The 57,671-nt window shown below is 45.1% G+C and carries 50 protein-coding genes and 1 tRNA gene (2 of these 51 only partly in view); 39 read left to right on the top strand and 12 right to left on the bottom strand.

All coding sequences use genetic code 11. The features are described 5' to 3' along the window. From pseF to ACYVGO_RS15580, 11 genes are all read left to right on the top strand, one after another. Positions 1 to 465 carry the 3' portion of a pseudaminic acid cytidylyltransferase gene (pseF, locus tag ACYVGO_RS15630; RefSeq protein ID WP_460970082.1) on the top strand. Its footprint begins 222 nt before the window's first position, so 465 of the gene's 687 nt are visible here — the last part of the coding sequence; its start codon lies beyond the left edge, outside the window; its stop codon occupies positions 463 to 465. A 78-nt stretch (positions 466 to 543) separates the two neighbouring features. After that, positions 544 to 1,575, top strand: coding sequence for a UDP-2,4-diacetamido-2,4,6-trideoxy-beta-L-altropyranose hydrolase (pseG, locus tag ACYVGO_RS15625; protein WP_460970081.1), 1,032 nt, complete (start codon positions 544 to 546; stop codon positions 1,573 to 1,575). A gap of 26 nt (positions 1,576 to 1,601) precedes the next feature. After that, positions 1,602 to 2,093 (top strand): GNAT family N-acetyltransferase, encoded by a 492-nt coding sequence (locus ACYVGO_RS15620; RefSeq protein ID WP_210422407.1) that lies wholly within the window; start codon positions 1,602 to 1,604, stop codon positions 2,091 to 2,093. A 47-nt stretch (positions 2,094 to 2,140) separates the two neighbouring features. After that, positions 2,141 to 3,202 (top strand): pseudaminic acid synthase, encoded by a 1,062-nt coding sequence (gene pseI / locus ACYVGO_RS15615; protein ID WP_460970080.1) that lies wholly within the window; start codon positions 2,141 to 2,143, stop codon positions 3,200 to 3,202. A 99-nt stretch (positions 3,203 to 3,301) separates the two neighbouring features. After that, positions 3,302 to 4,801, top strand: a complete 1,500-nt coding sequence (locus ACYVGO_RS15610; RefSeq protein ID WP_460970079.1) for a lipopolysaccharide biosynthesis protein — start codon at positions 3,302 to 3,304, stop codon at positions 4,799 to 4,801. Between the two features lie 106 nt (positions 4,802 to 4,907). Beyond that, the gene (locus ACYVGO_RS15605) at positions 4,908 to 5,714 is read left to right on the top strand and encodes an FkbM family methyltransferase (protein ID WP_460970078.1); all 807 of its coding nucleotides are present in this window, start codon (positions 4,908 to 4,910) and stop codon (positions 5,712 to 5,714) included. A 103-nt stretch (positions 5,715 to 5,817) separates the two neighbouring features. Beyond that, positions 5,818 to 6,789 (top strand): hypothetical protein, encoded by a 972-nt coding sequence (locus tag ACYVGO_RS15600; protein WP_460970077.1) that lies wholly within the window; start codon positions 5,818 to 5,820, stop codon positions 6,787 to 6,789. Beyond that, positions 6,786 to 8,078 carry a glycosyltransferase family 4 protein gene (locus tag ACYVGO_RS15595; RefSeq protein WP_460970076.1) on the top strand — a complete coding sequence of 431 codons (1,293 nt, stop codon included), beginning with the start codon at positions 6,786 to 6,788 and terminating at the stop codon, positions 8,076 to 8,078. Before ACYVGO_RS15600 ends, ACYVGO_RS15595 begins: the two co-directional genes overlap by 4 nt. Before the next feature lie 58 nt (positions 8,079 to 8,136). Next, positions 8,137 to 8,895, top strand: a complete 759-nt coding sequence (locus ACYVGO_RS15590; RefSeq protein WP_142774864.1) for a glycosyltransferase family 2 protein — start codon at positions 8,137 to 8,139, stop codon at positions 8,893 to 8,895. 240 nt (positions 8,896 to 9,135) lie between these two features. Further along, the gene (pfkA, locus tag ACYVGO_RS15585) at positions 9,136 to 10,110 is read left to right on the top strand and encodes a 6-phosphofructokinase (RefSeq protein ID WP_142774865.1); all 975 of its coding nucleotides are present in this window, start codon (positions 9,136 to 9,138) and stop codon (positions 10,108 to 10,110) included. A gap of 187 nt (positions 10,111 to 10,297) precedes the next feature. Next, a complete protein-coding gene (locus ACYVGO_RS15580) occupies positions 10,298 to 11,794 on the top strand; it encodes a thioredoxin-like domain-containing protein (RefSeq protein WP_460970075.1) in 1,497 nt (498 codons plus the stop codon). Positions 11,795 to 11,896: 102 nt separating this feature from the next. On the opposite strand, the gene ACYVGO_RS15575 is transcribed toward ACYVGO_RS15580, so the two are convergent. Both ACYVGO_RS15575 and ACYVGO_RS15570 read right to left on the bottom strand, forming a co-directional pair. Beyond that, complete coding sequence (locus ACYVGO_RS15575; RefSeq protein WP_142774867.1) at positions 11,897 to 12,808, bottom strand: DUF58 domain-containing protein; 912 nt, start codon at positions 12,806 to 12,808, stop codon at positions 11,897 to 11,899. Between the two features lie 217 nt (positions 12,809 to 13,025). Next, positions 13,026 to 13,460 carry a septal ring lytic transglycosylase RlpA family protein gene (locus tag ACYVGO_RS15570; protein WP_142774868.1) on the bottom strand — a complete coding sequence of 145 codons (435 nt, stop codon included), beginning with the start codon at positions 13,458 to 13,460 and terminating at the stop codon, positions 13,026 to 13,028. A gap of 273 nt (positions 13,461 to 13,733) precedes the next feature. Here ACYVGO_RS15570 and ACYVGO_RS15565 point away from each other — a divergent pair, with 273 nt between their 5' ends. Continuing rightward, complete coding sequence (locus tag ACYVGO_RS15565; protein WP_142774869.1) at positions 13,734 to 14,060, top strand: DUF3276 family protein; 327 nt, start codon at positions 13,734 to 13,736, stop codon at positions 14,058 to 14,060. Positions 14,061 to 14,317: 257 nt separating this feature from the next. Then, complete coding sequence (gene ychF / locus ACYVGO_RS15560; protein WP_460970074.1) at positions 14,318 to 15,418, top strand: redox-regulated ATPase YchF; 1,101 nt, start codon at positions 14,318 to 14,320, stop codon at positions 15,416 to 15,418. A gap of 103 nt (positions 15,419 to 15,521) precedes the next feature. Here the strand turns inward: ychF and ACYVGO_RS15555 are convergent, their stop codons facing one another. After that, complete coding sequence (locus ACYVGO_RS15555) at positions 15,522 to 16,835, bottom strand: type IX secretion system plug protein (protein WP_460970088.1); 1,314 nt, start codon at positions 16,833 to 16,835, stop codon at positions 15,522 to 15,524. Between the two features lie 157 nt (positions 16,836 to 16,992). Here ACYVGO_RS15555 and ACYVGO_RS15550 point away from each other — a divergent pair, with 157 nt between their 5' ends. Then, positions 16,993 to 17,937 (top strand): bestrophin family protein, encoded by a 945-nt coding sequence (locus ACYVGO_RS15550; RefSeq protein ID WP_142774871.1) that lies wholly within the window; start codon positions 16,993 to 16,995, stop codon positions 17,935 to 17,937. 37 nt (positions 17,938 to 17,974) lie between these two features. Here the strand turns inward: ACYVGO_RS15550 and ACYVGO_RS15545 are convergent, their stop codons facing one another. Both ACYVGO_RS15545 and ACYVGO_RS15540 read right to left on the bottom strand, forming a co-directional pair. Continuing rightward, positions 17,975 to 19,033 (bottom strand): PA0069 family radical SAM protein, encoded by a 1,059-nt coding sequence (locus ACYVGO_RS15545; protein WP_460970073.1) that lies wholly within the window; start codon positions 19,031 to 19,033, stop codon positions 17,975 to 17,977. A 153-nt stretch (positions 19,034 to 19,186) separates the two neighbouring features. Further along, positions 19,187 to 21,169 (bottom strand): ABC-F family ATP-binding cassette domain-containing protein, encoded by a 1,983-nt coding sequence (locus tag ACYVGO_RS15540; protein ID WP_460970072.1) that lies wholly within the window; start codon positions 21,167 to 21,169, stop codon positions 19,187 to 19,189. Between the two features lie 111 nt (positions 21,170 to 21,280). Between ACYVGO_RS15540 and ACYVGO_RS15535 the strand changes: the two genes are divergently transcribed. The 7 genes from ACYVGO_RS15535 to ACYVGO_RS15505 all read left to right on the top strand — a co-directional run bounded on the left by ACYVGO_RS15535 (position 21,281) and on the right by ACYVGO_RS15505 (position 27,619). Then, positions 21,281 to 21,353: transfer RNA gene (locus ACYVGO_RS15535), tRNA-Thr, on the top strand. Positions 21,354 to 21,536: 183 nt separating this feature from the next. Continuing rightward, entirely contained in the window at positions 21,537 to 22,844 is a 1,308-nt protein-coding gene (locus tag ACYVGO_RS15530; protein ID WP_460970071.1) for a site-specific integrase, read from the top strand. 124 nt (positions 22,845 to 22,968) lie between these two features. Beyond that, the gene (locus ACYVGO_RS15525) at positions 22,969 to 23,805 is read left to right on the top strand and encodes a hypothetical protein (RefSeq protein WP_460970070.1); all 837 of its coding nucleotides are present in this window, start codon (positions 22,969 to 22,971) and stop codon (positions 23,803 to 23,805) included. Between the two features lie 68 nt (positions 23,806 to 23,873). Then, positions 23,874 to 24,209 carry a DNA-binding protein gene (locus ACYVGO_RS15520; protein WP_460970069.1) on the top strand — a complete coding sequence of 112 codons (336 nt, stop codon included), beginning with the start codon at positions 23,874 to 23,876 and terminating at the stop codon, positions 24,207 to 24,209. Next, positions 24,206 to 24,457 carry a hypothetical protein gene (locus ACYVGO_RS15515; RefSeq protein ID WP_460970068.1) on the top strand — a complete coding sequence of 84 codons (252 nt, stop codon included), beginning with the start codon at positions 24,206 to 24,208 and terminating at the stop codon, positions 24,455 to 24,457. The genes ACYVGO_RS15520 and ACYVGO_RS15515 overlap by 4 nt, the downstream gene beginning before the upstream one ends. A 36-nt stretch (positions 24,458 to 24,493) precedes the next feature. After that, on the top strand, positions 24,494 to 26,209 hold the full coding sequence (locus tag ACYVGO_RS15510; protein WP_460970067.1) for an AAA family ATPase: 1,716 nt from the start codon (positions 24,494 to 24,496) through the stop codon (positions 26,207 to 26,209). A 222-nt stretch (positions 26,210 to 26,431) separates the two neighbouring features. Next, a complete protein-coding gene (locus ACYVGO_RS15505; RefSeq protein WP_460970066.1) occupies positions 26,432 to 27,619 on the top strand; it encodes a DUF6371 domain-containing protein in 1,188 nt (395 codons plus the stop codon). A 762-nt stretch (positions 27,620 to 28,381) separates the two neighbouring features. Here the strand turns inward: ACYVGO_RS15505 and ACYVGO_RS15500 are convergent. The 3 genes from ACYVGO_RS15500 to ACYVGO_RS15490 form a co-directional block, all read right to left on the bottom strand. Further along, positions 28,382 to 28,714, bottom strand: coding sequence for a hypothetical protein (locus tag ACYVGO_RS15500; protein WP_460970065.1), 333 nt, complete (start codon positions 28,712 to 28,714; stop codon positions 28,382 to 28,384). Between the two features lie 296 nt (positions 28,715 to 29,010). After that, complete coding sequence (locus tag ACYVGO_RS15495) at positions 29,011 to 30,606, bottom strand: hypothetical protein (protein ID WP_460970064.1); 1,596 nt, start codon at positions 30,604 to 30,606, stop codon at positions 29,011 to 29,013. A gap of 179 nt (positions 30,607 to 30,785) precedes the next feature. Then, entirely contained in the window at positions 30,786 to 31,145 is a 360-nt protein-coding gene (locus ACYVGO_RS15490) for a hypothetical protein (RefSeq protein ID WP_460970063.1), read from the bottom strand. A 254-nt stretch (positions 31,146 to 31,399) separates the two neighbouring features. Here ACYVGO_RS15490 and ACYVGO_RS15485 point away from each other — a divergent pair, with 254 nt between their 5' ends. The 4 genes from ACYVGO_RS15485 (at position 31,400) to ACYVGO_RS15470 (ending at position 33,289) form a co-directional block, all read left to right on the top strand. Next, positions 31,400 to 31,612, top strand: coding sequence for a helix-turn-helix domain-containing protein (locus ACYVGO_RS15485; protein ID WP_460970062.1), 213 nt, complete (start codon positions 31,400 to 31,402; stop codon positions 31,610 to 31,612). A gap of 131 nt (positions 31,613 to 31,743) precedes the next feature. Then, positions 31,744 to 32,112 (top strand): hypothetical protein, encoded by a 369-nt coding sequence (locus ACYVGO_RS15480; protein WP_460970061.1) that lies wholly within the window; start codon positions 31,744 to 31,746, stop codon positions 32,110 to 32,112. Positions 32,113 to 32,735: 623 nt separating this feature from the next. After that, positions 32,736 to 32,912: a hypothetical protein gene (locus ACYVGO_RS15475; protein WP_460970060.1), complete on the top strand. Its 177-nt coding sequence runs from the start codon at positions 32,736 to 32,738 to the stop codon at positions 32,910 to 32,912. A gap of 44 nt (positions 32,913 to 32,956) precedes the next feature. Further along, a complete protein-coding gene (locus ACYVGO_RS15470; RefSeq protein WP_460970059.1) occupies positions 32,957 to 33,289 on the top strand; it encodes a hypothetical protein in 333 nt (110 codons plus the stop codon). A gap of 193 nt (positions 33,290 to 33,482) precedes the next feature. Here the strand turns inward: ACYVGO_RS15470 and ACYVGO_RS15465 are convergent, their stop codons facing one another. After that, positions 33,483 to 36,512, bottom strand: coding sequence for a right-handed parallel beta-helix repeat-containing protein (locus tag ACYVGO_RS15465; RefSeq protein WP_460970058.1), 3,030 nt, complete (start codon positions 36,510 to 36,512; stop codon positions 33,483 to 33,485). 840 nt (positions 36,513 to 37,352) lie between these two features. Between ACYVGO_RS15465 and ACYVGO_RS15460 the strand changes: the two genes are divergently transcribed. Further along, the gene (locus tag ACYVGO_RS15460) at positions 37,353 to 37,652 is read left to right on the top strand and encodes a hypothetical protein (protein WP_460970057.1); all 300 of its coding nucleotides are present in this window, start codon (positions 37,353 to 37,355) and stop codon (positions 37,650 to 37,652) included. Between the two features lie 42 nt (positions 37,653 to 37,694). Here the strand turns inward: ACYVGO_RS15460 and ACYVGO_RS15455 are convergent, their stop codons facing one another. The 3 genes from ACYVGO_RS15455 to ACYVGO_RS15445 form a co-directional block, all read right to left on the bottom strand. Then, positions 37,695 to 41,108 (bottom strand): right-handed parallel beta-helix repeat-containing protein, encoded by a 3,414-nt coding sequence (locus ACYVGO_RS15455; protein WP_460970056.1) that lies wholly within the window; start codon positions 41,106 to 41,108, stop codon positions 37,695 to 37,697. Further along, entirely contained in the window at positions 41,036 to 41,500 is a 465-nt protein-coding gene (locus ACYVGO_RS15450; RefSeq protein ID WP_460970055.1) for a response regulator, read from the bottom strand. Before ACYVGO_RS15450 ends, ACYVGO_RS15455 begins: the two co-directional genes overlap by 73 nt. Before the next feature lie 207 nt (positions 41,501 to 41,707). Next, positions 41,708 to 42,868 (bottom strand): hypothetical protein, encoded by a 1,161-nt coding sequence (locus ACYVGO_RS15445; RefSeq protein WP_460970054.1) that lies wholly within the window; start codon positions 42,866 to 42,868, stop codon positions 41,708 to 41,710. 234 nt (positions 42,869 to 43,102) lie between these two features. On the opposite strand from ACYVGO_RS15445, the gene ACYVGO_RS15440 reads away from it, so the two are divergent. The 13 genes from ACYVGO_RS15440 to ACYVGO_RS15380 all read left to right on the top strand — a co-directional run. Continuing rightward, on the top strand, positions 43,103 to 43,429 hold the full coding sequence (locus ACYVGO_RS15440) for a LytR/AlgR family response regulator transcription factor (protein ID WP_460970053.1): 327 nt from the start codon (positions 43,103 to 43,105) through the stop codon (positions 43,427 to 43,429). Positions 43,430 to 43,896: 467 nt separating this feature from the next. Further along, positions 43,897 to 44,793, top strand: coding sequence for a glycosyltransferase (locus tag ACYVGO_RS15435; RefSeq protein WP_460970052.1), 897 nt, complete (start codon positions 43,897 to 43,899; stop codon positions 44,791 to 44,793). A gap of 82 nt (positions 44,794 to 44,875) precedes the next feature. Beyond that, positions 44,876 to 46,330, top strand: coding sequence for a right-handed parallel beta-helix repeat-containing protein (locus tag ACYVGO_RS15430; protein WP_460970051.1), 1,455 nt, complete (start codon positions 44,876 to 44,878; stop codon positions 46,328 to 46,330). 520 nt (positions 46,331 to 46,850) lie between these two features. Next, complete coding sequence (locus tag ACYVGO_RS15425) at positions 46,851 to 47,654, top strand: polysaccharide biosynthesis/export family protein (RefSeq protein ID WP_460970050.1); 804 nt, start codon at positions 46,851 to 46,853, stop codon at positions 47,652 to 47,654. A 39-nt stretch (positions 47,655 to 47,693) separates the two neighbouring features. Beyond that, entirely contained in the window at positions 47,694 to 49,994 is a 2,301-nt protein-coding gene (locus ACYVGO_RS15420) for a GumC family protein (RefSeq protein WP_460970049.1), read from the top strand. A 78-nt stretch (positions 49,995 to 50,072) separates the two neighbouring features. Then, positions 50,073 to 50,750 carry a sugar transferase gene (locus ACYVGO_RS15415; RefSeq protein WP_460970048.1) on the top strand — a complete coding sequence of 226 codons (678 nt, stop codon included), beginning with the start codon at positions 50,073 to 50,075 and terminating at the stop codon, positions 50,748 to 50,750. A 27-nt stretch (positions 50,751 to 50,777) separates the two neighbouring features. Beyond that, positions 50,778 to 51,530, top strand: coding sequence for a WecB/TagA/CpsF family glycosyltransferase (locus ACYVGO_RS15410; RefSeq protein ID WP_460970047.1), 753 nt, complete (start codon positions 50,778 to 50,780; stop codon positions 51,528 to 51,530). A 9-nt stretch (positions 51,531 to 51,539) separates the two neighbouring features. Further along, positions 51,540 to 52,523 carry an NAD-dependent epimerase/dehydratase family protein gene (locus tag ACYVGO_RS15405; protein ID WP_460970046.1) on the top strand — a complete coding sequence of 328 codons (984 nt, stop codon included), beginning with the start codon at positions 51,540 to 51,542 and terminating at the stop codon, positions 52,521 to 52,523. Beyond that, a complete protein-coding gene (locus tag ACYVGO_RS15400; protein WP_460970045.1) occupies positions 52,523 to 52,867 on the top strand; it encodes a cupin domain-containing protein in 345 nt (114 codons plus the stop codon). The genes ACYVGO_RS15405 and ACYVGO_RS15400 overlap by 1 nt, the downstream gene beginning before the upstream one ends. 22 nt (positions 52,868 to 52,889) lie before the next feature. Then, positions 52,890 to 54,347, top strand: a complete 1,458-nt coding sequence (locus tag ACYVGO_RS15395) for a flippase (RefSeq protein WP_460970044.1) — start codon at positions 52,890 to 52,892, stop codon at positions 54,345 to 54,347. Between the two features lie 2 nt (positions 54,348 to 54,349). Next, positions 54,350 to 55,258: a glycosyltransferase family 2 protein gene (locus tag ACYVGO_RS15390; protein WP_460970043.1), complete on the top strand. Its 909-nt coding sequence runs from the start codon at positions 54,350 to 54,352 to the stop codon at positions 55,256 to 55,258. An 8-nt stretch (positions 55,259 to 55,266) separates the two neighbouring features. Beyond that, entirely contained in the window at positions 55,267 to 56,439 is a 1,173-nt protein-coding gene (locus ACYVGO_RS15385; RefSeq protein WP_460970042.1) for a glycosyltransferase family 4 protein, read from the top strand. Then, positions 56,436 to 57,671, top strand: partial view of an O-antigen ligase family protein gene (locus ACYVGO_RS15380; protein ID WP_460970041.1) — the 5' portion only. The gene runs 21 nt beyond the window's last position; 1,236 of the gene's 1,257 nt are visible here — the first part of the coding sequence; its start codon is at positions 56,436 to 56,438; its stop codon lies off the right edge, out of view. Before ACYVGO_RS15385 ends, ACYVGO_RS15380 begins: the two co-directional genes overlap by 4 nt.

Raw genomic sequence — 57,671 nt, 5'->3', positions numbered from 1 at the left:
GCGGATGATCATGCAACAACTGCCGCTGTACTGGACGAAGTTCTGGCTCAGTATAAGCAACAGGGCAAGATATTCGATTACGCTTGCTGCCTCTACCCTACCGCGCCCTTCGTCACGCCCGAACTGCTGAAGCGAGCATTCTCAACCCTGACTGACAAACAGTTCGATACGGTGTATCCGGTTCAGCCATTCAGCTTTCCTATTCAGCGTGCTGTGCTCCTACGAGGGTCGAAAGTGCAGTGGTTTCAGCCTGAACACGCGCTGACCCGGTCGCAGGATCTGGAGCCGACTTACCATGATGCAGGCCAGTTTTACTTCTTTAACGTAGCCCCATTTCAGCAAAGCAAGCGGCTTGTTACGGACAACTCAGGCGGTATCGTCATTTCCGAAATGGCCGCCCATGATATTGATACCGAGGCAGATTGGCAGGTGGCGGAGTTTAAGTATAAAATGAATAATGGATAATGTAAAATGGACAATGCAAGATTCACAGAACCCAGAACAATCATTATCTATTATCCATTTTACATTGTTCATTAAGCTATGAGCCAAATCCTTTTCCGCGCCGATGGTAACGCTCAGATTGGTTTAGGCCACGTGATGCGTTGCCTTGCCCTGGCCGACATGCTGAAAAATGATTTTTTGATGCGATTTGCGCTTGTCGAGCCAACGCCAGAAGTTAGTGCTTCGATTGAAAAGGCTGGGTTGTCAATCGTTTCGCTACCAGAATCGTCGCAACAAACTTCTTTTCTGGCTCAGATCCATCCTGACGAAATCGTTGTGCTGGATGGGTATGCTTTCGACGAAGCGTTTCAGCAATCGGTGCAGGAGCGGGCAAAAAAACTGGTCTTTATCGATGATTTGATCGATGGCCATCAAGTGGCCGATGTAATTATCAATCATGCCGGTGGTGTTTCTGATATTGATTATGATGCCGAACCAGATACCCACTTTTGCCTGGGCCCCCACTATGCGCTGCTACGACCGGAGTTTTTGAATCCAGCAGGTTTCGGCGAAACACCTTTGGACGGCCCCATCTTTGTTAGCCTGGGCGGTGCCGACCCACACAATACATCGCTGACAGTGCTGGAAGCCATTCGACAGGTTGATACTACTCTGGCGGTTCACATTGTTTTAGGGCCTTTTCACCCAAACCGAGCCGCTATTGAATCCTATAAAAGCCAAATACCCAATCTGACCATTCTACAGAATCTGACAGCCGCAGAAATGGTTAACGAATTGCAGCAATGCCGTTTGGCCATTACCGCTTGTAGCACCATCAGTTACGAGGTTTGCGCTGTCAATCGACCCTTGATCGGCATTGTCACCGCCAATAATCAGTCTCGACTAGCGCGGTTTCTGTCCGAAGAAAAACTGGCGCTATCGGTCAACTTCCCAACCCTACTCACTCGTTTGACGCCCGTACTCGGGTTAGACCAGTTGGTAAAATTAGCGATTCAGGCGTTTCAATTTTCGCCTGAAAACGCGGCTGATTTACTTATAAACCAGCGTCGGTTTTTCGATGGTCAATCGCCCGAACGGTTTCGTGCGCTGTTTCGAAAATTAAGTACGTAATTCGGTCAGATGTTCGCGCTATAACTATGCTTACCTACCGAACGGCCCAACCTGCCGATGCCCGTCTTTATTTCGACTGGGCCAATGACCCCGATACCCGGCAGCAGTCGTTTAACTCCGCCCCGATTTCGCTGGAAACGCACACGGCCTGGTTTACGAGAAAATTAGCCGACCCCAACGCCCTGTTGCTTATTTTTTCAAACGATGCAGGACAGCCGGTTGGACAAGTACGTTTTGAACGGACACCGGTAGCGGATATGCCCGACGAAATTATTATTGGTGTCTCCGTCGATGCCCGACAGCGGGGAAAAGGTTTAGCTAGTCAACTGATTCAGCAGGCATGCGCTATTTGCCGGAAACGATGGGATGCCGTCACGATTCACGCTTATATCAAACCGGAGAATCAGGCGTCGAAACGGGCTTTCGAAAGGGCCGGTTTCAAATTGTCGGGCGAAAGCGGTAAATTTGGAGTTGCTGGCCAGCAGAGGCCATGCTTGCTTTACCTTAAAACTTTATAGCCGAACTGCCGTCGCGGTGTTGAAGAGGCCATAGGGTTGATTAGACTATGACAAAAGACCAACCGATTCAGGTTGCCCACCATACTATTAGCCCGGCCCACCGTCCGTTTGTTATCGCCGAAATGTCGGGCAATCACAATCAATCGCTCGACCGGGCCCTGGAAATTGTCGACGCTGTAGCGGATGCCGGTGCTCACGCCCTTAAGCTCCAAACCTACACCCCCGACACGATTACCTTCAACGGAGGATCAGAAGAGTTTTACATTCGGGACGCCAAGTCGCTCTGGGCCGATAAAAATCTCTATAAGCTTTACGCGGAGGCCTATACCCCGTGGGAGTGGCACCAACCAATTTTTGAACACGCCCAAAAGCGGGGAATGATTGCCTTTAGCTCGCCTTTCGATACCACGGCGGTTGATTTTCTGGAATCACTGAATGTGCCGCTCTACAAAATTGCGTCCTTCGAAAATACGGATCATATTCTACTCAAAAAAGTAGCGCAAACGGGTAAGCCGGTCATTATGAGTACGGGGGTAGCATCGGTTGCCGACCTTGACGAATCAGTGAAAGTATTACGTGCCAATGGCTGCAAAGATCTTATTCTGCTCAAATGCACCAGCACTTATCCCGCCACGCCCGAAACAACCAACCTGCTCACTATACCGCACATGCGTGAGTTGTTCAATCTACCTGTGGGTCTCTCTGATCATACAATGGGCATTGGCGCAGCCGTAGCAGCCGTAGCCCTTGGAGCAGTAGTACTTGAAAAGCACGTTACCCTGCGCCGGGCCGATGGTGGGGTTGATTCAGCCTTTTCGTTAGAACCCGACGAACTCAAAAATCTCGTTATTGAAACCGAACGGGCACAGCTGGCCATGGGGCAGGTCAGCTACACACTAACCCCGAAAGAAGAAAAAAGCCTGCAATTCAAACGCTCATTATACGTCGTGCGCGACATGAAAGCGGGTGAGCCCTTCACACCTGATACCGTCCGCAGTATCCGCCCCGCTAATGGCCTGCATACCCGTTATTACGACGACATCATCGGCAAAACCGCCAGCCAGGACATTAAGGCGGGAACGGCGCTGGCGTGGAATTTTATTCAATGAATAATGTAAAATGCACAATGTATAATGATAAGTAACTGACTCTATTACTTGCACATTCTACATTATTCATTCTACACTATTCATTTTTCATTCACCTACATGGGTATCATAAAACGGCAAACCATACAGAGTTCTATTTACGCCTATGCAGGTGTGGCCGTTGGCTTTCTGACGCAGGGGCTCTGGTTTCCGAATTTATTTGAGGGCACCCAGGTCGTAGGCCTGCTAACCCTGCTAATTTCGCTGGCACAGGTACTATCGCAGGCAGCAAACTTAGGTTTAAACGGCGCCGGGGGTAAATATTTCCCCTTTTTCCGAAACACCGACCGGCAGCACAACGGATACCTGCTTATTGCCTGCCTGACTACCCTTATTGGCTTCAGTCTTTGTGTGCTTATGTTGTGGCTGGCACGCCCCTGGATTGTTAAGTGGTATTCAGCGGATTCAGCTCTGTTTGTCGAATATTATTATCTGCTCATACCATTAACATTCTTTACGGTCTATTTTACCGTTTTCGACAATTACGCCCGCTTACTTTATGATCCCGTTACAGGAACGCTGCTACAACAATTTGTTCAGCGGGTGCTGGTTCTGCTGGCAGGTGGGTTGTACTGGCTGGGGTGGGTTACTTTACCCCAATTTCTGGGCGTTTGGCTACTAGCTTTTTTTATTCCATTGGTCGTCATGATTATCAGTGTTGCTCAGGATGAGGCTTTATTCTTCAGCCGTAAGTTTGTATCCGTCAATGCCAACTTACGTCGAAATATGATGCGTTATGCAGGGCTAACATTCACGTCTGCCCTCTCAACACAGATTGTCTGGACCATTGATAAGTTTATGATTAACAGTAGACAAGGCTTGGGCGATACTGGAATTTATGGAACGGCGTCTTACTTTGCTACCGTCATTGCGATACCAGCAACCACCTTATACAAGGTTTCGGGAACGCTTATTGCTGAGTCGTGGAAAACAAATGACCTGGATAATATTGCCAGTATTTACCGAAAAAGTTGCCTGAATCAGCTTATTGCAGGCTGCCTGGTCTTTGTGGGTGTAGCAGCCAATTTACCCAGTGTCTTTCGATTTCTACCTCCCGATTACGAAGCGGGTTATTACGTCATTCTGTGGCTGGGGCTGGGCAAACTGATCGATATGGCCACTGGAGTAAATGGCATCATTATGAACACTTCACGCTATTACACCTACGACTCATTGTTTTTTGTCGCACTTGTTTTTATTACCATTGGCGCTAACCTATACTTAATACCCCGTTTTGGCATCAATGGTGCCGCTATGGGAGCCGCACTGGCAACAATGCTCTTTAACCTGGCCCGGACACTGTTTGTCGGCTTTGCGTTTCGAATGCAACCGTTTACCTGGCGAAATCTTGCTGTTATTCTGTTAGGCCTTGCCGTATGGTGGATCGCCGTTCAGATTCCTTACCCTGATGCAGATGCACCAAAGTGGCGCTTTATCCTGGATATTGGCTGGCGTTCAACAATGATTAGTGCCCTGTTTGGTGGAGCAGTCATTGGCCTAAAGCTCTCTACCGATATTAACCAGATGGTAGAGGGATTAAGAAAACGGTTTTTAAACTAGTTTGACGTTTGATGTCCAAAGTTTGACGTTCCTAATAGCAAGACCATCAATAGCTATCAACCTCAGACTTCGAACATCAAATTTCGAACATCAAACCAGTTCACCCATGTGGGTTTTTCGATTTTTATTTACTGAAACGGCCCGGCTCCTGCGCTCGGTGGAGGGTCGTCGGTTATTGGGATTAGCGGTCCGTTACGGCGACAGACCACGGAATCAGTCCATTGATATCACGTTTGGACCCTATCGATTTAGAGTGCCTGACGCACTGTCGTTTATCTGGCAGTACCGCGAAATTTTTGTCGATGAGTTTTATAAATTCACGACAACGAGCCCCAACCCAGTTATTTTCGACTGCGGCACTAACATTGGTACGAGCGTTGTGTACTTCCGGCAGAACTACCCAACTGCCCGCATCGTAGCATTTGAGGCAGACAAACATATTAGTGAAATTTTACAACAGAACCTTCGCCAAAATCAGATTTCGGGCGTTGAAGTAATTACGAAAGCGGTTTGGACGAATGAGGAAGGAATCTGGTTTGGCAGCGACCAGGCCGACTCTGCCTCTATTTTCTCACAAACCGACCGAAAACTGGTGCCCTCTGTTCGCCTACGTGATGCCCTCCTGCGCGAAACCCGCATCGACATGCTCAAGATGGACATCGAAGGAGCCGAAACCGCTGTTCTAACTGATTGCCATGACGCGCTAGAAAACGTCCAAAACCTGTTCGTTGAATTCCATGCGTACCTCCATCATCCACAAACACTGGCAGAGGTAATCAAGGTGCTGGAGAACGCTGGCTTCCGGTATTACATCAACACCAGCCAGTATCGACACTCACCTCTGGTTAACCAGCGTTACAAAGGTAACGACAGCATGGACCTGCAATTGAATATCTTTGCATATAGAAAATAGGTGCAGGGTTTACGGTTTTTGGTTTACGGTGGGCTGACGCGTCCATACATAATGCGTCAGCCCACCGTAAACCAAAAACCGAATACCAAATACCGCAAACCAAATGATCGACAAAATTCTTTCCCGCCCTGAGTTCCAGACTGAACCGCCCGTTTTGGTAGATATTGGTGCGTCGGGACAATTGCATGGCCGTTGGAAGTCGTTTGCCAAATACGCTGTTTGTATCGCCTTCGACGCCGACGATCGTGACTTTGGCTACGTCGAAAGTGAGTCCAGCCATTTTCGGAAGCTCTACACGTTCAATAATATTGTTACCGGTCCAGACTCGCCTAAGGACGATACGGAAACGGCAAATTTTTATTTAACAGTTTCGCCCCACTGCTCCAGCCTGCTGCGGCCCAGACCCGACTTGATTCAGGAGTATGCGTTTGCACCCAAGTTTGAACCAACTAAAGTCGTTCAACTGAAAACGCGCAGCCTTCGGTCAACGCTCGATAGTCTGGGAGTTAAACAAGTAGACTGGTTTAAAACTGATTCGCAGGGTACTGATCTCCGACTATTCCGTAACCTCGGCGACGATCGTGCGAAGCGCGTGTTAACAGCTGAATTTGAGCCCGGCATTGCGTCGATCTACGATGGAGAGGACAAGCTTTACCAAGTCCTGCAATTCATGGAAGAAACCGGCAGTCACTGGCTAGCCGAGCTACTGCCAAAAGGCTCACCCCGTATCACGCCCGCTTTGCTGGACAGTTTCACCAATCAGCCGTTAGTGAAAAAGTTTGTTTTGTTTTCCCTCAAAAATAGCGCGGTCTGGGGCGAAATGACGTACCTGAATCGCTTTGCGGATGAAGCCACGCTTACGCAACGAAATCTGCTTCTGGGCTGGGTTTTCGCTACAACGCTGAAACAACACGGATTTGCGCTTATTCTGACCCAGAAAGCAAAAAGCCTATTCTCAGACCCGATTTTTGCTGAGCTGGAAGCCTATTCCCGTAGGCGTATTTGGGGGCGTGTTTTCGGACTTGGCTTCTGGCCCGAGGTTGTCAAAAAATTCGATAAACTACTGGGGCGGTGAGAGTTACGCACCTTAGCAACTACCACTTATTTGGCGGGGCAGCTGTAGCGGCCAATCGGCTTCATCGGGCCTTAGAAAAACAGGCCTGGTCAAACCATAACGTCGAAAGTACAATGCTTGTTGGCGTACCCAACCGATTGGAAACGCATCGGCCAGAACCGGGTGTTGTGTACCTGGCCAATAACTTTCTGGCCGAGCAAACTGCCTTTGGGCGATTTGTGGCTGAGCGGTTGTATTTTTTACCTTACGAACGTGATAACTCCGTTCGATTTCAGTTTTCACCGGCCCGGTTCGGGGCTACGCTCGACTTCCATCCGGCTATTCAACAAGCTGATATCCTACATCTGCACTGGATTAATTTTGGTTTTTTATCCATTAATGGATTGCAATCATTAATCGACCTAGGCAAGCCCATTGTCTGGACACTACACGATCAGTGGGCCTTTACCGGTGGGTGCCATTACTCGCGTGGCTGCAACCATTTCCTGACGCATTGCCATCAGTGCCCGTACCTAAAGAAACCGGGTGAACACGATTTGTCGGCCCGAGTTTTCGCGCAGAAAAAGAAGCTTTTCGACAAGGCCCGTGTGCATTTTACCCCACCGAGTCATTGGTTAGCCAGTGAAGCGCAACGAAGTGCATTACTTCGCGGTTTTCCGTTCACGGTCATTCCTTATGCCATTGACCAGGCGGTTTTTTGTCCGGTTGATCGTGCAGAAGCAAACACACGTCTTGACCTTCCCGATACCAGCAAGCCAAGGCTTTTATTTGGTAGCGCGAACGTAACGGACACTCGCAAAGGATTTAAGTATTTCGCTGAAGCCCTGACGCTTTTACATCAACAACATCCTGACTTAGCGCCCGAGATTTTAGTGTTCGGCAAAGGCCGCTCGTATCTGCTTAACGAATTAACTTATCCTGTTCGTCATCTCGGTTTATTAACTACCGAAGATGATATTGTGGCGGCCTACAACGCAGCCGATGTGATGATTGTACCGTCTCTGGAAGATAACCTGCCCAACACCGTAATTGAAGCCATGGCCTGTGGAACGCCTGTCGTGGGCTTCCGAACGGGCGGCATTCCTGAAATGATCGACCATCAGCAAAATGGTTACCTGGCCGATATTGGGTCTGCCCAGCAACTCGCCGACGGGATAGCCTTCCTATTGACCCACCTGCGCCCGGAAACGTTACGCCAAAACGCCCGCCAATCCGCGGAAGCCCGTTTCTCCGAAGACGTAGTAGCTAGACAACATATTGAGTTATACTATAAATTATTGAATGAGTGAATTGTTGAATGATTGACAACCTCCAAGTCATTCTACATTCTACATTCTACATTCGTAAATGCCAACCGTCTCCATCATCACCATCACGTATAATGCCGAGCGGTTCCTGGAACGCACGATTCAGAGCATTGTGGCTCAGCAGACAACAGACTATGAGTATATCATAATTGACGGAGCCTCAACAGATGGAACACTGGCGATACTAAAACGATACGAAAGCCACATCACTACCTGGATTTCGGAACAGGATTGTGGGCTTTACGATGCCATGAACAAAGGCTTGCACCAGGCCAAAGGCCAGTATGTCTGGTTTATGAATGCGGGCGACGAAATTCACGATCCGCAAACATTACCGAATCTGCTGGCGCGGATTAAAGCAACAGCGGCCGATGTGTATTACAGTGATGCCTTATTTGTTAAAGATGATGGCGGTCGGCGCTCCGGATCGCCGGTGGGGCTACGGAGTGTCGTTACCCCGCACAGCTTACCGTACAAGCTAGTGTGGCGTGATATGGCCTTTGGCATGAAAGTTTGCCATCAGGCCTTTGTAGCCAAACGAGCTATTGCGCCCGATTATCCGATAAACAATCTCAGTGCCGATTTGGACTGGGAAATTCGTTGCCTGAAAGCAGCTCAAAAGATTGAATTTGTACCATTCGTTTTGTGTAAGTACTTATTGGGCGGACTGTCTGTACAGCAACATCGGCAATCACTGATCGATCGATTCAAGATCTTAGTCACCCATTTTGGTTTGCTCACCACACTACGCAATCATGTTCAGATTATACTACGAGCCCGGCGGTTTAAAAAACAATGAATATGGTGCGTTTTATCTATGCATGAAATGAATCTTGGGCAACCATGTATAACGTCCGATTTTAAAAATATCAGGGCGTTACCAGTACCATTTACCCCATTTTGTGAAATTTAGATGAAAACAATGGGATAATTACCAGACAGATGCCTTTAGATTGGGAAATGCGGATAAATTTGCGGGGTTTATTTCGCAACCTACCTGACCTTTTTGTGCAATTCCGTAAAAAAATTGATTTAACCTATGAAACGAATAGCTGTTTTTACCTCAGGTGGTGATGCACCAGGTATGAACGCCTGTATCCGGGCTGTTGTCCGGGGGGCGGTCTATCATGGTCTCGAAGTATTCGGCATCCGCCGGGGGTACAGCGGAATGATAAATGGCGATATTTTTCAGATGTCTTCGCACTCGGTCAGTAACATCGTGCAACGTGGAGGCACCATCCTAAAATCGGCCCGCAGTAAAGAGTTCATGACGCCCGAAGGCCGGGCTAAAGCCTTTGAACAACTTAAGAAATTCGACATTGAAGGCCTGGTTGCCATTGGTGGAAACGGTACGTTTACAGGGGCCACGCTTTTTTATGATGAATACGGGATTCCAACCGTTGGCGCGCCAGGCACAATTGACAACGACCTCTACGGAACTGATTATACCATTGGATTCGATACAGCGGTAAATACGGCCTTAGAAGCCATCGACAAAATCCGGGATACTGCCGACTCGCACGACCGGATTTTCTTTATCGAGGTGATGGGCCGCGACTCTGGCTACATTGCTATTCAGTCGGGTATTGCAGGCGGTGCCGAGATGGTCATGGTCCCCGAAGTCCTAACCCCTATCTCCGAGGTTGTCGAAATACTAAAATCAGGTTGGAGTCGTCAGAAATCCTCGTCCATCGTTGTTATTGCCGAAGGCGAAGAAGCTGGTATTGCCACGGAGATTGCCGAAAAGATTCGGCAACAGGTTGACTCCAACATGGATATGCGCGTTACAACACTCGGACATATTCAGCGCGGGGGTATTCCAACCGCCTACGACCGTATTCTGGCCAGCCGACTAGGACTTGGTGCGCTTGAAGGGCTCATGAACGGCGAAAAGAATGTTATGGCCGGAATTGTCAATAATGAACTGGTGTATACGCCCTTCCGCGATACCATTCGACTACCTAAGCCAATCAACGAAGATTTGCTGAGGATGGTAAAGATTCTGAGCGTGTAAGTAATGAATAATGTATAATGAAGAATGGATAATGAAGGGGCTGCTTCCTTCATTATCCATTCTTCATTATACATTATTCATTTTGTGTAGACTATACTGAATATGGCAAGCGTTTTGTAGTCAGTGTACTTGTTATCAACTACCATAAGTTTGACCCTATTTCCTTCGAAGATACGTACCACCCTGTATGAAAAATCTACTTCTCACGGCTCTGTTCAGCTTCTTTTTACTACCGGCTGTATGGGCACAATCAACCACCGGAACGCCAGCTGACGGTTTCCGTATCACTGGTCATATAAAAGGGCTAAAAGATACAACCTGTATACTAGCTCATTATTTTGGCGCTACTCAATACATTCCGAAGGATACGGCCCGTGTAGATGGAGCCGGGAATATGGTTTTCGAAGGCAAAAAAAGCCTGCCGCAAGGTCTATTCCTCGTTGTAGTTCCTAAAAAGGGATACCTGCAACTGCTGGTTACCGATGATCAGCAATTTTCGTTTGAAACCGATACCACTAACATGATCAAAAACATGAAGGTGACCGGTTCTAAAGAAAACGAGTTATTCTATGCCTATCAGCAACAGCTTAGCAAACTCTCGGAGGAAGCCCAGGTGTTAAACATGCAGAAAAAGATTCGGACTGACGCCGTTTCAACTACGATGCTGAATAAGCAAATGGGCGATTTGCAAAAACAGGCCAATGACTACCGGACTCAGTTTCTGAAAGAGAATCCAACTATGTTCGCAGCCAAGTTACTGAAAGCAACTGCCGAACCCGAGGTACCGCCCGCCCCTAAAGCATCCAATGGGCGACCTGACTCCGTTTGGGTGTTCAACTATTTCAAAAATCACTTCTGGGATGACTTTGACTTCGCAGACGAACGCTTTGTCCGCACCCCGTTTCTACAGGGGAAAATAGAGCGGTACATTAAAGAACTTACTGTTCAGGTGCCTGATTCGCTTATTAAAGAAGCTGACTTTTTGGTAAACAAAGCGATTGCAGGCAAGAATAGTGAAGTGAAGTATTATACCATCTATTACATCACCAGCCAGTACGAACAACCAAAAGTGATGGGTACCGATGGGTTGTTTGTGCACATGTTCGAGAAGTATTATAAAACGGGCATAATGACCGTATCCGACTCCTCAACGCTGAAAAGCATTGGCGAACGGGTAGCCACACTAAAACCTAATTTGGTTGGTAAAATCCTGGTTGCACCCATCATTAGTGATACCCTACGTCGAGCAATTAATTTTCCAGCCATTAAGGCGGATTATACGGTTGTATTTTTCTACTCACCAACCTGCGGACACTGTCGTGAGAGCGCCCCTAAGTTGAAGAAGTTTGTCGATGATTATAAAGGCAAGGGCGTGGAGGTTGTGGCCATTGCCATAGATCAGAGCCCCGAAGAGTGGAAGAAATTCATTAAGGAGTTTAAGCTCGGCAATGCCATAAACGGCTACGATTTAAGCTACCGTACCGATTATCGCCATCAGTACGACGTCTGGACTACCCCGACAGTATACATGCTCGACAAAAACAAGAAGATCCTTGCCCGAAAGCTACCCGTTGAGCAAATCGAAGATTTTATGCTTTTTCACAAACGGCAGCAAGCCGCCCAGGCTACTAAAAAGCCAGCCGCTGTAGCTCCAGCCAATGCGAAAGCGAGTGTGAAGAAATAAAGGAGAAAAGGGAGGAAGGAGGAGAGGAAGAAAAGCAGGTTAGAAATACGTTTGAGTATCTTTTGCCCCTTTCTCCCTCTCCTCCTTCCTCCCTTTTCTCCTTTACTTCATTTTTGTTCGCTTCACCAGATACGATGTCAGAATCTGATCGAAGCCCTGGGCGATGTCGGCTTCGATGAAGTCGATCTTGTATTGCCCACAGCGCATTTTCAATTCCTGAAAATAAGTCTTCACCGCTTGCTGGTACGTTTCTCGCACCTGCCCTGGCTGTAGTTTAACCTTCTCGCCCGTTTCGAGGTCAATGAATTCATAAGGGCGTTCGTCAAAGGCGAATTCTTCTTCTGTTTTCTTATCCGTAACGTGAAACAGGAGCACCTCATGCAAATTATGACGAAGGTGTTGCAATGCAGAAAATAACGCATCCGCCTTTTCGCTATTATCGAACATATCGCTAAAAATCACCACCAGCGATCGTTTGTTAATTTTTTCGGCTACCTGATGAATCACATCAGCGGCTGAGGTCTTACGCAGGGGCTTAGGCTGTAACATCAGCAGATCCAGTTGCGTAAAGAGTTTATGAACGTGCGACGGGGTCGATTTAGTAGGTGTTTGCAGGTCAATCTGATCGGCAAAAGTGGTCAGGCTCACGGCATCTTTCTGCCGTTGTAACATATACGCCAAGCAGGCAGCTGCCATCACACTGAACGTCATTTTTCCATAGTTAGCCTCTGGATAATACATCGATGACGACGTATCGATAAGCAAGTGGCAACGTAGATTCGTTTCCTCTTCATACCGTTTAACAAAGAGTTTCTCGGTCTTCCCAAACACTTTCCAGTCGATGTGCCGCGTGGTTTCGCCCGTGTTGTAAAGGCGGTGCTCCGCGAACTCGACGGAAAATCCGTGAAATGGCGATTTATGTAGTCCGGTAATGAACCCTTCGACCAGTTGGCGGGCCAGAAATTCAACGTTGCCGTACGAGCGTACCTGGCCCAGATTAAGCGGTTGTTTCATTGGATGTAGTTTGAAGTCTGTAGTTTGAGGTTTGAAGTTGGCTGCTGTAGGCATAGCTGACTGCACCGGAGGGCCGCAGTAGCCGACTTCAAACCTCACACTACAGACTTCAAACTACATCCAATTTAACGCAAAAACCGAACCGTTCGACATCTCCGGCAGGAATTGCACAGGGAAATGGCGAACGGTTCGGTAAAATGCAGCCTAAAGAGGTAGGTTACAGTACAGGTTCCAGCATAGGCTGGTACGCAATGGGGGCATCAAATGCCGAAGGGGTCAGCGAAACGGGAAGACCCTTCCCAACAACGCGGAGCGATACATTGGCAATTCCTTTCGAAACCATGCCAAGTGCATGAGCAGCCGCATGCGTAAGATCAATAACGCGGCCTTTGGAAAAAGGCCCCCGATCATTGATTCGTACAATTACTGAACGTTGGTTATCCAGATTTGTCACTTCAACCAACGTGTTAAGCGGCAGGTGACGGTGGGCACCTTCAAGGGCTTCGGAACTAACTCGTTCACCGTAGGCGGTCTTACGACCATTGAACTTCTTGGAATAAAAAGACGCTTTGCCTTTCTGTATGAGGCTCGGAAGAGCCTCCGCCGGGTTTATGTTGCTAAAAAACAACATAATGGACATGATTAAACTCATACAGCTTTTGGTTACGTGAAAAAAATAGACGAATAGCATGAAGGTTACCTTACCACATACCACCCGTCCCCAAAAAGTGCAATTCCTGTAAAACAAAGATAGCACAGATAGACTTAACTACCAAGCGTTTAGCTAAAAAACTGTGGAATCCTCTCCACAACTGCATTTGATTTTGTGGTTATTCTACCCCAAAATATATTTATACGCATTCTTTTTGTTCTTTCCCTAATGACCGTACTTTAGCGTTTGTGAACCTATTAAACCTCACTGATTGTGGACGAAAGAGACCGGGAGAAAATCTATTCAAGACGAGTTCGGGCGGGTAAGCGAACGTATTTTTTTGATGTTAAATCAACCCGTACGAACGATTATTACCTAACCATTACCGAGAGTCGCCGGCATCCGCAGGGCGAGGGCTTTGTGTATGAAAAACACAAGATGTTTCTCTACAAAGAAGATTTCGATAAGTTCGTAGAAGCGTTGCAGGAAACGGTAGAGCATGTAAAAACCGAACTCATGCCCGAAGTAGATTTTACGCAATTTGTTCAGCGAGAACGCGACGAGCAGGACGATTTCGCTAGTGAACTTAAATGGGAATAAATGGAGTGTTGATTTACGACCGCGCGGGCGGCCCCGTTACAGGTTACGATTTTACTGAATGATTTAGACTCTACTTCCTTACTTGCTACAAATAACAGTTAGCCCTCGGCACCAATGCCGAAGGCTTTTTTTGCGGTCCGCCGTAGCGGTTGTATTTTTGCAGAAATAAGTCTGCCAGTTGGTAAGTCGGTACGTTAGTCACTTCCTAACGTACCGACTTACCGACTTATCGACTTATTAACTTACTGACTTATTTCATGGGACTTCAATGTGGAATCGTGGGTTTGCCAAATGTGGGCAAATCGACACTATTTAATGCAATTTCGAGCGGGAAAGCCGAAGCGGCCAACTATCCGTTCTGTACAATAGAACCTAATGTAGGGGTAGTAACCGTACCCGACGAACGCCTGGACCTGCTCGAAGGGCTGGTAAAACCCCAGCGCGTGGTGCCAACCATTATCGAATTCGTTGACATTGCCGGTTTAGTAAAAGGCGCTAGTCAGGGTGCTGGGTTGGGCAATAAATTTCTGGCGAACATTAAGGAAGTCGATGCCATTGTTCACGTGGTTCGGTGTTTCGACGATGATAATATCGTTCACGTTGAAGGCAAAGTCAACCCAGTGTTCGACAAGGAGATCATCGATATCGAATTACAACTAAAAGATTTAGAGTCAGTTGATAAGAAAATTCAGCGTATCGACAAAGCTGCCCGTGTAGGCGATGCCAAAGCCAAGGCTGAACTGGAAATCCTGAAACTCTATAAAACAGCGCTTGAGGCAGGTAAAAGCGCCCGTACCGTACAGGTGTCGCCCGAAGAACGAGAAGCTGCCATTGGCGATATTTCACTCATGACCGTGAAGCCCGTTATTTATGTGGCGAATGTAGACGAAGGCTCACTACCGAATGGGAATGTGTATTCAGATGCGCTTCGAGAAGCGGTAAAAGACGAAGGCGCTGAAGTAATTATTATCAGTGCGGGTATCGAATCGCAGATTGCCGAAATGGAAGATCCCGAAGAACGAGAGCTATTCCTGGGCGAGTACGGCCTCACAGAATCGGGTTTAAGCAAACTGATCAAAGCCTCTTATAAACTATTGGGTTTGATTACCTACTTCACCGCGGGCGTGAAAGAAGTTCGTGCCTGGACAATTCACCGGGGTTGGAAAGCCCCACAGGCTGCGGGCGTTATTCACTCGGATTTCGAGCGGAAATTCATCCGGGCACAGGTCATGAAACTACCTGATTTCTCGCAGTTCAAAACCGAAGCGGGCGTTCGTGAAGCGGGTAAACTGGCCGTAGAAGGCAAAGAATACGTTGTTCAGGACGGTGATATTATGGAGTTTCTGCACAGCGCCTAGTTGGTGATTGGTGTAGTAAGTGAAGTGGGTGGAGTAGTTGAGTGCGTACCTATGTACCCATTCCACCTACTCCACCCACTTCACTTACTACACCAATCACCAATCATTTCCGTTTATTCAACCCTATTTTCCGGTACGCAATTAACTGATCGGCGCGGGAAGCGGGTGGGCGATGGTACACAAAGACTTCATAGTCATTTTCGGTGGACGAATAGCTGCCTTCCATAAAATGCTCATCTACTTTGGGTGGTGAGCCCGTGGTTTTCCCAATATAATCGTAGTTATATACGCCTTGTTTAAGCAGGATAGAGGCCCGATAGGCCCCCAGCAAGGCATCGAACGTCATGCGGTTACGGTCATTCAACTGCCAGAAATTGAATGCGCCATTCACGTATACATCCCAACCCTGTATTTCAGGTGTTTTAAGCGTAAAAACAGTCTCGATATAATCAGCGCCCGTAGCCCCATTGCCGGTTTCGCGATGGTCGATGACAAATTGACCATTGAAATCATCGCTCTGGATGTAAGGCCCCTGATTACGCGACCGATCGACCTGTACATAGACCACATTTCGGTCGGCAAGTCGGTCAATCCGATCAATATAGTTAGCGCGGGATAATACCGTTCGCGTATCAAAAAATCGGAATTCATTCCCCCCCGGCATGGTGTTACTCAGGTCAATCAGCCGGTATTCAAGCGTCTGATCGAAAGCCTGTACATTGGTGGGGCGCAGTCCCCGTAGTACGCGATCATCGCGGTAATTCTGGCGAATAACTACCTTAAAATCATCCTGTGGCGAAATCACCTGATACCCCCGGTAATTAATACTCAGGTCAATTTGCTGATCGGAGAATTGGCGGGACGGGTCTGTAGAAAACCGCGCTTCGGCAGCTACTGTTACCCGATTCTGGTACGTACTAAATCGCCGGGTAAAAATGATATTGTTTCGATTACGCTCGTCGTATACCACCAGCAGGTAATTACCGGGCAGTTTGACGCGGGGGAGCGTAAACCAATAATGGTAATAGGGAATTTTGGTATTGATCGAGTTCTGGTATTCCGTAATGGGGCTGTCGTTGTACTCGTAGGTAAACTCAATATCGTTCAAAATAGAGCGCTGCCAATCGGCATTGCAGTGAACAAGCCGGGCACGAAACGAACGGTAGTTGGCCGTCAGGTCGTCGAATTCGAGTTGAAGGGGCACCTGTTCATCCAGCGAAATAACGGGCGGATTCAGCGTTAGGGATGGTGATGCGGCATTCCGATCAAGTTGGTTGGCACTAACCTGCGGAAACAGCAGCACCGTTTCAACTTTAGGATCATAAATATGGTCAATCGTTTCAAGTTGCTGGCCCCTGAGCGGAGCCGTTAGTATCCCCAAAAACAAAACGGCAGATAATCTGGCAAGAACACGCATCCAATCTAATTTTAGCACAATGAAGTTAAAATGGAGTTAATAAGAAAACGCTATGGAATCCACTTGATTATACAAAGTTGTCAATGTCATCGGATTTAACCGTTGTTATCATCAGCAAAATCACGTATGATTATAGTCTACTCAGCAATACAGGCATATGGTCAATTATAATCCCAAAGACTGGTTTCGGTTTATCATTACGTTTAACCGAGCCGATACAGTACGCAAGCTACTGCCAATCTTAGTAGCCGTTGGCGTTTATTCATTCATTATTGTCCACTTGCTCGAACTATTTGATTTGAGCGAAAACCCGCACCTGAAGAACTTCTCGCTCATGCACACGCTGCTGAGTTTCGTTATTTCGATGTTGTTAGTCTTTCGCACAAACACCGCCTACGACCGCTGGTGGGAAGGACGAAAATTGTGGGGCTCATTGGTGAATAACTCCCGAAATCTGGCACTGAAACTAGACCAATTGCTGGAACCTGACCAAGTTGAAGCGCGCGAGTTTTTCCGGGCTATGGTTCCCAACTTCGCCTTCGCGCTCAAAAACCATCTACGGCAACAGCCATTCGAACGCGAGTTTACGGATGCATCTTCCTTTAGCATTCAATCGCTACGCTTGAATGAACACGTTCCTCAGCAGATTGCGCTGATTATCTTCGGCAAGATCAACGAATTACAGCGCCGGAATATCCTGATTCCCGAACACCTGATACTGCTGAATACAGAAGTTCAGTCGTTGATGGATATTTGTGGAGCCTGCGAGCGGATCAAAAACACGCCTATCCCCTTTTCGTACAGCTCGTTTATCAAGAAATTCATTTTCATCTATTGCCTGACACTACCCATCGGATACGTGTCAAACCTTCATTATCTGGTCATTCCGCTGGTCATATTCGTTTTTTATGTATTGGCCAGTCTTGAGATCATCGCCGAAGAAATTGAAAATCCATTTGGTACCGACGACAATGACCTGCCCCTCGATACCATCTGCAAGGGCATTCATAAAACTGTAACGCAGTCGTTTGATCATAAACTTACGCTGGAACAGGCCGAGCAAATCAGCGAAAAACAAAAAGGATTTTCGTACGAGAAATAACGCGTGTAGTGCCGACCGTCCCGGTCGGCACTACACACTACTCAAACAACCCCAATTGCCCCGCCGGACGGAACAAAGCCGTTGTAAGCTGAGGAGGCTGGCGATCACTAAGGAATTTCTGACAACCGATCCGGTGTAGTTGGGCGATATGCTGGGCATAGTTTCCCTGCCCCGACATGCGCGTTTTGAAGCGGGAATCGTTTAGTTGTCCCCCATGACAATCGGCAATCTGATTCAGAACGCGCTCGGCACGGTCGGGAAATGCTTGGTTGAGCCAATCGGTAAACAGAGGCCCAAGTGCTCCATTGAGTCTGACAATCGTGTAGGCAGACCAGCAAGCGCCTGCATCAGCTGCCTGTTCAATTAGTTTGGGAATTTCATGATCATTCAAGCTGGGAATAATCGGTGCTGTCATAACCCCTACCGGAACTCCAGCCTGGTGTAGTATGCGCATCATTTTAAATCGTTGAGCTGCCGTAACTGTTCGTGGTTCCATCAACAGCCGCAGCTTTTCGGTCAGGGTAGTAATGGAAATGGCTACATTTACTAAGTTGAGAGCAGCCATGGATTTCAGAATATCTAAATCGCGGAGAATCAGGGCGTTTTTTGTAATGATCGAAACGGGGTTTCGGTAGTGTAGGCAGAGCGCCAGCATGCGTCGAGTAAGCTGGTACGCACGCTCGGCTGGCTGGTAGCAGTCGGTGTTGCCTGAAAAATGAATGACTACGGGTTTGTACGAACGCGACTGAAATTGTTTTTCAAGCAAATCAGGTGCGTTTTTCTTGACCATGATTTTGCTCTCAAAATCTAATCCGGCAGAAAAGCCCCAGTATTCATGGGTTGGGCGAGCATAGCAGTAGATACAACCGTGCTCGCAGCCTTGGTAGGGGTTGATCGACGCCGAAAAGCCTATATCGGGGCTATTCGGGCGACTAATAATCTGCTTAGGTTTTTCTTCGAAAAATTGCGTTTTTAACGCCGGATCGGGGAAATCATCATCGCCAAAATCAGTCCCTTCTTCCAATTCATAGCGATGAGCCGCAAATGAATTAGCGGTATTGAACTGCGCTCCCCTGCCTTTTTTGTAGTCGCCCATAATCGTACAAATAAAACATAATTATAGTTTACTTGTACGATATTACTAGTTTATAGTTTACGGTATTCGGTTTACGGTAGGCTGACGCACCAGTATCTTCTTGCGTCAGCCTACCGTAAACCGAATACCGTAAACTATAAACGATAAATCAACTTACGCTAACTTCTTCTCCCATTCTTCAGCTTCGAGCATAGCCATTTCCCACTCATCCTGCAATTGATTGATTTGGGCGGTTACGTGTCGGTACTCGTCGTTCTTGGCCTGCATTAATTTGTCATCGCCATAGGTGGCTGGATTGGCAAGCTCGGTTTCAAGCCATTTTTTCCGTTCTTCCAGTTGGGCAATTTTGGTTTCCGATTCCTGCGCCTGGCGATTCAGGTTCTTAAGCGTCTTTTGCCATTCTTTCCGTTCATCGTCCGATGCCCGGCCATTGGTGGCCTTCCCATTTGTCGATTGCCCATTTGCAGTTGGCAATGGGCTCGTTACAGGCTGCATCTTGGAGTTGTCGACAGGTTGCTTCGAGGGACTTATACCCTGTGCCTTACGCTCTTCCTGCCACCACTCATATTCATCGTAGGTTCCAGGATATTCTTTAATCTGCTCGTCTTCGATGTACCAGATTTTGTTGGCAATCTGCGATACGAAATACCGGTCGTGGGAAACAACCACATACGTGCCTTCGTATTGCTGCAAGGCCTGAATCAGGATATTTACCGACTGCATGTCCAGGTGGTTGGTCGGTTCGTCAAGCAGCAGGAAGTTTGCTTGTGAGAGCAATACCTTCGCCAGTGCCACACGCGATTTTTCTCCCCCCGACAATACTTTGATTTTCTTGAACACGTCATCGCCCGAAAACAAAAAGCAGCCGAGCACGCCACGCAATTCCCCATCCGACTTGGTCGGGTTTGCCTGTTTGAGTTCTTCAAGCATTGAATCCTCCACCCGAAGCGACTCTAACTGGTGCTGGGCGTAAAAGCTGAACGAGACATTATAACCTAAAACACGTTCGCCATCAATGGGTTCTGAACCCGAGATGATGCGCAATAGCGTCGATTTACCGCGTCCGTTGGCACCAATCAACGCCACTTTATCACCCCGTTCGAGACGGGCTGTTGAGTGAGTCAGGATTCGTTTTTCGCCGTAGGCCTTCGAGATATCGTCTAAGTGTAGAATATGCCGACCGGGCTGCTGCGAGAAGTTAAACTTAAAATTAACCCGGGCATTGCTATCGATCACATCATCGACAAGCTCCATGCGTTCGAGTTGTTTAACCCGGCTCTGGGCTTGTTTAGCCTTCGAGGCTTTCGCCTTAAATCGTTCGATAAAACGCTCGGTTTGCCGAATTTTAGCCTGCTGGTTTTCAAAAGCCCCCTTCTGAATCTCATTTCGAAGGGCCTTTTCCTCCATATAGTAGGAGTAATCGCCAGCGTAATAATTTAGTTTCGCACCCGACACTTCAACAATTGTATCGACCACATTATCAATAAATTCCCGGTCGTGAGAAACGACAATTACGGATCCTTCGTAGTTCTGCACATACTTTTCAACCCACTGAATCGACGGTAAGTCCAGGTGGTTGGTCGGCTCATCAAGCATAAGCAACGACGGTTTTTCCAGCAGCAGTTTTGCCAGCATCACGCGCATTCGCCATCCCCCGGAGAATAACTTCAAAGGCCTATGCAGATCATCTGTCGAAAAGCCAAGCCCTTCCAGAATCTCTTCGGCTCTGGACTGGATGGTATAGCCATCCAGCGCATCGAATTCCTCCTGCGCCTTGCCTAATTTATCTACCAGATCGTCGGTATAATCAGTCTCCATTTTATGGAGCAACTCCTCAATCTTAATTTGCAATTCATTTTGCCGGGCAAACGCCTGCATTGCCACGGAGAGAATTGATTCGTCGGTCTGGTATGAAAGCAGATCCTGGTTCAGGAAACCGATCGATACATCTCCTGCTTTGGAGATTGTCCCCCCATCGGGCTGGTATTCGCCATTAATAATTCGAAGTAGTGTCGATTTGCCGGTACCATTGAGGCCGATCAGACCGATTTTCTGGTTGGGCTTGATATGAAGCGAGGCATTATCGTAAAGCGCCCGGCTTCCGAGGTAATATGAGAGGTTTGTGATGGAAATCATGGATGCAAATTTACCAAAAAAAGAACGGATACTTGCGTTCTTAAATTCCAAACGGTTATATTTGCACCGCACTGGCAGCCCGGTCGCAAAAGCCACTAAAGGCACTTACAAGCCTCCTTAGCTCAGTTGGTAGAGCACTTCATTCGTAATGAAGGGGTCGTAGGTTCAAGTCCTATAGGAGGCTCAACTTTTAAATCAAGGCTAATCAGTTTTAGAGCGCAAATCCTCTATATCAACTGGTTAGCCTTTTTTACTTTATCATACTTTACTATAAACAATACGACTTAGTAAAGTATAACCGTCCCCTAATCCGGCCCCTGTATTAATTTTGTTTGTAACTTGGTATCGACCAAACCAAGTCAGACACATGAAAAACGTATCCGATAAGGATATAAAGTTTCTTTTAAAGGAGACTAATTCCGGCCGACCGACCCTTATCAATCTTGTTTTTCGCTACGAAAACACCCGTTTTAAGGCATCAACGGGTCTTACCATTGACCCTTATCAATGGAATGCCTCTACCCAACGTGCTCATACCAATCAAAAGAGTCGAACCGCTCGAGATCCTTTCGAAACGATTAACGCATACCTCGACCGTTGGCGTTCTGCAATCAAAAAAGTACTGACAGCACTACAGCTCGCCCAGATTCCCCTCAACAACGAAACGATTAAACATCACTTAGACGCTGAATTAGGCCGCACGGAAAAAGCCAAGTCTACTAAGCAGATAGCCGCTATCCGTGAGTCTTTTACAGCCTATATCGAACGGTTTGTTAACGAAGCGCAATCCGGCAAACGACTCAATGCCAAGAGCGTTCACTATGCCATCTCCACGTTGGATGGGTATATGAAGCTGAAACGCATTCTGGAGAAGTATAGCGTTGAAACAGGAAACTCAGTCGATTATGATGCCTACAGCCTCGATTACTACCATGCCTTAAAACTTTGGCTAACTGATCGGGGTCTGACACTCAACTACGTTGGTACGCTATTGAAAGATTTAAAAGTGATGCTGAAACAGGCTCACTACGACGGTCTGCATACCAATATGGTTTTTCAGCACCGGGACTTTAAAAAGCTAGTTGAGGAGGTTGATAATATTTACCTAAGTGACAACGAATTAACCCAGATTTATAATCTTGATCTAGCTACTAACGCCAGACTCGACCGGGTACGCGATTTGTTTCTGATTGGTTGTTATACAGGTTTACGGTTTTCAGATTTTTCAGAATTACGATCAGAAAATATTACCCACAATGGCCGTATTCTCACACGCAAGACACTCAAAACCTCCGAACGAGTTTCTATACCTCTCAACCCTAGGATCCTTTCTATTCTCAATAAATACAAGGGCATCCCCCCTCGTACAATCACCAATCAGAAGATGAATGATTATTTAAAGGAGCTGTGCCGCCAAGCTGGGCTGACAGATGCCGTAGAGGTTAGCCGAACGAAGGGAGGCAGGAAAGAAACGCGCTATCTTGAAAAGTGCGAAATGGTGACGACCCACACAGCACGGCGCTCATTCGCTACAAATGCATTTCTGGCAAAAGTACCTACAGTGTCGATCATGAAAATTACGGGCCATCGTTCGGAAGCCGTGTTTTTGCGGTATATAAAAATTTCGTCGGAGCAAAATGCGCTTTTAATGCTTGATCATGCTCATTTTCAGTGATTCTCTGACATAGCAATCAGAACACTCATTTCTCTTAATACACTACAGCTTTTCGTTTAGCTTAATTACCATACGAGGAATGATGGACTACAAGAAAATTCAATGACCAAACCAAGCTGATAAAATGAAAGCCCAGCGAGCAATTCTTGATCAATTAAGATCTAATAGTATACATGAAGATTTTGAAAGACTATTTGTTAGAATATTTGGTGATCATATATATTCCTTTCACCATCCTTTGATGGATCTATGTAATACAGAATTCAATACACTATCAAAAAGACTTTCGATAATTAACTCATTAGCGTCTGATTTTATAAATGAGATGCGTTATAATTCATATGAATTACCCAAAGGTTCCAGAAGAAATACCTATGCTATCGATTGTTGGCACATTCTTCAAGAGTGGGATTATTGTGATAAATCACTACAAGATAGAATATCGGCACTTGATTCTAGAGTTTCTCTAGAATCCGCTTTACAGAATCATCCTAAAACCAAAGAATTAAGAGATATATTATTGAACATTCATTATATGTTAAATTTACGTCATATACAGTATGTATTTCTTGATTATTTTCCTGGTACTAGGCCGAACCAGCAAGGCTTACATGGCCCGTATGAGGATTCTATAGTAGTTAGTAAGACAAAGGTTGATCAAGAAATAGATACTATAAGATTTGATAATAAGAAAATAAAAGAAACCTATACTAAGGATCAAATTTTACTCTTAAATGAGTTGGGAGTTTTCGACCTACCAGCCATCAAAAGAATTACTACAGAAAATAAAGGTAGACTGTTTGCGCTTTTGCTAAATCGAAATGAGAAGAATGTAACAGAGTACATACGGAACTGTGACTTTAAAGGCAATAAACAAGCAGAAGATAATCCTTATACCTATGAAAATAAAGTTGCTGCAATCAAACAACTTCTTATAGAAGTGGGATTCTTTAAAAAATAGTAGCTACTACACTACCCACTACACTCACCGTATCTATCCAATTTTGAGCCGTACAAATCGCTACGGCTATGTTTCAGAATGTAATTCAAGTATCCCAATTAACCCCTGACCAATTTGCAGATTTGGTCGAGGATCGCTCGTATCGGGGAATGAAACGAGCGCTAGCTGAACAGTCTTTACTGGAGCAGCAAGATTCTACTCTTCCCGAACTGCTAACGCGCCGGCAAACGGCTGAGACATTACAGGTTTCTTTCACTACTCTTCATGACTGGGGTAAAGACACTGATGATCGCCCTGCGGTTCTAATACCACTCAAAATCAATGGACGTGTTCGTTATCGTCGAACAGATGTAATCGCTGCACTCAAAGAATCCCGTCGATTTAAAGCCGGAAAGCTCGTATGACCCTCTTTGAGATTGCCTCCACCATCCGCAAGTACGGAGGTGAGGTCTGGCTTGTTCAACATGGCCCATTCGGGATTATCCTTCGTTCTTCACTTGCTAGTCGACAACTACGCATCGGCGTTCCAGGACCTGGAGATACACCAGTTCCCTTTCCTGAGGAGAAGAATTCAGAACTGCTAACACCCAAAGATCTATCAGTTCTGAAGCAATGGCTAACCGGATTTATTCAGTCACAAAAAAGAGGATAGCCCATCAACTGGCTACCCTCTCTTAATCATGTGTTTATGCTACCCGAAGATACAACAGTTTCGCTGAATGAGGAACCCTCATTTCAATTAGCAACAAAGCCAAACGGTAAATTGACAATCACTCTATTAAAAGTAGGCGCAATTGTTAATTTAATTCGTGATACCACGAGAGGGTCAAAACTACGTGAGATCATGCAGAAGTCAGAAAGTGATGTCAAGGATGCTAACCATTTAGCGTTTATTCCTTGGTCCGGTATCTTGGATGAGCGAAATCAGTTGGTTCAGCCTACTGGCTTCATTTGGTATGAATTGCATGACGTTAATCCTCTACAGCTAGACTCGTTACGAGACCAGCTGGCTAGAGATCCTTATACATTTCTGTTGTGCACTAATTTAGCAGGTAATGGTCTTCTCCTTGTTGTGCGTACGAGCTTAATTGACCCAAATGAATATGATAATTATATTCGTGATTATGGCACTCTCCTTCGCCAATCCTATAAGCTAGACACCATTAGGATTTTAATTCCGCCAAGCCCGGCTCGGCGCTGTCCATTAGGTTTTGATTTGCAGCCTTACCTGAACAACTTTTCACAGGTATGGACGCCTGCCGACCCTTCTACACTGCAAGAAACCGTAGAATCTGGTGAGTCAGATACCTATAGTCCATTGTCACTGAGCAATCGTATTGATCAAGCGTTTACTAAGGAAGTAGATCAGGTCATGGAATCGGTAACTGTGGCTAAGAAGGATGTAGATCAGATTATAGAATCGGTAGCTGTAGATGAATGTATAGGGCTATTCACTATTAAGACAGCCAACAAATGGATTCAAGAAGCCAGAACAAAGCCAATCCCTAAAATGCTATATGATGAATTTTGGCTTGAAGGAGAAGTATGTATTCTGTTTGCCGAGTCGAACCAGGGAAAATCAATTCTTGGTGTTCAGATTGGCGATAGTATTAGCAGAGGTAGGCCTATTGACGGCTTTAGATTAGAAGCACCCGCTCAGCAAGTACTGTATCTTGACTTTGAGTTAACGGCCAAACAATTTGAAAAACGGTATTCGATTGAGTATAAAGATCATTACATCTGGGACGACAATTTTAAGCGAGTGGAGATTAATCCAGAGGCTGAACTACCTAAAGGAGTAACATTCGACGACTTCCTTAATGATTCGATTGAAACATCCATTATCCAGACAGGAGCTAAAGTCCTCATAGTAGATAACTTGACTTATCTGAATCAGGATACCGAAGCGGCTAAAGATGCAGCACCTCTAATGAAACGCCTTCAGGCGTCAAAACGAAAATACGGTCTTAGTTTGCTGGTACTAGCCCATTGTCCCAAACGAGATGCCTCTCGACCAATCGGCCGTAACGACCTACAAGGCTCCTCTAGACTGAGTCAATTTGCGGATTCCATGTTTGCTATTGGCTCTTCGACTAAAGACAGCAGGATAAAATATCTCAAGCAAATCAAACTCCGTTCTACTGCTTTCCGCTATGATGCTGAGAATGTTATGGTCTGTCAGATTATTCATAAACCAGCTAATTTTCTGCGGTTGGAATTTCTGCGATGTTCCACTGAACAAGAGCATTTAAAGCAACCCTCAGAAAAGGACACCGCCAACCAGCCAGAACTGGTTCATGCTCTGCATCAGCAGGGAAAAACGCAAACTCAAATTGCGTTAGAATTAGGTATTTCACAACCCAAAGTGAGCCGGATACTGGCTAAGCTAGTAATTACTAAATAAGACCCTGATTCCTTTTCTATACAGTGAATAAATGGAATAAAATGGAATAATTATTCAACCGTATTCATTCCCGTACAATGAATAATAACCACCTCCTATCTCTTTAATTTACTGTATATCAACGCATTATTTGCTAAATAATCTATTCATTAGTTAACACAGGAGGATAAATCCTTTTTATGTTCGATCATGAATGAATAGATTTTCAACTTCTTCACCCCTATGCTATCAAGTCAAATAGATCAGTTGGAAATTGAATTCGGTACTGCTATTTTGTTCGACTTGGTGGGTGAGCCACTGATTCGAAACCAACAACCAGTTCGGTTATTCGATCAGACCAAGCACACGGCTGAATACTATTACCGGGCTGATCAACGCGGTAAACCCTTTATTAAGAATTTTCAGACCGATGAATGTTGGTTTCCACTCACGGCCTATTGCAAAGTTCATAACATGGATTTTACAACAGCTGCTGTTGAGCTTGGTCAACAATATGGATTAATTAACCTGCCAACAACAGCTGAGCGTACTAGAAAGGACTTCAAAAGACCAAATCCTAATCATGCTCTTATTACACATCCTCAATCGTTTGTCAATGACAACACCCCAATTACTTATATTCCTAAGGAGATCTATCAGAAAAGTCAAAGCCAGTTTGTACGGAATGGGTTCTATCAATACCTCGTTCAATTACTTGATAAAGAAAAGGCTGATTATCTGTTTGCACAGTATCGTCTAGGCACATCTCGTGAATGGAAATACGAGAACACATTCGCAACCAGCCTGCCACAGTTTGACAAAGCTGGTAATCTACGCCAAGTAAAAGTCATTCCATTCCACCCTAATACAGGTCGGAGAGCAAAACCTCATCACAAGACCTTTCGGTTAAATCATCATACTGGGCAGTATGAACCTGATTTGAAAGAGAAGGTTTGGTTTGCGGGTAAGAGTCTGATTCGTAATGTTGAGGCAAAACTTCAATCATGTTTTTTCGGCGAACATTTGCTGGCTGAACATCCTGATAAACAAGTTGCTTTAGTCGAAGGAGAATCAACGGCAGTCGTTTGCTCAGCCTATTCTCCAAAACAGGTATGGTTAGCCACAGGCGGTAATAATGGGTGCAGGTGGTATGAGCCAAATGTATTTAAAGTGCTGAAGAATCGTCATGTCATGCTGTGGCCAGACACTGGCAAGTATGATGAATGGGTCAAACGCGCTAGTCTACTTCATCATATTCCTCAATCGCTTATTGTGAGTAGTTACGTTGAGGATAATGCACCGGCAGGTACCAAAAATATAGACCTTCGAGATTTACGAACAGGCCCCTGTTGGTTAAGAGATGGTAAGCTAATTTTTGGGGAAACTCTGGAAAGTGTTCCAGGAGATTATCCGCCTGATTGGGATAGTTAAATCCTATCAATGGTTATTCATTTTTGCGCTTTGTCGAGCTAGTATCAGATGGCAGACTTCAACCATTTTATGGTAGAATAGCCTTAAAAAGCGTCATCAAACACCAAGTAAAGAACTATTGCGAGTATATGTGTGATAATATTGTGCTGGCAATGAAGATGATGTAGATTATTTTGAACTCGATCCATCAAACGAACGCTAAATGAGCAGTTGGGGTAGTTGCCAGACGCTTTTCATTCCTAATCAATCATCAAAACTATATTTTTCCAATAAAAAGAATGCTACTCTTTTCTATATGAGTTGTAGGCCTATATTCTAGGGACTTATGGAATATGTTCGAGCGAATGGGTTCAATATTGCCTATTTAGACCCACTCCCATTCATAATTAGTGCCTTCTGGGAAAATATTTAAAGGCAAGGTTGAACCGAGCGCTAACTAGAAATACAGAATGAAGCTCCTGGGTTACTCAAGTTTTTTAATTACCCCCGGCCATTATTACTGATTACCTAATTTACCCCTTACCCTTCTTCTCTTTTAGCGACTTCATTGTGAATAATATCTAATTCTATTCATTCCTGTTTTGAATTAGATATTATTCACAATGAATAGACATTTTCCATAGTTAACATACTAACTTTTAGTAACTTAACTTAAATACACATATTATTATTCACCGAATAGCAGTGAATAGAGGTGAATAATTATTCAAGTTTATTCATTTTATTCACTGAATAATCCGTTAAGTATTGCAAGAAGCCTATTTAGGAAACCTGAATTGAAATCGGTTTAGCGATCCCAGGGTTTAGCCAAAAAACTGACCGGGTTCGATAAGCCATCAGTTTAAATTGGACGAGTTCACGTATGCCTTTTCCAATATAGCTACTATCCGTCATGAACCTCGAAGCCATCTTAACTGGGGATAATTCCACCGAACCGTCGGCTTCCAAATGAGCTAGCGCGTAGAACAGGACACGTAACGAGATAGGTCGTAAGGTGACCATCATCAAATTGAGCTTATAGTCTTCAGGCTGAAAAAATGTGCCCTGCACCAGATCATCGTGCCGAGGATAGGGATTAACTTTTTGATAACTCATCGATCAGAAATTTAAATGAAGGAAATCGTTTACGAATAGGTAAAAGGAGATAATACTAAAAGCTGGTTGCCAAAGATCTAAGCAGATTCAGACACGAGCGATGTGTGGGACTACCGGTTAAAGACTCCCCGGGGTCCGGCTCGTTTTTAAACCAGCCCCCGTCCAACCAGGATCTATCCTGCAAAGGGGACCCAGTGATTTATTTGCCAATTAAAAGTTTGGGCTTTAAAAGTTCTGCTCACAACAAGCTCAATCTTACCGGAAGTCAGGACCTAGTTGTGGTTACTGGAGTGAAGCTAGTCGTCATTATCCAGACCCAACGCCATAGGGTTGATAAACTGATTAGTTATCTTTTGGCCAACATCTTGCACGGAGAGAAGCCGGTTTAATGCGGCATTCTTATACAGCGAACCGATAGGTGTATACAACGTTATTTCTTGAGTATCCTTATTGTATGCCCCAGCGCCAATTCGGGTCGACGAATTGAACATGCCATCCAGCAATCCTGCTTTCTTGGCATCATTAGTATCCCCTAGCTTGACGGTGATTCTCAGAAAACCCGTAGGTCCGTTCGGATGAACTGGTTTACCTGACGCGTCGAATTCACGAGGATTGGTATAGATTTTTGGATCGATATGAACGATCTGATGATTCGTTCCGGAAAGGTCAATTGCATTAAAGCCATTCTTATCCACGATCCCCTCCAATACGTTACCTCCTCGCCAGCCAGTTGGGTTTGATTTCGATGCCGGTACTTTTTCGGCACCTATCAATTGACCCAAAGACTCAGCCGCTTGTTTGTCAAATACATCTAGTGCCTTAAAGCTAACCTTCCCGGTTTGTCGGCCACCAAAACGGGAAAGATCATAGCCTGAGTGTCGTAAGACTTTATAGGGAGCAAGCTCGGCATCCTGCATGTACTCGACACCAGGTTGATCCGTCGATTGTGGGATCATGTGCCGCAGATACGCCCCAGGATCAGACCCATCCGCTCCCGAATTTTGCAGGCTTGCCAGCTTGGTTTGTTTGATCTGATTGCTTAACTGTAATCCCTGAACCCGCAGGTTATCGAGCGCCCCTTTCCGGTTGTGGTCGGCAACCTTCATCTGATGATCCTGCTGCTTTAGTTTGAAGTCAACAAGCTCATCGAGTGGTTTAGTCTTGTAATAGATCTGCGCACCCCGATATTTTCGATGGTATTTATCCTCTGCCACTTCACGAGGATTCGTGGCTAACAGATATTCCTGGATAGCCTTATCATCGACTGCTGTTTGCTCGTAGGGAAGTTTGTTAGGAGCGTACTGTTCGCTGAAATGCTTGAGTAAATTATCATCGTCTTTATAGCTCCCTTGAAAATCAAATTTGGGTAGCTTTCCGGCATAGTAGTCAGCTATCCGTTTATCCGCTGATATATACTGCTTGGTACCATTGACATCCCGAACCTCACCAATCAGGTTTTCGCCCTTCCGCATGGCTTCCTTAGCCAGCGTGATCTGCTCCAGATTATGGAGTCCTGTTTGATACTCATTACTTTGCTCCAGCGCTCCCAGCGTGTGATCCATCCAGGCTGCTCCCTCAACTGCCATGAATTTTTTTAAACTTCCCTGATATGAGTTCTCCAGCCGTTCAGCGATGGATTTCTCTTGTCCTAGTAGCCATTTGGACACCCGCACTTTATCCGGCCGCTCTAGCGGTAAAGTGCGAATCTTTTGTTGAAAATTGGCGATCTGAGCCGCGGCTTGCTGTTCCTGCAATAACTCCTGCTCGGACTGTTGGGTAAGATAAGTTTGCTGCTGTAACTGGTTGTCTTTGGCAGCCATCACTTGCCCCCAGTTCGTAGTGGGAGCCATTAGCCCGGCGATCAGGGCATCTGAACCAATTGGACGAGTCATATATGAACGATATTATATGTTCATATAAAGATAGTAAATGTTTTTAAATTTGAACGATAATCTATATACGTATATTAGTCTTTTAGGAATTATGCCAGTTGCTAACAGGCTTATAAGTCCAGAACTGGCTATAAGAGTGTAATCTGATCGAGAGTCCTATCCGTCAGAAATATTGGTTGCTATTCTATTCGGTGATGCTTTCGCTTGGGATAACTGGACCGATCCGGCAGAACCGCATTCTTGACTTGAAACTTTTCAATAAAGGCCATCAAGTCGTTAGCTGAATAGAGTACTTTCCCATGAATACGGGTAGGTTTCAATTCCTGTACTTCTTCATAGCGTATGACCTGCTTGGTCGAGCAGTGTAGCATAGTAGCAACCTCGTTTCTATCATAATGAATCAGTCCTGCTTTTATGGCAAAATTTTCCCGTTTGACTTCCTCAGTTAGATCAAGGGCACGCAGGGCGACTTTTTTCCATTCATCGCGATCAGTTAAAATGGCGTCTAACTGATCTTTGGTTAAAACGGTAAATTCCATAATTAATAGTCATGAGTTAGGTAAGCTTCTAGATATCTGTAAGTTATAAATTTTGTTGGAATATTGGGGTAAAAGATAGCTACTTTCACTACTACGGTAGATTAGCGCTGGTTGATGAAAAGGTTATTCACTGTTATCACTGTGTATAGGTTTATGCATGTACCTTTCTATCAGTAATGGATAAGGCATTTAATTCATCTACAGCTTATCTATATGCTGTGTGACCAATTACCTTTACAGCAAACATTTACCATATGGAAAGATCAAAAGAAATTGGACGAAAAATTAAGTCTTTACGCGAGGCTAAAGGGTTGACCCAAGAGGAATTTGCTAAGCTCATGCACAAAGGCAACTCTACTATCTCGCATTATGAATTAGGCCGAAATAACTTTACAGTTGCCACACTCGATGAAATTGCTGAAGCATTAGGATGCGAATTACAAATTAATTTTTTGGTAAAAAGTTAATTTTATCATTTCATTTGACATATATAGAGAGTTTTATTAACTTTAATAAGTAATAAATAGAAAAACCCCAACGCTCGGTCCTTGGAAAACATAGCGTAGGGGTAGGTGTCAACATTTAAATCTTCATTCAAATGAACACGGAGCAAAATTACTCCCAACGGGATCCCCATGCAAACACGACTGAGCAAACGGTCAACTCAGATCAAAACGCAACAAGTGCTGGTAGCGAGTCAGAGTCTATTAATGCAGATTGGTTCGTAGAAACTGATTCAATGTATCGAACCGTATCCGCTCAGGCCAGCACTGCCATCGTCCAAGAAGTAGCGGGACTATTCGAAAAATTCAGTTCAAAGCACATTACGGCTACGCTCCAGGAAGTGATTGTTGCCTATCAAGAAAACCGTGAATTAGAGTCGGATGAGTTCAGCGTCTTGGTAGCATTACTACAGATTATCCCTCAACTTGAGTTGCCTCTTCTGCTCGGTCGAAAGCAAAACTGATTATCTTATTAGGAAGTGGTTCTGATTTCGTAAAACGTGAGTTTACATTCGCAGGGGTTTCTGGCCATCGAATGTAAACTCACGTTTTCTTGATTCATTAGGTGGCTGTCTAATCTGTTTTGATAAATAGGGGTCTAAATTTTGTTCGTAAAAAACGTTAGCAAACCTGATGACTACGATAGCGATAGTAAAAGGGAAAGTGGCTCGTAAGGGTGAAAAATGCCGACTCGATCCGGGCCCGCATTTTTCACCCTCTACCCACTAGGTATCAAAAGCAAGGTAGACGCGGGTTTATACTAACACAAAAAAACGCCTGCTCCATTGAGGGTGGCGTTAACCCTTCTATTCACACCATAAACATATCTTCCAGTACGCCTATAATTCAACCAAAAGTACGGATTAAACTAAACAGAGTTTTAGTTAGTATTACTCTAACTCAGTAAAATCAGGTAGCTTCCTGAATTAAGGCATTAACTCTTGCTTATAAATTATTTATTGTCAGATACCCATGAACGTATCTTGTTATAAGTACGTTGCCTCACTGACAATCAGTTCTCAATGAGTCCCTTACCCGCCCCCTCTCTTCTAGCTGTCGGTCAAGCTACTCCTTAACCACAGCTCCAATGATCCAAGTAGATCTGGAATCCAATACCCGGGTGCGCCAGCAATTTGCGACTAACTACCTGGCTCTTTCCAACAGGATAATAGCTTTACGGGCCCGAAATGAGCAAATTTCAGCTCGCCTGATATTGTTGATGGAGAAGGGCAAAGCGTTTCGCAAGCGGTGGACCCTGGATTGATGGGTAGGCTGCTTCTAGCTTATGACTAACCCTTTAAACTCTGAATGAAGTTTACACTTAAGCCTGTTGAAATTCCCTTTATGGTTGGGGATAACGTCTGGGTGTATCAACCCTTCGGAGCTACCCATGAATTTCCTTTTTTTCAGGGAATCATTATGCAGATTATCTTAGATGGTAGTTTGGCCAATACATTGGTGATTCGCCAGCGTAGCGAAACCCATGAACTGGTGATATCCACTGCCGTGTACGGTTTAAAGCCCATTGGCGATCATTCGGGTCCACCCCGGGTCAATGTAAACGTGCAGCTCTTGCCCCCACGTAAAAATTTATTTGAAACCGAAGAAGAGCTAATGGATTTCCAAAATCAGCTTTCTTAAGTATGAGAAATACAAATACAGGCAAACTGGGTGGATCGTATTTAGGCGCTTCCAAAAATTGTTTACCCTCCAATCGGTTTAGAACTTAACGAAGATAAATTCCGTTGATTTTCAGGGCAGCATTAGCTAGTTTTATTACTTAGCGAAAACCCCAACCTGTAGAAAGGGGCATTTCACTTAAAATGGCCTGCCTTTACTGGGCCTTGATCAATTTGATGGTTTGGAACTGCCCCTCACTACGCACCTGTAACAATAGCAGTCCCTGACTTGTACCTAGCGGAACACTTAGCCGATCTACCAAATTCGCCTGCGGTAGGGTTTGCTGATGCCATCGACGACCCTGTACATCCATTACCTCGACCACTACGCGTTGTCCACTCACGCCACTAATCTCGACCTCGGCTGAAGAACCCAACACAGGATTACCCATCACCCGAACCTGGAGCCTTGAGAGTGACTCCTCGGTGGCCCCTATCCGAGCTGAAGCTCCTGCGGGAGCGCTACCATAGATTAGCACGCCCTTCAAGTACACGCAGATGCGAGGATTCAAAACCGCAGCGCCATAGTTAGACACGTAGGAGTAATCATTGGTTTGGTTCAATAAGCCATAGTCCGAACGCACGAGCCGGAAGTCAATCGCCCCCAGACTACTCATCGGGGCGATGCTTAGCGCGCTGGGTGCCATTTTAAGTTCCACATAACTATCTGCCCCCGCTACCGGACTAATTTGGACAACCCGGGGCTGCACGTTGCTCCCCCCCATGGCTGCGTAATCAACATAGACTTTGGCTAATTGACTGTTGTCAGAGGTGAACCAGTAACGCACGCTCAAGTCCTGAAAGGCGACGGATGTGCTGCCATCGTTGCGCAGTTCGAGTCGGGTAGTAATTTGAGAAGTAATCGGTGAGTCTTTGGTTGCCGAGTAAGCCCGCACGATGAGCTGCGGGTCTGATATAGGGGGCGTCACCACAGCAGTAGGTACCCGACGGAAAGAAGCGTCAGGTATTACCTGTTTATTAATATTGGGTCCGCTATAGTTCACCGACAGTACCTGGCTGCTGCTACTCTGAAAATAAACGACGGTTAGCGCATGCACGCCTGCCTTCAACCCGATTGTGCCCGAACGCTCCTGCTCGGTGTGCCCACCATCGTTATTGACTACCTCCGTCGTACCAATCAGGAGCTTACTGCCATCATCCGAATTCGTGTAAAAGGTATAAGTTCCATCAGTAGGTACGCTGATGTAACCCGTGAAGCGTAGACCATAATTCTGATCCCGGCTACGAACCGACAGCCCAGGCGTAGTCGTAGTTCCCGATTTTACTGGCGTAAGCGTCGTAAAATCGGGTAAGCTGGTCCAGGAGTTTTCATAGTAGTCGTAGCTTAGCCCTGTAACAACATTGGCTGGATTTTCCGGCGTACGAAGCGTTACGACCGGGGGAGTATACTTCAAGAGAAGCAACGATGAGAAAGCAGGTATTGTTATCTGGCCTGTGTAAGCGGTGTTTCGTGCATTACGATAGGTACCATCCAACGTTACCTGACTCGCACTGGCCGTTGGGTTACTCAAAAGTTTTATATAGTCATCGGGATTGCCAGCTGTGTAGGTAATAGGGCTATTTGAGGATAATGGGTCTTTCCCATATTTGCTTTTCCATTGAGCCAACGAGAGAGCAGTTCCGGCTGAAGAGTTATACACAGTCAGAATCTTAAGGTTATCATCAAAGGGACGAGCGTATACGTTATTATCAAACTGGCCATAACTCGCTAAGTCATTTTGGTTCGATTCATATTTTGCGCTGTACTGATCGGTTGATCGGCTCACAAAAATATTGTTCAGAATAACATTGGAACGTGGCTGACAGCCATTCGCGCTTTTAATGGATATTTGTGCTTCGCTATTGTTATAAGCGGTATTTCCAGTTACGGTAATGGAAGATGATCCGTGCAGATATATTCCAGACCCCTTGCAGTTGTAAACCGTATTATCCTTCACCTCAATATTGGCAGTACAATCGTCGAGGTAAATGCCATGCGCTCCAGCCGATGTACCACTAGGCGACCCTTCTGGAGCACCGATACCATTATAGATGGTGTTCGAAATCAGATGAATATTACTTAAAGCCTGTTGATTACCATTCCAGATGTATAAACCACCACCGTCACTTTTAGTCCGGCAAAAGTTGCTGATTTGATTGCGCTGAATCGTTGTATTGGTCGAAAAATTAAGGGCATGGTAGCCAATATTATCGAATACGTTGTTCTCAATCAATGTATTGGTCGTACTAGCCGATTGAAAACCAATATAAGCACCATCGCCACTTTTACCCCGACCTGGCAGAAGCCCAACATTTCGAATTGTATTTCCTCTAAACGTGACATTCTGGTAAGTTGAAATAACCACCCCATTGTTATTTGCATTATCAACCAGATTGTCCTCTAGTAGTACCTCCTGGCCACTTCCCTGAATAGAAACACCATCCTCACCCGATTGCGTAATATCGGTATTGGTAATAGTAATGTTTGAACTATTGGTTACCAACACACCCGAATTCAGCGTTTGGGTGATCTGTAGATTACGTATCATTACGTAAGAAACAGCTGCTAGATTTATAGCCTGTGCAAAAACAGTAGCTGCAATAGACTGATTGTTAGGGTTGTCCTGACTATTATACAGTTGAATTGTTTTAGTAGCCGAGTTATAATACCACTCTCCGTTTTGGTCAAGAGCACTTGGATGATTCTGAATAAAATAACCCCAGTTGTTCATTATATCGTAATTGCCAGAGCCTTCTACATTCAGCGTATTGCCACTCTGACTCGTTATTTTAGCCCGGTTCAATATCCATTGTGCTGGCCGGAATACCACTTCTCCACCTGTCCAGTTCGTTGATAGCGATTGTTGGCTGGTAAGCTGCGTTTTGCCCGAATGCGATTGCACGGTGAGGTATCCTTTGTTACTTGCATCCAGATTTGGGTAGCGGCCTAATGGCAGTGCTGTGTTGTCACGGTAAAGCCCTGTAACCTGAGTGCCACAGGTAGAGCAGTTAGCCTGCCAGATATTATTGCCAATGTTGTTCCAGTTTGTAACGGCTACTGCGCCGGAAAGAATGGGTTTGTTACCAGACCCATAAGCATCAATGACAATGGGACTATTGGATGCGCCCGACTGGCTGAGTTGCAAGGTGCCCCGAAACGTATCGCCACGGCGCAATAGAACCATATCCCCAGCTTGTAAGGGAAGACTAGTAATTCTTGCCAGATTCTGAAAGGGACTAGATGATGATCGCCCGTCATTCGAGTCGTTCCCATTGCTAGCTACATAATAAGTTACTTGCCCCCAGGTGGGGTATGCAACTAAACTGGCTAGACAGGAAAGAACACAATAATTTAGAAAAAATAGACGAATTTGGCAATTCATAAATTTACACATATTATTAAAAGAAAAATACAAGTATTTAACTATAAAGAATAGTTAATTTATTATGCCATCAAATTAGCCTTATTTGACTAGTAATACATATGTAAATGAGATCTTTAATTATTTTTTTAATAGCCCTATTAAGTAATTACAAAATTTATACAGCCCATTGCCTCATTTTTATAAGTACCTGACCTCTTTTCTGAGTTAATCAGTTACTTTCATAAGTATATAATTTAGTTGATCCTAACTCATTCAGATTGTTTTTATAAGCTTGACTCGTTATACCCAACAGCAAGTGAATAAGACAATGGAGATGGAATCATAAATGGTTGTATATGAAGACTCAACTGGTTGTTCAAGTAGGTAAACTAAATGGTCCATTCCGAGGCTTTAGAACGCAACACACTCGCTTTACATTTTTAAATGGAGTAAGCTGGTTGCAAAATGAGCCTAAGTACTTTTACCATTACTCCAATAAGCCCCGCGCAAGGGTCGTATATGATGGAGGAATATATATACTCGAAGTAGATGGAATCACCGAAACGGTGCAAGTCATTCAAGTATCATAATGCTGCTGGAAACCAGTTCACTACTTAATTTAAGGCTACCATAGTATGGTCATCTAAGTTAGAACTGGTCATGTCTAATCAGGAGTATAGGTTTGAAGACGAAAAGAACCCTGATAAACCTGAACTATACGATCAGGAACTGGGTCCTTCTCCAGAATTCCCAGTTCGGCTCAAAGTGACTGCTTATGCAGTCATGGTAACAATGTCCTCTTTGCTATTGATTTTAAAGCTGTCAGGTCTGATTGACTGGTCCTGGTGGTGGATAAGTTTGCCACTTTGGTTAATGCCGGCCGGATTCGCATTAATTGCTATAGGGATCATTTTGCTTATGGGCTGGCATGAAATCAGAAGGACATTACATATTCACTAAAAGAGGGTATGGAACATATATCATTACGTTTCTGACTACTTTTCACAATTGAATCCGGCCATCTACTTGGCCCTGATCGTCTTCGCCATTTATGAATCCGTTACCTGGCGTTGAGTCAGGATCAGCTACGTTTGATGTCTTGATTTGAGCCCGATTGATCCAAGTACTTGGCAATATAGCCCGCACCTGAAACGATGTACTTAGGGTGGAGCCAGTTGCAATAGGCGCAAGAGACGCTCTCAGATAACGACCATCTACTGTCCAGTTCGTTGTATCGACTAATTCAAAACCATCGGGCAGTTGGTTCTCGAGTTGAACCCCATCGGCAGTACGCCCCCCTCCATTCGTAACAGATAAAGTGAAAGTCAGAATGTTTCCCACCTGAGGTGTGCGGCTACTGACTTGTATATGTAAACTTAGGTCAGCCTGATCAGGATCAGGAACGGGCTGGTTGGTCGCCACAGCTGGTAGCAATCGTTGATTAGGATTAGGCGACTCAAATACATTCGTAGCATAGTTTCCTACGCGCAAGTCAACTAGTGAGGTATCATCTTCCCCATCAGCCGTACCTGAGTTGGGACTACTGTCTGTATCAGGTGAGTTGGCTGTAGTTATTTGGGCCGATACACGGAATATACCAATAGATGTTGGTTTAACTAAAAAAGTAAAAACAGTATCGCTTTTCGGAGCTAGCTGAGACAAAGTCCCAGTCAATACGTTATCGCTGTATAATTGTCCACTACTATCGACGAATTCGAGGTTTGCTGGTAAGCGGCATATCCAGCTAACCAATCCAGATTGAGTATTACTCTTATTACTAATACGAAGCCTAAATGTAACTGTCTGATTCACCTGTAGAAATCGCTTATCGCTTTCCAGAAACAAACTCAGATCGGTGGGCGGCAGTGAGGGAATATCCTTAAATAAAATAATCGAGTTAAATGGAGTGAGGATAACCGACCCAGTATATACCTGATTCTTCACATCTCGATAAATTCCTTCGAGAGTAATAATACTATCTTTCAGTGTTGGGTTATAAAACAGTTTAAGGAAATCGTCGGGATTATTTCGAATGGGCACATCTTCTTGCAGGCGAACATTATCCAACCAAAAGGTTGTTCCTTCGCCATCAATCTGCACTAAAACAATAGCATTGGCATCATCATCAGACGAAGTAAAGGGTAACTCAAAGCTTTTACGTGTTACGCTAATTGGTATAGGGTAGCGCCTGTCATATTCTTTGTAAGGTGAGCCGTATTGCCGGAGATAAACCAATATGGTATCATCTGTTGTTGAAATGGCATCAAACCGCAGCACATACGTTTTCCCTTTTGTAATAGAAATGGACTTAGCAGCTTGGATGTATGAATTGCTTTGCCCGGATGGAGTTGTAAATCCTACGCGCAGACTACCTCCATCCAGTTTGTTTGTGTTGTCCTGGATGACCTCACCATTTCCATAACGACTATAGATCAGTTCCCATCCTTCTCTATTAGAGTCAAACGAGCTACTAATGCGGTTTTTGCCGCCAGAACCTTCGTTCTTATATCGCGTATAAGTAATAGGGCTACTTTTTGAGTGAAGGTCAAGCCCACGGGAAAAACTTTTCCAGCCGTTCAACGATAAATATTTTCCGTTAGTGGAATTATTAACACCAAGTATTGTAGTTGAGTCCTCATTGAACGGCCGGGCGTAATAATTTGAATCGATTTGACCATAGAGAAGCAAATCGTCAGCATTCGATTCATATTCAGCGACTAATTGAGAAGACGATTTACTAACGCAGATATTTCGCTTTATTACATCGTTTCGAACCGCACATACGCCACCATTATGATACACGACCAACTGACAGGTATTATTATCGAAAAGAGTATTGTCCGTAAATGTGATGTTACTGTTTCCATGGAGAAAAACTCCCCACTGAGTATTGCCAAATACAGTGTTATTTCTTATTTCTACATTCTCGACACAATCATCAAGGAATATACCAATTGCATAATCTACCCAAGGTACACCACCAGCGGGGTTGGTATACAAGATATTTGACACCAGGTGGATGTTTGTCATTGAAGCCTTGTTGCCATTCCAGCAATAGATTCCTCCTCCATCAATTTTGGAATAGCAATAATTTGAAATTACATTCTGGCGAATAGTCGTATTATTCCAGAATGTAATACCATTGTAGCCAATGCTGTCAATAACATTATTTTCAATTAATACGGCCTGATTAGCATTCGAGGCTATACCGTTATACTGCCCATCGCCACTTTTACCACGTCCAGGAACAGTACCAATACTATGAAGCGAGTTGCCCTTGAACGTAACAGTCTGGTAGGCATCAATGCTAATTCCATTGTTATTAACAGTAGCCATCCTATTGTTTTCTATAACTATGTTTTTGCCCGAACCATTGATCGTAATGCCATCTTCGCCTGCATTTGTAATATCAAGATTTATTAGCGAAAGGTTCGATACATTTTGAGCCGTTATGTTTGTATTAAGCGTCTCGGTACAATGTAAGTTAAGTAATTTTATGTTGGATACATTGGCCATCTCTATGCCCCGACTATTGACCGTAACTGTCAACACTTGACTAGGTAATATGCCTTGATTATCATAAAGTAGTAATTTTTTACTCACTGAGTCATAACACCATTCCCCATTTCTATCCAGTGTGGCCGGGTGGTTTTGAAAAAAATACTCGGAATTATCTCTCGGTGTATAATTTGAGTAGTTAAACAGATTTAAGGCATCTCCATATTGATGATCTACGACGGCCCGGTCAATAATCCAGGCAGTTGGTCGCATAACAACTTCGGCTCCCTGCCAATCAACAGTTGTCGGCAAATGATCCTGGCTAAAAATTTGATATTTTTCTGTATGTGCTCTGATAGTAAGGTTTCCTTTGTTGGGTGCATCGGTATTTGGATAACGGCCCAAGGGTAAAGCAACGCCATTCCGGTATACACCAGTAACTGCACTACCGCAAGTAGGGCAGGATGCCTGCCAAATATTATTGCCCACATTTGTCCAGTTTGTTACTGGTACTGAACCTGATAGGATAGGTTTCGGGCCACTACCATAAGCGTCAAAGACTAGGGGGACACTGGCCGAACCTGATTGTCTAATCAGCAACGTTCCCCGGAAGGTATCCCCTCGGCGAAACAATACGGAATCACCGGCTTTTAACACCAGGCTATTGACCCGACTAAGATTCTGAAATGGGCTGGCGGCTGAACGGCCATCATTAGTATCACTTCCGTTGCTGGCGACATAATAACTAGTTTGAGCTTGACTATTTAAAAACATTACGGCAAATGCAACCAGCATTGCATAACGAATTAAGGGTTTCGTTGACCCATGACCATTGGCAGGCATAATTATTGAGCTCGTAAAGGAAGTGTAACGATTTCCAGCCAATAGCGTCGGAAGGCGTAAAAGCAGTTTAGCCATTCATGATGGCTTATGGGCTTAATAATGTATGAAGCAGCATTTAAGCCATACACCATTGAAATAACTTCTTCGTCCTGCGATGCGCTTAGCATAATTACAGGCGGTTTTCGATAAAATTGATGTTTTTTGATAAACTCCAGCAGGGCAACTCCATCTTCAATCCGGGGTAGATATAAATCAGACAAAATAAGCCTGGGTAACTTAGCGATATCAGTAACCGTTTCCAGATACGTAATGGCCTGTGCTGAGTTATTTATCCATATGGGCTCCACTTCTGGAAAACATTGATTCAAAACAGAACGAATAATAAGCCATTGATCAGCATTATCTTCGACGATCAAAATAGGAATTTGACGACCTTTTCGACGCCGGGGAGGGGGGAGCTTAGCCATTTATTTATATACGTTGAGAAATACAAGTCCCGATTTCAGAAATGCTTGCTGGCTAGCTTTTTCGAGTGCTTTAATCGTATTGAGAGATTTAATATACTGTACGGCCTGTAGTGTGCTTTTAGGCCTGGTAAAGGTGTAACCGCAAAACTGGCTACAATCGGGGCGGTAATTATGGGTTTCATATGGTTGAGTAATTGTTTAATCAGCTTAGTTTGGATTAGGATAATTAAGCGCCCGTTCCAGTTCACTTTCCTGAGTTGACGGAACCTCTGTTTGTGGGTTAGCTCGCCCAGCGGCTGGCTTGCTCATGTCTTTATCCGTAGTAGACGGTAACTTTTTTACCTGGCGGGAATCGACCACTGCTTGTAGCTCGGGTGCCAAAGCAGAAATAGGTTCATTCGTCATCGTACGTTTTGACGATGAACGAGAAGATTTGGTCGTTTTTTTTGGTCGATTTTTCTGCGTTCGCGCGGATTTATCTAGCTTATTGGCGGATATGGCTGTAAGTAGCAATGGATCATCTGTCTTGGTATTACCCTGATCAGCAATCCTATCCTGACAAAGGGCAGGAAAGTATTGACATCGGTTGCTATACCCCGCAAAAGCCAAGCTCCCTACAATCAGCACCAACAATAACCCCACCCACAGTCTTTTTAACGCGGGTTTCTTTGCCAACATTAGCACACCAGATAGTTGCCCCGTTGTATGCGCTGTTAATGGAATAGATTTCGTGTCAGAACCAGTATGGAGCAAGAGCTGGCCGCTGTGCATCCCTGGTTTATTCGATACATAGCGTAAATGGACAAACGTACCATTAGTCGATGGCTTGACTGTTAAAACTGGGCCAAAATTGGGACGACTATTACTGGCTAATTGGAAAAATTCAGGCGCATCGGTAGTGAGCGTTACAGAGGCATCAGCCTGTTGAGGGGTAATGGTAAAAACCAGAAAGCTAGGTTTACCAAGTGCTGTTGGGGAAAAAGTTAGCTTGGACTGACTAACTGTTAGTGCTGGTACTAATGAACGCTTTACTGAGACGGATGTAGCTGCTATAGTCAAGACAACCGATTCTGCCTGTGTGTTTTGAATAACAATCTTCCCAGCGGTAGGTAGTTTATTACTGCATAGTACGGTTACACTACCGGTAGCTAGCCAACGACCGTCTGCCTGCTGTTTATGTTCGAAGGTATGCTCTCGTCGAGACACATTCGTCAACGAAGTTATTAATAGATAACCAGCTGATGCACTCACGATTAACCGCCCAGGAGACAATACCGATTCAAGTACAGATTCAACTGAGAATGTATAAGCCCCATCCCGAAAATCATTGGCACTAATCGATGTTTGAATGGGCTGGCAAATAGGCATTGTAATGGAATTAGGTAAAGAAAGAAAATGCTGAATTCGTGATCAATCATTAACTGTTTTCCAGGTTAATGGATCGTATCTATATAACTACCGGGCATTAATAGCTTGACTGTTAAGCCCTTTCCGGTATGTATTATAATTAAAGCTACCTGGGGTAGCTCTTACAAGCTACGTCCAACTAAAACCAAAGGCGACCTGATTTCGTACATAGAGTGCTTAATCAACAAACTCTATATGGAAAGTATTCAATTAATAGGTCACCCAGCACCCGTTCTCATCAGTTCCATTGTATGGCTGGAAGGAGAAGCGAATTATACGCGCGTGCATTATCAGAATGGTGGTTTTTCAATCGTTACTCAACCATTACAATGGTTTGAGCAACACCTTGATTTTGTGCGAATCCATCGCTCTGCCATCATTAACCCAATCTATGTCCAGGAGTTTGTTCAGAAGCGAGGTCGGTCAGGCTGGGTTCGATTGCAGGACAATCGGGTTATAGCTGTATCGCGGAATCGACTTGAATATGCTGCTTCCCGGCTTTTTCAGGCCAATACTTTTTAACTCATTCATCTTATATCCTGGCTGCAGAAGACCTGTAAACCCCTGATTTCCTAGTATTGACTTCATGACAAAGATACCTTATCCGGTAGGAGTATGTTTCAGTTAATTTCCTATTGGGTAATAAGTAGAAAGTTAATACTACATGCAAGATTAATTCAATTAATCTATTTTCTTTTCGCAACTTTGTTATACTTTATGTTTACAAATATTGTATATAATAAACAATAAGGCTACATGAGTTAAAATATAAAATATGCTGGTCGCTACCGCGAACATAATTCTTTCAAACTACCGGCTCATATTTATTGTAGAATCAGTAGAAAAAGCAAGCTCTGAGGGACAATCTTAATGGCCCCAATGCCAGGAGGGCATACCATTTATAGGATGATTCCACGGCCACTAGTTGGCCTAGTCACTCAACCAATAGTTCTTCTAGTAACTCAACTTATTACTTAACTTCTCAACGTATGAATGCACCAGTGCTATTGTTTGCCTACAAACGTCCTGTCGAACTTCAGGCAACGCTTCGGGCCTTACAAGCCAATCATTTAGCTTCACAAAGTGATTTATATATTTTTGTAGATGCACCTAAACGTCCGGATGATGTACCTAAAGTGGCGCAGGTTCGCCAGATTCTGGACGAGGTTTCCGGATTTCGGTCGATTCACCGTGATTATGCGACCACAAACATTGGCTGCGCGGATTCAATTATCCGAGGCATATCGCAGGTACTTACTGATCATCCCGCAGCGATTGTTGTTGAAGATGATTTAATTACAGCGCCGAATTTTCTCGACTTTATGAATCAGTGTCTGAATCAATATGCTGATAATCAACGGATTTATTCGATTGCCGGATATACAATGCCATTTCATATACCAGCTAACTACAAATCAGATGCGTACTGTATTCCACGTCATAGTCCCTGGGGATGGGCTACCTGGTCTAATCGCTGGCAATCCATAGATTGGCAAATGACCGACTATCCAGAATTTACGCAGGATAAATGGCAACAAAAAGAATTTATGCGGGGTGGCTCTGATCTATTGGGTATGTTACGCGATCAAATGGAAGGACGGGCAGATGCCTGGGATATCCGATTCTGTTTCAATCGCTTTAAAGCAGATGGCCTGACGATTTACCCTACTGTATCGAAAGTAGAAAACATTGGTTTTGGTAAAGATGCTACCCACACAGATATTTATAATCGCTACAAAACCGCATTAGATAATGGCCTCCAGCGGGTTTTTGACCTGCCTACGATGCATGGCCCTACACCGTATTACCATCGGCAAACATTAGAACATTATAGTGTTCCTACTCGGATATATAACCGATTAAAAACGTTAGCTGGTATGCGCTAACGGCTCCTGGCCCTCTACCTTCCTTTAAGCCGCCAAATTTTTTGAGCGGGCTAACCAGATCATGTAGTTATTTCTTATCGTTATGAAGCAATCAATTTGGCTTCGGTTGAGTGCATTTGCCCTTGCACTGACTGTATTACTCTGTTGTAAACCCTCAGATCCAGCACCCGATGATATAGTACAACGGCAGGATACGCTGACTATAACCCAAGTGCGATCCCTTAATGTTACCCTGATTCCCAATAGCATCTGGATTAGTGACACAGGTAGTGAGGGAGTTTTCAAACTGGATCCGGCTGACCTCAGCAGCGATGACAATACCGGGGTTACGCTGGTAACTAGTAAGGGACATCGCTATAAACGAGTGTACACAGGTTCCGCTAGTTTGACCTGGTTTGGTGTAAAGACATCAGACACGGATATTGGCCCAACGCTTCAAATTGCTGTAAACAATACGGACGATCTATATATTCCGGATGGGAGTTATACCCAATTAACGCCTGTTCATTTAAAAAGCAATCTGGCACTTCGGGCAAACCCAGGCAAAGCGCTCATTACATTATCCAAGTCCTACGTATCGCTTATCAGCCAGAATGATCCAGCCACTCCGCTCAATCACGTCCTGATCGACGGTCTGTCATGGAACGTAATATCCAAGGAAACCGGCACCTTTGGAACCATCTACATCGATGGCCCCTCCGTATCGGATCTGACTGTTCAGAATTGTACCAGTACAGATGTTGCAAAAGACAGCACGAACTGGTTTACATTGAAAATTCAGGCTGGCAAAACCGCCGATAACATTCGTGTGCGAAACAATACCATTCAGGCAAAACGGATGGCCTGTGAGATTTTCAACCATGATAATTACAATACATATGCCGGCACTACGATAATCGTTAGTGGAAATACCTTTCAGAACTGCCATTTTGGACTCTCATTATCAGGCCCTTTAGCTAAGCTCACTGTCGATAATAACTATATAAAAAACTGTAGCTTGTTTGGCATTGAAATTGCCGGAGCCGCTCAGGACGTTGTTATTACCAACAACCGATTTGAGGGTGTGTTTGACAAGTTTCTGGAAGGTTCCAACGATGGAGATGGCAATGGAACGATCGTGGGAGGCATGATTATTATGGGTAACTCAACCGTAGGTTTGTGTCAGGGAGGGGTACAACTTTACAATGGAGGAGCGGTTATGTTCAGCAAAAACAACTTCCGTATGTCTGGAATGCTGGAGCTAACACACTCAACGGCGGGCGGAACGTTCACGGATAATGTTATTGAAAGTTCGGCCAACAAGGCCATTATTTGCGACAATTCGCCTAATAACACATTTACCGGAAATACCATTTCCAATAAAGCCAGTACCACAAATCAGGCTACATTTTTGGCATATGGTAGTCTTGCCACGAATAATAAACTCATCAATAACAGATTAATTCAAGGCACGGGTGGTAAGCCTTACGATGCTGTTTTGGGGGGCAGTTGCCTGGCATCCATGAATTATGATGGAGCTGGCAATCCAATACCCTGATAAATAGCTGCCAATTCGTTTACGCATCCGCGTTAGTTTGGTAAAGTCCTGCTAATACAAAGTCGCCAATAACAAGCTATCGATGGGCGATTTTGTGATAGTAGGACTTTACCATTTTGAATTTGATTGGTCAAGGTTCGGTTGGGCAGCTTTATAATTCTACACTTTTCATCACTTTTTGCCGCCAAAACACAGTTAATTTCTGAATAGGTATTCCTATGAATCATGCTATTTTGTATGAATTTATTTTCATCTATTTGTTTATGAAATTGATTAAAAGTAAACTAGTAATTTATCAAATTAATAAATATAATACCATTAATGGCTCTAAGTTTCATATAAACGACCGTTAAATAAACTATCAAATTACATTTTTTAAAACTCACTGCCTAGATTTAGAGTAGATAAGCGTGAGTACTGAATAGAATTTATCCAGTATCAAGCGATTGTTCAGTGGCTCGTCTTTCCCTTCATCCATAAGCTAATCTGGGTGAATTCATCAACATCAACGAAGAATAGAGTGATCAGAAAAATAGTAAAAAAACTAGGTCTTGTCGGGATCAGCTTCGCCCTCATCACGTTAGGAATTGCTTCATTAGGGAGCTGTACATCCGCAAAAAAACTAGTTTATTTCCAGGGTACAACAACGCGTGAGGATACGGTTATGATACCAGAGCCATTTATTCCGATTATTAAAAAAGGAGATGTGCTGTCAGTACAGGTAAGTAGCCTCAACCCTGAAGCATCCGCCTATTTTAATCCATCGGCAGCGGCCGATGCCAGTCAGGGCAGTCCGGCGGCTAATACGCTTAGTCGAATGTCGGGCTACTTAGTCGATACCGACGGTATGATTAAACTACCACTGATTGGTCAGATATCTGTACTGAATCTGACCAATGCGAAGGCAGGTGAACTGATAGGAAGTAAGCTTAAATCCTATTTGAAAGAACCCACGGTAACGGTACGTAATCTGAATTTCAGAATTTCAGTATTGGGCGAAGTAAGCCGACCAGCACTCTACACAATTCCGAATGAGCAGGTAACCCTACCCGAGGCCCTGGGACTGGCAGGTGACCTAACAATTTACGGCCGTCGCGACAATGTTTTGATTGTTCGGGAAGAAGGTAACCAACGGATTTTCGCTCGCCTTGATTTAACCCGCCGTGATGCGTTTATGTCGCCCTATTATTCGCTCCATCCCAACGATGTTGTGTACGTAGAGCCGGGTAAAGTTCGGGCAACCACCGTAGCTAAAGCCTATTTACTGGCCCCCATTGCAACTGGCATTTTGTCGCTGATCGCCATTATTGCTACCCGCCGATAACCAGGAATACAACCACTTCTTAACGTTACTCAAATTAAAATGGCTGTCAATTCTTCCCATTCGTATGTTCCGTATCAGCTTGTCGGATCCGACAATGCAGTACTGCGAACGCATCTGATGCCCTATTTACGCTTTTGGCCCTGGTTTATCGTATCGGTGGGGTTGTGTCTGGCAGGAGCTTATGTTTATTTACGTTATAAACAGCCGGTTTATCGGATTCAGGCTAGTTTACTGCTTCAGGATGAAAAACGAGGCAGTGCTCAGACAAATCCACTTAAAGAGCTGGAAGTGTACTCGCCTAAAAAGGTAGTTGAAAACGAACTGGAAATACTTCGTTCGTCCAGTTTAATGGATCAGGTAGTTAGTAACCTTCATCTAGATACTCGGTATTTTCGGGAAACATCGTTCGGCAAGCGTGAAATCTATACAGAGTCACCTGTATGGATATCGGTGAAGTCGGGCACCCCGGCGTTGTATAAAAATCCGCTAACCTTATCGTTTCCTGGGAATCAATCGGTCCGTATCAATGGTGGTCCAACGTACCCTTTAAATCAACTCCTTCAGACGCCTTACGGTCGCTTACGGATTATGACGCGTCAGCCTGCAAGTGCTAAAACCCCGCCAGTGATTGTCCAGGTCATGCCTCAGGCTTCAGCCGTGGGCTTATATCTGGATAATTTGAAAGTGGAGCCAACCAGCAAAACGTCAACGGTTATTCGGCTAACGCTCGAGGACGCCGTTCCGCAAAAAGGGGAAGCTGTGTTGAACAGTTTAATTAATGCCTATAACCAAGCGGCCGTTACCGATAAAAACAAGGTGGCAGCCAATACGCTCCAGTTCGTTGAAAGACGATTGAACATGGTGTCTGGAGAGTTGGCTGGTGTTGAAAAGCATGTAGAGCAATACAAATCGAGCTTAGGTATAACGGATTTAAGTACGCAGGCGCAGTCGTTTCTAGAGACAACCCAACAGAATGATACCCAGCTTAGCCAGGTGAACGTTCAGTTGTCGGCGCTCAACGAGCTACAGGAGTTTATCACGAATCAGTCCGATAAACGAGGTAGTACGCCCGCTACGGTTGGGCTCAACGACCCAATTCTGCTGGGCGAAATCAACAAATTGGCGGAACTTGAATTAAAACGGGATGCGCTTATGCAGACGACTTCTGAAGACAGTCCGCTGTTGCAAACCGTTGGCAATCAGATCAAGGCTACGCGGAACAACATTGGTCAGAATATCAGAACGATGAAAGCCATGCTGACTAGTTCGAAAGAAGAATACGTAGCTAAAAATGAAAAGTTAGAAAAGAGTATCCGTACCATTCCTCAGCAGGAACGCGCCCTAATGGACATTACGCGTCAGCAAACCATCAAAAATAATCTGTATACCTATTTGCTACAGAAACGCGAAGAAATGGCCGTTACTTTTGCCGCTTCCGTAGCCGACAGTCGTATACTTGATGCCGCCAAAAGTAGCGGAGATCCGGTTAAACCCGTTGGCATCGTGATTTATGCGCTTTTTGGCCTGGTAGGTTTACTACTACCTACAGCCGCCATTGCGGGTAAACAAGCACTAAACACGCGGGTTACGCGCCGGACCGATGTTGAAACCAGCACACAGGTCCCGATTTTAGGCGAAGTCATGAACAAGCGGCATCGCGACGTTCTGGTTGTAGCCCCCCATCAACGGTCTGTCATTGCAGAACAGATTCGCTCTATACGAACCAATATACAGGGTTGGAATATCGAAGCTGAACAGAAGCAGGTCATGCTGTTTACCTCCAGTATGAGTGGCGAGGGGAAATCGTTCGTTTCTCTGAATTTGGGTGCTAGTCTGGCTATGATGGGTCAGCCAACAGTAATTCTGGAAATAGACATGCGGATGCCTGGATTGCATCAATTGTTCAAGATCGATAACTCTGTGGGGCTTAGTTCGTATTTAAACGGAGAAGCTACGCTGGCAGAGATACTTAAACCAGTCCCGGGTCATCCAAACTACTTTATTATTCCTTGCGGTCCCTTACCACACGACCCGGCGGAGTTATTGGGTGGCCCCCACGTAAAGGAGCTAATCGATTTATTGCGCGACCAGTTTCGCTACATTCTTCTTGATGCGCCACCAATTGGTATTGTAACGGATGCGCAGATCATTGCTCCTTTTGCTGACACAACGCTCTTTGTCATTCGCCATGGTGTAACGCCCAAGCACAGCCTCAAACTACTCGATACGCTGTATCGGGAGAATCGTTTTCAGAACCTGCGTATTATTCTGAATGCCGTTGGTGGTAGTGAAGCTTATCATTATAACGATCGGATTAAGAATAACTATTCGTACCGGTAAAGCCCTTATTCGGTAACCATTAAGACCAGCATAAAAGCTGGTTATACTCAACTTTAAGGCAGGCAACCAGCAATTCTCATGCAGGCATCTACCAACGAAAAAACTTTTCACTTGTATCTGGACCCTGGGGTTCAGCCAAGACTTCCTCCGCTAAGCTGGCTATCCTTTGGTCTTAAAAAGCGGGTATTTGACCTACTGGTAGCGAGTATTGTTACGGTATCTATTTTGATTTGGCTTATTCCCCTACTATCTCTATTGATCAAGTTAAGCTCAAAAGGTCCCGCTTTATTTGTTCAGATGCGAACAGGACGAAATGGCCGCACATTTCCGTGCCTCAAATTCCGGACGATGGCCTATGAGTCTAATCCAACCTTCCTGCAAGCGACACAGAATGATCGGCGTGTAACCCGGCTTGGCAGGTTTCTAAGAAAGTCAAATCTTGACGAAATGCCGCAATTTCTAAATGTGCTGGCTGGGCACATGAGTGTAGTGGGCCCTCGTCCACACCCACTCCAGCTTGATGCCGAGCATTGGGACTCCTTACCCGGTTATCGCGAACGGTACACAGTCCGCCCTGGCATTACGGGTCTGGCACAGGCACGGGGTGCCAGGGGCGAAACCAACGAACTATATAAAATGAAGATTCGGGTACGATACGACCACCTGTACATTCGGCGTCAATCGACCCGCCTAGATGCAAAAATCTGCTGGTGGACAGTTAAGGCGGCTATGAATGGCAATAAGAATGCCTTGTAAGATATTTATCTCAACAGATTATCAATAATGACTAAAGTGCTGGATGTCAACCTATTCGATGCTGGTCTGGACGCGGCTGTAAAGGGGCTTCTGTGGCGGTGCGAACCAAGCTGGCCACGAGATAATAAGTGCATTAGTGCAACTGGTGCGCACGGTTTGGTCACGGCCTTTAAAGAGCCCGATTTTAAACAGGTGCTGGATTCGTTTTACTGGAATTTACCGGATGGTATGCCCGGCGTCTGGATTGGGAAACTAAAAGGTGCTAAGCACATGACACGTTGCTACGGCCCTGATGTTTTCAAACAGGTATTTGAAGGCAGCGCGAACACACCAATCAAGCACTTTCTCTGTGGGGGTCAGGAAGGCGTTGCGGATGAGTTGAAAGCGGCTGTAGGCCGGAAGTTCGGCAACTACCGTGTAACCGGCACATTCTGTCCACCATTTCGGGAAATGACAGACGACGAGTTTCAGAATCTGGCTGCAACAATTAACCAATCTGGTGCCAACATTGTCTGGATTGGGCTCAGCACGCCCAAGCAGGAACGATTTGCCCGGCGGTTGGCACAATGGACCAAGGTAAATTTTATCGTGACGGTTGGTGCCGCTTTTGACTTCCATACAGATCGGGTCACTCAGGCACCTGGCTGGATGCAGAAACTCTCGCTGGAGTGGTTTTTTCGGCTTATGGCCGAGCCTAAACGCCTGTATAGGCGCTATTTAGAGGTAGTCCCTCTGTTTATTTTCCTCAACTTGAAAGAAGTATTCTCAACTGTTAAATAAAAACAAATTATGAAAAAAGCGCTCGTCTGTGGTGGTGGTGGTTTCATTGGAGGCCATTTGATTAACCGGCTTAAGTCGGAAGGATATTGGGTTCGCGGAGTCGACATCAAAGAAAATGAGTATGATAACAACAACGCCGACGAGTTCGTTATCGGTGATTTGAGAGATCCTAACGTAGCGGACGAAGTCGTTACCAGCGATCTTGATGAGATTTACCAGTTGGCTGCCGATATGGGGGGCGCAGGCTTTGTGTTCACCGGAACGAACGATGCAGCTATTATGCACAACTCGGTGCTTTGCAACCTGAACATTCTGGAAGCGGCCAAAAACAAAGGGATTCGGCGGATTTTTTATTCTTCATCGGCCTGCATCTACCCTGAGTATAACCAAATGGATGCCGATAATCCGACTTGTTCAGAAGCATCTGCTTATCCAGCAGCGCCCGATAGCGAATATGGCTGGGAGAAGCTTTTCTCGGAGCGTTTGTTTCTGACCTACCAGAAAAATCACGGTATTGACGTTCGTATTGCTCGGTTTCATAACATTTTTGGTCCCCAGGGAACCTGGGATGGTGGCCGTGAAAAAGCACCGGCTGCTGTATGCCGCAAAGTGGCCAGCGCTCAGGATGGCGATGCCATTGACATATGGGGTGACGGAAAGCAAACACGTTCGTTTCTGATTGTTAATGAGTGTGTGGAAGGGATCCGACGGTTAATGAACTCCGACTTTTCTGGTCCAGTCAATATTGGTTCCGAAGAGATGATTTCCCTAAACGATTTCGCGAAAATGGTTATTGGCATCTCTGGTAAAAACCTGACTATCAATAATATTCCAGGACCCTTAGGCGTTCGTGGCCGAAATTCCGACAATCAGTTGATTCAGGAAAAATTGGGTTGGGCACCTTCCATTCCGCTTCACAAGGGTGTTGAAAAAACGTATGCCTGGATTTTTGACCAGGTAAAGCAACGAGAGCTAGAACCTGTTGAAGCCTGATGGAACGAATTACAGCCTCTCTACCACACCTTGAGCGTGAGCTAACGGCTCATGCTCAAGGGAGTAAGCAAGTTTTTCTTCGGAACGACGATACGCCTACCCCAGTGACCCAGGTGGCCTATGGCCAGTTTTCATCGACTGATTACTGTGAACTCCATGCACACCCAACGATGGAAGAGTGTTTTTTCTTTTTGAAAGGCGCAGGCATCTATATAGTTGGTAATCAGGAAATTCCCTTGCAACATGGTGTTTTTGTTCGCATACCGGCGGGAGTTACACACCGGCTGGAAGCTACGGGAATAGAGCCACTGGAGTACGTTTATTTTGGCGTTGCTACAGTCTGACAAACACCACTATATCACCACTATGCTGAGTAAAGAAGTAGCTACAGTAGCGTCAACCAATGTGGGTTTATTTGACCTATCAGAAGAATCGACTGGGTGTGCCGATATCCCTGGTGAGCCAATGAACAATATAGTTTCCGAAGATCGTAAACAGGCAGTAATGTCGAAGCCCATGATGAAGCGATTCGTCGTTAATGTGGCATCGCTATTCAGTGTGCATGTGGTCAATATGTTGCTTCCGCTGCTTACGGTCCCCTATGTGGTACGAATCATTGGACCAGAACGTTTGGGATTGCTAAACTTTTCGCTGGCATTTGTAGCCTATTTTACCTTACTAATCAATTACGGTTTCGATCTAGCTGCTGTACGAGCAATTGCCGCTGACCGCAGTAATCAATCGGTAACGAATCGGGTTTTTAGCGAGGTGATTGTCGGTAAAGCACTACTCTGGGTATTATCAACACTCATTTTTGGTCTTTTGGCCTCCTTTGTGCCGGAGTTTCGGTCGCATTTATGGCTGCATATATGCACCTACGTTGGCAGTATTGGTATTGTGTTTTTTCCCGTTTGGTTATATCAGGCGATGGAAAAATTAGGACGGGTTGCCTTATTTAATTTGATAATAAAAGTTCTGCTGACACTGACCGTTTTTGTCTTTATCCGAAAGCCTGACGATTACATCTATCAGAACCTGTCCCTTAGTTTGTCGCAGGTGGCCGTCAGCTTCGCAGCCTTTTTTGTGGCAATTAAATGGTTTAACATCACGTTTAGCTGGCCAACTGTTAGCCACCTGTTGAAACGATTTCGTGACGATAGTACACTGTTCTTTACCTCCGTTGTTGCAACTATCTATGCTGGATCGAATATTTTTCTGTTAGGTATTTTCAGTACAGCTTACAATGTAGGGATTTTTTCGGCAGGTACCCGTATTGTGGGTATTGCACAGGCGTTCGTTTCACTGGCTTTAAATCAGGCATTTTTCCCCATTGTAGCCAACGCATTCGGGCAGAGTGAAGATAAGGGGTTGACCATTGTCCGTACTATTTTTTTCCCTGTTTCTCTGTTGATGGTACTGATATCAGTAGGATTATGGCTGATTGCTCCCCTGTTTATTTCCCTGTTTTACGGCTCCCGATTCGATGATGCCATTGTTGTGCTTCGGATTGTATCCTTTCTACCAATCACCTTGGGGCTCAACAATTTATTTGGGGTTCATACCATGCTCAGCTTGCGTATGGATAAAGCTTTTTTTCGCATTTCGGCGATTGGTGCTTTGGTGAGCCTATCGCTTAATGCCTTACTTATTCAACGCTTCGGTTATGTTGGGGTTGCCAGCTCGTGGGTGATTACGGAAGCCTTGGTTGTTCTTTTCTTTTATGCTTACCTGCGCTACAAAGGCGTGGATGTAATTAGACTCACGTATTTAAAGGAAGCAATACGATTTAGCAAAAGTCGGTTGTCTACGCTGCTTAAACTGTAATTATGGAACGAATAGCCACGTTGATCGTGACTTATAACCGACTCAATGACCTGAAAAAATGCCTATTGAGTCTTGGTGCACAAACGCATCAGTCAGACGCGATCTATGTAGTCGATAATGGCAGTACGGATGGCACTGGTGAGTGGCTCAGCAAACGGTCAGATCTAGTTGTTGTAACCCAGAGCAATCTGGGTGGAGCGGGCGGATTTGCAACGGGTATCGATAGGACGTTTAACGACGGATATGACCGAATCTGGTGTATGGACGATGATTGTCTGCCTGAACCGGACGCACTTGAAAACCTGCTTTCGTCGCCCAATTTGGGGCCCTGTATTAAAAACTGCGTGTCGATCAATGTCGAGAACAAAGATGAACTGGCATTTTATGTGGATCGTCCCAATCAGCTTTATCGGCAGGTTACTGACATTACCAAATTTGATTTGATCTATGGCGTGGCCTCATTTTTTAACGGAACCCTGATTAGTTCGGAAGTCATTCGGGCCATTGGTATTCCAGACAAAAAGCTGTTTATCTGGGGCGATGAGGTGGAATACATGACGCGCGCCCAGAAGATGAATTTTCCGGTGGTTACTGTACCAACCTCCCTGTTGTTTCATCCACCTTCGGCTGATCGGGATGGAATTCCCTGGCCGGGCGCCTGGAAAAACTATTACCGGGTTAGAAATGAACGACGCGTTTTTCAAAATGACCACGGCGATAAATACGGTTTTATCATGTTCCTGTTCTGGTCTGTACGGGCCACGCTAGAGCAGCTGACTTCGAAACGTAAAAATCGGCTGTATAACTTTTTATTATATGCCGAAGCCTCCATCGATAGCTTGTTGAACAATTTCCGCAAGCGACCCGAAACGATTTTAACACTTCGATTTTATCGATTCATGCATAAATAACTGTCCTTATGAACGTGCTTATTGCTACCTATCTGGCTCCTACTTCACCCTCGGGTGTGGTTACCTACTGCCGAACACTAGCCAGTGATCTGGAAGGGGCCGGTGTAGGTGTTCATACCGTCGATGCTTCGCATACACCCACCCTATGGCGTAAATTTCTGGGGGTATTGAAGCGAATTATGCGGCCATTGGGCGGGAAATTTTATGTTCTCTATGACGAGTTTGCGTACTTCACTGGGCTCTATCTGTCCGTACGTAAACTCCGTCAATCTGATATCGATATCATTCATGCACAGGACCCCCGGTCAGGGGTAGCGGCTTATCTGGCGCTACGTAGACGCGTACCCATAGTGCTAACCTGCCATTATAACGATAATCCGGTTCGCGAATTGGTCGATCAATTTGCCTTAAAGCCAGCCTTCTCGAAGCGTCTGACGAGTTGGTATACGTATCTGTTTTCGTTCATCCATAACTACGTATTCGGCTCTAATTACGCTTATGAGAAGTCGAAACACCTATTGCCAACCCATATAAACAAAGAAATAATACGTAATACGGTGCGGCTAGAGGTTCCTAAGCGCCAACGTGAAACGGGCGATTCACCCTCTGACAAGCTGATCATTAGCAACGTTGGCTACATCGACGAACGTAAAAACCAGAAACTTCTGCTTCAAATTGGTCATGAACTTCGAACAAGAGACATCCACAACTTTCACCTGTGCCTTATTGGCGATGGCCCAAAGCTGACCGACTACAAACAACTGGCTGAGCAACTGGAACTGACTGACCACGTTACGTTCCTTGGTCAGCAGAAAGCGCCGTGGAAACTGGTTGCTCAGAGCGATTTGTACGTTCATTCCGCCCTCAACGATAACTGCCCCTACTCCATTGTCGAAGCCTTTGCCGTTGGTACCCCCGTATTAGCATTACCCGTGGGAGGTATTCCTGAAATGGTGCCGGACGGATTTGGTACGCTACAGGGAACAACAGTGGAAGAGCTGACCAGCGAGGTAGCCCGCTACTTCGATGCGGATCTGCGACGACAACTGGCCAAGGCACAGGCTGCCCACGCAGACTCGGCTTTCAACACTCGGGTTAACCTGGAAAAATTGATTTCATTCTACGATCAGACCGTCTGGGAGCCTGCTTCTGCGGTTGTCTGTATAACCCCAACCGCATGATAACCTGGAGCTATCGAATTGCTTTATTTATCCTGTTGTTCGGGCTAAGCGCCCTGATTTACGGGGGAGATTCCCTGAACCCGCTGTTCGATAAAGCGGTCAGCGGTGTGACGCTGATTGGTATTGTTGCCTTATTTGTTTTTTACTTCCGGCAGCCTCCCATTTACAAAGTGGCCACCTGGCTGTTGGCTCTGGGCGTTATTGGACTGGTGCTTGAATCGAAATACGAATACGGCCAATGGGTATATTCGTATTTTGTCATCAAACGATTTGCCTACTGTGGTCTGGCCTTACTGGGCTTTGTAGTGGCATCGCAGGCTGGCCCCTTAAAAATTCAGTATGCGATTTACGTGATTTTTGCTTTCTATATCATCAATCAATTGTTTCTGGGGCAGATTTTTAGCTATAACCTTACCTCCGAAAGCCGAACCGTTACCTCAAACGAAGCGCTGTATCTGGTTATTCCCTTTCTGTATTATTTAGTCTCGTACCTGAAAGAGCGTCGGGTTATCGATTTCCTGCTGATGCTGTTCACCTTCGTGTTCATCGTGTTTTTGTTACACCGATCCGTGATCTCTGCGGCTGTTGTGACCATTGGCGTAGTGGCGGGTTTGTCGTTCATGGGCAAACTGTCTACTGGCGGGTTTCCGCTGGGGAAGACATTGGCCACCCTCACGGTGCTACTGATTTTACTGGCTCCGTTGTTGGGTATGCTACCCGGTAACAAAATGAACGCCCTGTGGGAAAACATCGGTGGTATTCTCGATCCCAAAGAAGATAATACGGGCAGTTGGCGCCTGGAACAGTCGGCTTATTATATAAGCCAGATTCCAGACAGACCGGTACTAGGCTGGCGCTATGATGGTTACGACCGGGGTGAAATTATGGAGAATGAAGATTTTCCGGAAAAGGGCACCATTATCCACTCGCAATACATCGACATGCTGTTCAACTATGGAGCCGTCGGGCTAGGCATTAATATGCTGATTCTACTGGGCACTCTCTGGGTAATGTATCGGCGAAATCCCACCTTTTCACTGGAACAAACCGTACTATTTGGCTTCCTGGTCAGCGGCTTAATTTATGCGGTTTCGTACCAGCTTCCGGTCTTTTTCTGGGGCTTTGTGGGCGTCGCCATGTACTATGCCTACCAACCTCAAACCGATAATGAATCCGAAGAAATTCTTGAATTAGATCCTTACGAAAGTACACCTGATTTACCCATTTATAAA

The organism is Spirosoma migulaei, from assembly GCF_054776855.1.
Note: the sequence above shows the minus strand (reverse complement) of the source record. Positions and strands in the feature narration are given on the sequence as shown.

Excerpts from the sequence above, each read along its gene's own strand:
- ACYVGO_RS15575 (WP_142774867.1), bottom strand. The coding sequence starts at position 12,808 with ATGAAACAACCGCTTAATCTGGGCCAGGTACGCTCGTACGGCAACGTT.
- ychF (WP_460970074.1), top strand. The coding sequence starts at position 14,318 with ATGGGACTTCAATGTGGAATCGTGGGTTTGCCAAATGTGGGCAAATCG.
- ACYVGO_RS15410 (WP_460970047.1), top strand. The coding sequence starts at position 50,778 with ATGACTAAAGTGCTGGATGTCAACCTATTCGATGCTGGTCTGGACGCG.
- ACYVGO_RS15590 (WP_142774864.1), top strand. The coding sequence starts at position 8,137 with ATGCCAACCGTCTCCATCATCACCATCACGTATAATGCCGAGCGGTTC.
- ACYVGO_RS15395 (WP_460970044.1), top strand. The coding sequence starts at position 52,890 with ATGCTGAGTAAAGAAGTAGCTACAGTAGCGTCAACCAATGTGGGTTTA.
- ACYVGO_RS15525 (WP_460970070.1), top strand. The coding sequence starts at position 22,969 with ATGAAAGCCCAGCGAGCAATTCTTGATCAATTAAGATCTAATAGTATA.
- pseG (WP_460970081.1), top strand. The coding sequence starts at position 544 with ATGAGCCAAATCCTTTTCCGCGCCGATGGTAACGCTCAGATTGGTTTA.
- ACYVGO_RS15465 (WP_460970058.1), bottom strand. The coding sequence starts at position 36,512 with ATGGTTCTATTGCGCCGTGGCGATACGTTTCGGGGCACCTTGCAACTC.
- ACYVGO_RS15495 (WP_460970064.1), bottom strand. The coding sequence starts at position 30,606 with ATGACTCGTCCAATTGGTTCAGATGCCCTGATCGCCGGGCTAATGGCT.
- ACYVGO_RS15475 (WP_460970060.1), top strand. The coding sequence starts at position 32,736 with ATGATCCAAGTAGATCTGGAATCCAATACCCGGGTGCGCCAGCAATTT.
- ACYVGO_RS15480 (WP_460970061.1), top strand. The coding sequence starts at position 31,744 with ATGAACACGGAGCAAAATTACTCCCAACGGGATCCCCATGCAAACACG.
- ACYVGO_RS15620 (WP_210422407.1), top strand. The coding sequence starts at position 1,602 with ATGCTTACCTACCGAACGGCCCAACCTGCCGATGCCCGTCTTTATTTC.
- ACYVGO_RS15470 (WP_460970059.1), top strand. The coding sequence starts at position 32,957 with ATGAAGTTTACACTTAAGCCTGTTGAAATTCCCTTTATGGTTGGGGAT.
- ACYVGO_RS15445 (WP_460970054.1), bottom strand. The coding sequence starts at position 42,868 with ATGCCTATTTGCCAGCCCATTCAAACATCGATTAGTGCCAATGATTTT.
- ACYVGO_RS15555 (WP_460970088.1), bottom strand. The coding sequence starts at position 16,835 with ATGCGTGTTCTTGCCAGATTATCTGCCGTTTTGTTTTTGGGGATACTA.
- ACYVGO_RS15400 (WP_460970045.1), top strand. The coding sequence starts at position 52,523 with ATGGAACGAATTACAGCCTCTCTACCACACCTTGAGCGTGAGCTAACG.
- ACYVGO_RS15430 (WP_460970051.1), top strand. The coding sequence starts at position 44,876 with ATGAAGCAATCAATTTGGCTTCGGTTGAGTGCATTTGCCCTTGCACTG.
- ACYVGO_RS15515 (WP_460970068.1), top strand. The coding sequence starts at position 24,206 with ATGACCCTCTTTGAGATTGCCTCCACCATCCGCAAGTACGGAGGTGAG.
- ACYVGO_RS15605 (WP_460970078.1), top strand. The coding sequence starts at position 4,908 with ATGTGGGTTTTTCGATTTTTATTTACTGAAACGGCCCGGCTCCTGCGC.
- ACYVGO_RS15530 (WP_460970071.1), top strand. The coding sequence starts at position 21,537 with ATGAAAAACGTATCCGATAAGGATATAAAGTTTCTTTTAAAGGAGACT.
- ACYVGO_RS15520 (WP_460970069.1), top strand. The coding sequence starts at position 23,874 with ATGTTTCAGAATGTAATTCAAGTATCCCAATTAACCCCTGACCAATTT.
- ACYVGO_RS15545 (WP_460970073.1), bottom strand. The coding sequence starts at position 19,033 with ATGGGCGACTACAAAAAAGGCAGGGGAGCGCAGTTCAATACCGCTAAT.
- ACYVGO_RS15500 (WP_460970065.1), bottom strand. The coding sequence starts at position 28,714 with ATGAGTTATCAAAAAGTTAATCCCTATCCTCGGCACGATGATCTGGTG.
- ACYVGO_RS15505 (WP_460970066.1), top strand. The coding sequence starts at position 26,432 with ATGCTATCAAGTCAAATAGATCAGTTGGAAATTGAATTCGGTACTGCT.
- ACYVGO_RS15460 (WP_460970057.1), top strand. The coding sequence starts at position 37,353 with ATGTCTAATCAGGAGTATAGGTTTGAAGACGAAAAGAACCCTGATAAA.
- ACYVGO_RS15420 (WP_460970049.1), top strand. The coding sequence starts at position 47,694 with ATGGCTGTCAATTCTTCCCATTCGTATGTTCCGTATCAGCTTGTCGGA.
- pseI (WP_460970080.1), top strand. The coding sequence starts at position 2,141 with ATGACAAAAGACCAACCGATTCAGGTTGCCCACCATACTATTAGCCCG.
- ACYVGO_RS15490 (WP_460970063.1), bottom strand. The coding sequence starts at position 31,145 with ATGGAATTTACCGTTTTAACCAAAGATCAGTTAGACGCCATTTTAACT.
- ACYVGO_RS15610 (WP_460970079.1), top strand. The coding sequence starts at position 3,302 with ATGGGTATCATAAAACGGCAAACCATACAGAGTTCTATTTACGCCTAT.
- ACYVGO_RS15580 (WP_460970075.1), top strand. The coding sequence starts at position 10,298 with ATGAAAAATCTACTTCTCACGGCTCTGTTCAGCTTCTTTTTACTACCG.
- ACYVGO_RS15570 (WP_142774868.1), bottom strand. The coding sequence starts at position 13,460 with ATGAGTTTAATCATGTCCATTATGTTGTTTTTTAGCAACATAAACCCG.
- ACYVGO_RS15485 (WP_460970062.1), top strand. The coding sequence starts at position 31,400 with ATGGAAAGATCAAAAGAAATTGGACGAAAAATTAAGTCTTTACGCGAG.
- ACYVGO_RS15455 (WP_460970056.1), bottom strand. The coding sequence starts at position 41,108 with ATGGCTAAACTGCTTTTACGCCTTCCGACGCTATTGGCTGGAAATCGT.
- ACYVGO_RS15435 (WP_460970052.1), top strand. The coding sequence starts at position 43,897 with ATGAATGCACCAGTGCTATTGTTTGCCTACAAACGTCCTGTCGAACTT.
- pfkA (WP_142774865.1), top strand. The coding sequence starts at position 9,136 with ATGAAACGAATAGCTGTTTTTACCTCAGGTGGTGATGCACCAGGTATG.
- ACYVGO_RS15510 (WP_460970067.1), top strand. The coding sequence starts at position 24,494 with ATGCTACCCGAAGATACAACAGTTTCGCTGAATGAGGAACCCTCATTT.
- ACYVGO_RS15540 (WP_460970072.1), bottom strand. The coding sequence starts at position 21,169 with ATGATTTCCATCACAAACCTCTCATATTACCTCGGAAGCCGGGCGCTT.
- ACYVGO_RS15450 (WP_460970055.1), bottom strand. The coding sequence starts at position 41,500 with ATGGCTAAGCTCCCCCCTCCCCGGCGTCGAAAAGGTCGTCAAATTCCT.
- ACYVGO_RS15415 (WP_460970048.1), top strand. The coding sequence starts at position 50,073 with ATGCAGGCATCTACCAACGAAAAAACTTTTCACTTGTATCTGGACCCT.
- ACYVGO_RS15440 (WP_460970053.1), top strand. The coding sequence starts at position 43,103 with ATGGAAAGTATTCAATTAATAGGTCACCCAGCACCCGTTCTCATCAGT.
- ACYVGO_RS15600 (WP_460970077.1), top strand. The coding sequence starts at position 5,818 with ATGATCGACAAAATTCTTTCCCGCCCTGAGTTCCAGACTGAACCGCCC.
- ACYVGO_RS15390 (WP_460970043.1), top strand. The coding sequence starts at position 54,350 with ATGGAACGAATAGCCACGTTGATCGTGACTTATAACCGACTCAATGAC.
- ACYVGO_RS15405 (WP_460970046.1), top strand. The coding sequence starts at position 51,540 with ATGAAAAAAGCGCTCGTCTGTGGTGGTGGTGGTTTCATTGGAGGCCAT.
- ACYVGO_RS15550 (WP_142774871.1), top strand. The coding sequence starts at position 16,993 with ATGGTCAATTATAATCCCAAAGACTGGTTTCGGTTTATCATTACGTTT.
- ACYVGO_RS15385 (WP_460970042.1), top strand. The coding sequence starts at position 55,267 with ATGAACGTGCTTATTGCTACCTATCTGGCTCCTACTTCACCCTCGGGT.